Origin of the sequence: Streptomyces sp. HUAS YS2 (assembly GCF_033343995.1) — a bacterium.
In the GTDB taxonomy this organism is placed as follows: Bacteria; Actinomycetota; Actinomycetes; order Streptomycetales; family Streptomycetaceae; genus Streptomyces; species Streptomyces solicathayae.
This window is the reverse complement of record NZ_CP137573.1, coordinates 4,688,517-4,744,566: the sequence shown is the minus strand read 5'-3', so window position 1 is coordinate 4,744,566 and position 56,050 is coordinate 4,688,517. Positions and strand designations below refer to the sequence as shown.

Sequence of the window (56,050 nt, the reverse complement as noted above, 5' to 3'; positions counted from 1 at the left end):
GGCGCCGGCGCGTGGGCGACCCGGGCCGTGCGGCAGGTGCCCGACGTGGTGAGCGCCTCGGCCACCGAACGCGCCGAGTCCTCGTCCTTCGTCAGGAAGGCCGTCGTCGGGCCGGAGCCCGAGACCAGCGCGGCGAGCGCACCCGCCGCCATGCCCGTCTCCAGGGTCGCGGCCAGCGACGGGCGCAGGGAGAGCGCCGCCGGCTGGAGGTCGTTCGACAGGGTGCCCGCGAGCGCGGCGGCGTCGCCGGTGCGCAGGGCCTCCAGGAGGTCCGGGGAGGCGACCGGCTCGGGCACGTCCGTGCCCTCGGCGAGGCGGTCGAACTCGCGGTACACCGCCGGTGTCGACAGCCCGCCGTCGGCGACGGCGAACACCCAGTGGATCGTCCCGCCGACCGGCAGCTCGGAGAGCCGCTCGCCGCGGCCGACGCCCAGCGCCGCCCCGCCCGCCAGGCTGAACGGCACGTCGCTGCCGAGCTCCGCGCAGATCTCCATGAGCTCCGCGCGCGAGGAGTTCAGGCCCCACAGCGCGTCGCACGCGAGCAGCGCGCCCGCGCCGTCCGCGCTGCCGCCGGCCATGCCGCCCGCGACCGGGATGTCCTTGGCGATGTGGATGTGCACGTCCGGCGCGATGCCGTGCCGCGCCGCGAGCCGCTCGGCCGCCCGCGCCGCCAGGTTCGTGCGGTCGAGCGGCACCTGGTCCGCGTCGGGACCCGAGCACGTCACCCGCAGCTCGTCCGCCGGCGTCACCGTCACCTCGTCGAACAGCGACACCGCCAGGAAGACGTTGGCCAGGTCGTGGAAGCCGTCCGGCCGCGCCCCGCCCACCGCCAGCTGCACGTTGACCTTCGCGGGGACCCGAACGGTCACGCTCTTGCGGTCAGCCATCCGTACGCTCTCCCCGGTTCTCCGCGATCCGTGCGAACTCCTCGACGGTGAGCGCCTCGCCGCGCGCCTGCGGCGAGATCCCGGCCTTCACCAGGGCCTCCTCCGCCGCCGCGGGCGAGCCCGCCCAGCCGGCCAGCGCGGCGCGCAGCGTCTTGCGGCGCTGCGCGAAGGCCGCGTCGACGACCGCGAAGACCTCGTCCTTGGAGGCCGTGGTGGCGAGCGGTTCCTTCCGCCGCACCAGCGACACCAGGCCCGAGTCGACGTTCGGCGCCGGCCAGAACACGTTGCGCCCGATCGACCCGGCCCGCTTCACCTCGGCGTACCAGTTCGCCTTCACCGACGGCACGCCGTACACCTTGTTCCCCGGACCGGCGGCGAGCCGGTCGGCGACCTCCGCCTGGACCATCACGAGCGTCCGCTCGATGGACGGGAAGCGGTCCAGCATGTGCAGCAGCACCGGCACGGCCACGTTGTACGGCAGGTTCGCGACCAGCGCCGTCGGCGCCGGGCCGGGCAGCTCCTGGACGTGCATGGCGTCGGAGTGGACCAGCGCGAAGTGGTCCTTCTTCGCCGGGATGCGGGCCGCGATCGTCGAGGGCAGGGCCGCGGCGAGGACGTCGTCGATCTCGACGGCCGTCACCCGGTCGGCGACGTCGAGCAGGGCCAGCGTCAGCGAGCCGAGTCCCGGGCCCACCTCCACGACCACGTCGTCGGGTCGCACCTCGGCCGTCCGGACGATCCGCCGGACCGTGTTGGCGTCGATGACGAAGTTCTGGCCGCGCTGCTTGGTGGGGCGTACGCCCAGCGCGGCGGCCAGTTCACGGATGTCGGCGGGGCCGAGGAGAACGTCGGCGGGATCGGTGGTGCTCACCGGTACAGCCTACGGCTCACCCGTGGAGCCTTCGGCCGCAGTGCGGCCAGGGACTCGCCCCCCGCTGCACGTACAGCTTCTTCGCCCGGTACGTCTGCTCGGACGCGGGCGCGTTCTGCGCCACCCCGCTGCCGCCGAGAGCCCGCCAGGTCCCCGGGTCGAACTGGTAGAGCCCGCCGTACGTCCCCGACGGGTCGACCGCGCCCGGCCGGCCGCCGGACTCGCACTGCGCGAGCGCGCCCCAGTCCAGGCCGTCGGCGCCCGCGACCGAGTGCGGCAGCGGCTTCGTCCCGACCTTCACCCGCTGCGCGACGGGCGCGCGGACGATCTCCTCGGCGATCCGGCGCGGCTTCTGCCGGACCCCGTTGACGGTCCGCAGCGCGTACGTGACCCGGCGCACGCCCTGGACGCCCTGCCGTTCGACGACCTCGGTGCCGGCGAACAGCTCCGGGTCGCGGACCCGCTCGACGGCGTACCGGATCGGCTCCTCGCGGACCTCCCGGGAGCCGGTGATCCGCAGGACGGTGACGGTCTGGCCGTCGCGCGGGAAGGAGCTGGGCGGCACGGAGGTGGTGTCCTGGCCGGAGAGGGTGATGCCGGCCCCCTCGACGACCTCGCGGACGGTCGCCGCGTTGGTGCGGACGGTCCGCTCGCGGCCGTCGGCGAGAAGGGTGACGGTGCGCTCGGTGCGCACGTCGAGGTCGAGGCCGTGGCGGGAGATCGGCGCGGAGCGGGAGACGGAGAGGTACGCACCCTCGGCTCGGACCCCGAGCTGACGCAGCGCCCCCTCGACGGTGCGGGCGGTCGTCCACACCTGGCGGCGCTGCCCGTCGAGGGTCAGCCGGACGGGGCGGCCGTACCGGACGACGACCTCGTCGCCGTCGGAGAGGGCCGCGCCGGGGCCGGGCGCGAGGAGGTCGTGGGCGCCGACGGCGAGGCCCTCGTCCTCCAGGAGTTCCTCGACGTCGTCGGCGAAGGTGTGCAGGGTGCGCGGGACGCCGTCGACGCTGAGCCGGATCGCCTTGTCGTCGGCGACGAAGGCGGTGGTGCCGCCCGCCAGGAACGCGACGACCAGGGCCTGCGGGACGAGCCGGCGCAGCCCGTCCCCGGCGGGGGCCGCCTTCCGGCGGCGGGCGCCCCGCCGGGCGGCGGCGCGCCCGCCGGCTGCCGGGGCCGGGACAGGGGCGGCGGCCCGGGCGGGCTCGGGGGCGCGCACGGGGGGCGGTGCGAGCCGAGCCGCGTAGGGCTGGGTCTCGTACTCGTGGATGGACGGGGCCGACGGCGGCGGGACCGGCGGTGCCTCGACCGTGCGGGTCGCGGCGCGACGGCCGCCGCGTGCGGCTCGATGACTCCCCTGCGAGGTGCTCACGAAGCCGGGACCCTAGCGGAGCCGCGGTCACTCTCCAAAGCAACGCGACTACGTAGGGTGAGAGTTATGTAGCGGTGACCCTCTAGTAATCGAACGCCAGCGCGGTGTTCGCGGCGAGCGCCTCGCACAGCGCGTCGACCTCGATCCCGCGCACCTCGGCCATCGCGCGGACCGTGATCGGGATCAGGTACGGCGCGTTCGGCCGCCCCCGGTAGGGCACCGGGGTCAGGAACGGCGCGTCGGTCTCCACCAGGACCAGCTCCAGCGGGGCGACGGCGAGGGCGTCGCGCAGCGGCTGGGCGTTCTTGAAGGTCATGTTCCCGGCGAAGGACATGTAGTAGCCGGCCTCGGCGCAGGTCCGGGCCATCTCGGCGTCGCCGGAGTAGCAGTGGAAGACCGTCCGCTCGGGCGCGCCCTCCTCGGCGAGGACCCGCAGCACGTCGGCGTGCGCCTCGCGGTCGTGGATGACCAGCGCCTTGCCGTGCCGCTTGGCGATCTCGATGTGGGCGCGGAACGAGCGCTCCTGCGCGGCCATGCCCTCGGGACCGGTGCGGAAGTGGTCGAGGCCGGTCTCCCCGACGCCCTTGACCTCGGGCAGCGCGGCGAGCCGGTCGATCTCGGCGAGCGCCTCGTCGAGCGCGGCGTCCCCTCCCGCCTCCCGGGCGCCTTGGCGGGACCAGCCGTCAGGGTCGCCGAGGACGATGCGCGGGGCCTCGTTGGGGTGCAGCGCGACGGCCGCGTGCACCTCCGGGTGCGCGGCGGCCGTCTCGGCGGCCCACCGGGAGCCCTTCACGTCGCAGCCCACCTGGACGACGGTGGTGACACCGACGGCGGCGGCCCGGGCGAGCGCCTCCTCGACGGTGCCGTTCTGCATGTCCAGGTGGGTGTGCGAGTCCGCCACCGGCACCAGCAGGGGCTCGGGCAGCGGCGGCGGGGCGTCCTTGGAGGTCATGGCCCCGATCGTACGTTCAGGTTCACGGGACCGGCCGGGGCGGCGGGGTCACTTGCGGTCGCGGAAGGGGTGGAGCAGGTCGGAGAGGTGCCGGTGGTGCTCCTGCACGGGCCCGGGGGCCTCGCCGGTACGGGCGGGCGGCGCCTTCTTCGGCGGGACGGGGGCGGCGGCCCGCGGCTGCTCGGTGTCCATCATCCGCATCGCGGTGGACACCTGCCCGGACCGCAGGATCCGGACGGCACCGCGGCGCTCGCAGTTGGGGCAGGCCAGGTCGGAAAGCGGTGAGGGGACCCGCGCGCCCTCGGTCCGGTAGACGATGAACTCCTGGCCGTTGGCGTCCAGGCGGTGCTCGATGTCGTACGCCTGCTCCCAGCCGTATCCGCATCGGGCGCAGGCGAAGGAGTACTCCTCGTGGCCGACGGATGCGCCGGTGATCTCGCTCATGCCAGCTCCTCTCCACTCCACTGACCAGTGGACGCCCATTTCTGCCGGAGCGCATCAGCGGAGGGGAAAGCATGGAACGTCCTTGGGACGCCCTTGCCGGGACGGTCCGCTACGCGGCGGAGGCTTTGCCTTTCAGGTTAGTCCTTTGGCCGGGCCCTGGCCGTCCCGATCCGCGTTCTTTGCCGCCACGACGGCATCGAACACCTCCCGCTTGGGAAGGCCCGCCTCCGCGGCGACGGCGGCGATCGCCTCCTTGCGCCGCTCCCCCGCCTCCTCGCGCACCCGCACCCTGCGCACCAGCTCCGCCGCGTCGAGTTCGGCGGGTCCGGTCTCGGGGGCGCCCTCGACGACGACGGTGATCTCGCCGCGGACTCCTTCCTTCGCCCAGGCCGCCAGCTCGCCGAGCGGGCCGCGCTTGACCTCCTCGTACGTCTTGGTCAGCTCGCGGCACACGGCGGCGCGGCGCTCGGCGCCGAACACCTCGGCCATCGCGTCGAGGGTGTCGTCGAGGCGGTGCGGGGCCTCGAAGTACACGAGGGTGCGTCGCTCGTCGGCGACCTCGCGCAGCCGCCCGAGCCGCTCGCCGGCCTTCCGCGGCAGGAAGCCCTCGAAGCAGAACCGGTCCACCGGCAGCCCGGACAGCGCGAGCGCGGTGAGCACGGCGGACGGGCCGGGCACGGCGGTCACCTTGATGTCCCGCTCCACGGCGGCGGCGACCAGCCGGTAGCCGGGGTCGGAGACGGACGGCATGCCCGCGTCGGTGACCAGCAGCACCCGGGCGCCGCCGGCCAGCGCCTCGACCAGCTCGGGGGTGCGCGCGGACTCGTTGCCCTCGAAGTAGGAGACGACCCGGCCGGTGGTGTGCACGCCGAGCGCGCGGGTCAGGCCGCGCAGCCGCCGGGTGTCCTCGGCGGCCACGATGTCCGCGCTCTCCAGCTCGGTGGCGAGCCGCGGCGGCGCGTCCGCGATGTCGCCGATGGGGGTCCCTGCGAGTACCAGCGTTCCAGTCACATGGGTCATCCTCGCAGCCCGGACGGGCGACTCGCACAGGCGCGTTCCCTACGATGGCGCGGTGACCAGTACCGCACCACACCCCCAGCAGGGTCAGGACGCCGGGCAGGACCCGCCCTCGTGGCAGCAGCGACTGCGCCGGTTCGGCTATGTGGCCCCGGCGCGGACCGGGCTGCGGGAACGGCTGGTGCCGCCGTACGTGCGGCCGTCGTCGGGGGCCACCTCGCTGCTCGGCATGTCGCGGGGTGCGGTGGACCGGATGTCGCGCTGGGCGGCCTGGGGCGGCCCGCTGCTGGTCGCGCTGGTCGCCGGGCTGCTGCGGTTCTGGCACCTGGGGCAGCCCAAGGCGGTGATATTCGACGAGACGTACTACGCGAAGGACGCCTGGGCCCTGATCAAGCAGGGCTACGAGGGCTCCTGGCCGAAGGACATCGACAAGTCGATCCTGGCGAACCCGGACGCGGTCACGGTGCCGGTGGAGCCGGGGTACGTGGTGCACCCGCCGGTCGGCAAGTGGGTCATCGGCCTGGGCGAGCAGATCTTCGGCTTCACGCCCTTCGGCTGGCGGTTCATGGTCGCCGTGCTCGGCACGCTGTCGGTCCTGATGCTGTGCCGCATCGGCCGGCGGCTCTTCCGCTCGACGTTCCTCGGCTGTCTCGCGGGGACGCTGCTCATGGTGGACGGCCTGCACTTCGTGATGAGCCGGACGGCGCTGCTCGACCAGGTGCTGATGTTCTTCGTGGTCGGCGCGTTCGGCTGTCTGCTGATCGACCGCGACTGGGCGAGACGGCGGCTCGCGGCGGCGCTCCCGGAGGACGACGAGGGCGTGCTGCGGCCGGACGCGGCGGTGGCGGAGGGCCTGCGGCTCGGCTGGCGTCCGTGGCGCCTGGCGGCGGGGCTGATGCTGGGCCTGGCGTTCGCCACGAAGTGGAACGGCCTGTACATCCTGGCGGCGTTCGGCCTGCTCACGGTCCTGTGGGACGTGGGCGCCCGGAAGACGGCCGGCGCGGTCCACCCGTACACGGCGGTCCTGAAGAAGGACCTGCTCCCGGCCTTCGTCTCCCTGGTCCCGGTCGCCATCGCCACCTACATCGCCTCCTGGACGGGCTGGATCGCCTCGGACAAGGGCTACTTCCGCGACTGGGCGGCCGAGCAGGACCGGACGACCGGCGCCGGCTTCTGGTCCTGGCTGCCGGACTGGCTGCGCAGCCTGTGGCACTACGAGGTGGAGGTCTACAACTTCCACGTGAGCCTGACCTCGGGCCACACGTACCAGTCGAACCCGTGGAGCTGGATCGTCCTGGGCCGCCCGGTCTCGTACTTCTACGAGGACCCGGCCGCCGGCAAGGACGGCTGCCCGGCCGACGTCACGGAGAAGTGCGCCCGCGAGGTCCTCGCCCTCGGCACCCCGCTGCTGTGGTGGGCGGCCTGCTTCGCGCTGCTGTACGTCCTGTGGCGCTGGTTCTTCCGCCGCGACTGGCGGGCCGGCGCGATCGCCTGCGGCGTGGCGGCGGGCTGGCTGCCCTGGTTCTTCTACCAGGAACGCACGATCTTCCTCTTCTACGCGGTCGTCTTCGTCCCCTTCCTCTGTCTCGCGGTCACGATGATGATCGGCGCGATCCTGGGCCCGCCGGGCTCCACCGAACGCCGCCGCACCATCGGCGCGGTCGCCGCGGGCGTCCTGGTCCTCCTCATCATCTGGAACTTCATCTACTTCTGGCCGCTGTACACGGGCGAGGCGATCCCGATGGAGTCCTGGCGGAACAGGATGTGGCTGGACACCTGGGTGTAGCGCGGCGCTTCACTGGGGGTCGCGATCTTGGTATTGCCAAACGCCAGGATTCGCCACCCCCGAAAGCTCGCTACCTGCACCTCCGTTTTTCGCCACCGGCCAACGCCACCCATAACCATGGTCATTCGCCATTGGCAAAACGGGTAAAACGCCCTGCCCCGGCTGCGGTTGCTTGATGAAAGACGGCTGCTGCGGTTACCTCGTCTGGCGACGGCCCTTAACGAGGGGAACGCACCCCTCCGCCTCCCCGCGCGCGCCGAGCCCGGCTTCGGGATGCACCCCGAAGCCAGGCCCGCACGCGGGGCATAGCGGGCCCGGCCGAGCACTCATCGGCCGGGCCCACTCGTCACCCGACCAGCCGTCCGGATCGCCACCGTTGCGTCACACGAAGTGTTCGACGCACCCCGCGATGGCAGTGATCGCCGTGAGGATCAGCGCCGCCAACTGCACCCAGTCCTGCCGCTGGGGCCGCTTGCGGGACCCCTTCCGTTTCGTCGATCGCTCCATCCGGCCCGAACTCCCGTCTCTCGACTTCCCAACCCGGTTGGGACCTACCCCTGTTCAGGCAGGCACTCCTGAGAGAGACCATCGGGCGTCTCGCAACCTATCGGCGCGCTGGCACCGCCCAGCACGAGATCCACTAATCGCCACTGTTCGCCACACCGCGCTCCCGGCTCCGCCACTCTCGCGGTCGTCATCAACTCGGATACTTCGAGCCGCCCTGCCACAACCCATCGCTGCCCCGAAGCTTGCGTCCCGCCCCACCCAAGAGCGGCCAGCAGGTTGCGGCTAGACATCCGAGCGCGGCTGCCGCCAGGCGCGGTTTTCAGCCTCACCCACCGAAGGGTGATACACGTCACAAATAGTCACTTAGACTAAAACGCTCGTCGCTCTCTTCGGACCGGGGGGTTCCATGAGCTCAAGCGCCACGCGTCTCACCTGCTTCGCCTTGCTCTCAGCCATGGAGGGGGATCTCCGAAGCTCCATCCTGGAGGCGTGCGGCCCCGAGGACGACGGGCCCACGCTGCTCAGCGCGGAACGGTACGAACGCGCCGTCGGCCGGCTGGAGAGGGAGTCGGGGGCGCAGAGCGCGCCCAACCTGCACGCGCTCATCCCGTACCTGGATTTTGCGGACGCCTACGAGGTCCTGGCGGGAATCAAGCAACGCCTTCCCGAGGACATGCAAGAGTCCCTGCGTGGCTTCGCCCCCATGGTCGGCAAGCTCACACAGGTCAGGAACCGCGTCGCGCACACGCGCCCCATGGAGATCGACGACCTCGCCGCCGTTCACGACGTCGCGCGCGCCTGTTACGCGGAGTCCCCGGCGCACTGGAGCACCCTGGGCAAGACTCTCGGAAAGCTGGAAGACAACCCGGCGTACGTACTCGGCCTGACCATCAGCCTGGTCGCCGATCCCGACAACGCCCCACAGCACAATCTGCCCGCTCCGGAGTTCGACGAGACGGGCTTCTTCGGTCGGCGCACTGAGCTGGACCGGATCAAGAAGGCGATCAAGGGCGCCTACCCAGTGGTCTCGATCCTGGGCGACGGCGGGATCGGTAAGACGTCGATCGCGCTCAAGGCGGCGTACGAGCTGCTCGACGACCCCAAGAACCCGTTCGAAGCCCTCGTCTGGGTTACGGCCAAGGCGACGATTCTCACCGTCAACGAGATCCAGCGGATCAGCGGGGCGATCGAGACGTCACTCGGCCTGTTCGCCTCGGCGGCCGAGCAGCTCGGCGGCTCGACCGCCAGGGCATCTGCGGATCCCGTCGCCGAGGTCCTGTCGTATCTGGAGCATTTCAAGGTGCTGCTGATCCTCGACAACATGGAGACCGTCCTCGATCAGCGGCTCCGCGAGTTCCTTCTCGACCTGCCCATGGGCAGCAAAGTCATCATCACCAGTCGCATCGGACTGGGCATCGAGAACCCGGTGGCGCTCGCCCCACTGTCCAACGAGGACTCTACAAAGCTGCTCCGAAAGTTGGCGCGCGTGCGTAACGTCGAGGCCCTGCAAGGGCTTCAACCGCCGGCGATCGCGCACATGGTCGCCGCGATGAAGGGGCACCCTGCGTACATCAGATGGTTCGTCGCCGGGATTCAAGCCGGAAGGCGCCCGGAGGAACTGCTCCAGGAGAACGATCTCCTCCTGGACTTCTGCATGTCCAACGTCTACGGGCACCTGGCCGAACAGGCCCGGGCGGTCCTCCGGTCGATGCAGGCACTACCCGGCCGCAAGAGTCAGGCGGAGCTCGCGTTCCTGAACGACTACTCGGCGAACGACATCCAGTCGAGCCTGCTTGAGCTCATAACGACGAACTTCGTCCAGATGCAAGGCGCTTCGATGGACCAGAGCTCGGAGACGACCTATCAACTCACCGACTTCGGAAAGCAGTACCTGGACAAGCGCCACGCACTCGATGCGCTGGACCGGGAGCTGTTCGAGGGGCGAAGCCGCAGGCTCGCTGACCTCGGGGTAAAGCTGCAGGCGGAGAGTACGGCCTCGCCCTATGATCCCAAGACGCTCGACATCAAGGGACCCGGGGACTTCAGCACGGCCAGGCTGTTGCGGGAGGCACTGCGCAGTCACGAGCGCGGTGAGTCCGATGCGGCTCTCGTGACCTGTCGAGAGGCTCAGAAGCTCTCGCCCGGCTACCACGAGTCCTGGCGGGTCGAGGCATACGTACAAGCCGCGCGACGTGATCACGTGGCCGCACTCGCCGCCTACGAGCGGGCACACGAACTGGCGCCAGACTCGACCACGCTGAAGTACCTCTATGGATCGTTCCTGGTCGACGAGGCCGTGGACGTGGCCCTGGGACTGAAGCTGCTCCAGCAATGCGCGGTGGCTGCCGAGGTCCCGCCGCTGGTGGTCAACCAGATCGCCTGGGCACATCTCACGCTAGGGGACTTCGACTCCGCCCTTTCCAGCGCCTCCCACGCCGTCTCCCTGCGGCCCGACCGGTACGAGGGGACGATTGCCATGGCGATGGGACTGCGGGCGGCGGTCTACGCGATGCAGAAACGCACGGCGATCCTGGAGTACGGCACGTCGGTCGAGATCGTCGAACAGGCGGCAGACCTGGTCGACTCGGGGCGGATCGAGATGCTGACGGGTGAGGCGGCCGACCGAGTCGTACAGCTGGTGGACATGTGCGAGGACCTGATCCGAACACTCGACGAGGACTTCCTGCTATCGAACCTGGAGAGTTTCGCGGCCAGGCTGCGAGACAGGCTGAGGTCGTTGGACCCCGAGTTGCTGAACCGTAGAGTCGGGCGAGTCACCAACATTCCGGGGGACAAACTCTTCGGGTTCGCACGTTCGTGGGGTCGGGATTACTTCTTCCATCTCAACGACCTGCTGACGGACGCGGAATGGCCCTACCTCGCCAGTGGGGTGTGGGTGGCGTTCTACCCCGACGAGGAGAACCCTCGCGGCGCGCGGGCGGCCAGCCTCCGCTGGCTAGGGTAGCCGGCCCGAGTGGGAACACACTCGTATAACAACCGTCACTCCTGTCCCACCGTTGACGTAGGGTGCCCCTGTCCATGCGCTTGAACATGTTCAAGCGAAGCGCCTGGGGAGGGGACCACAGGGATGCGCGGTGGAGTCAAAGTCGCGATCGTCGGCGGCGTGTTCGTCGTCGTGGCGGGTGGGGTCGGGTACGGGGGTTACAACCTCTGGCAGGGGATCAGCGGAGGTGCCGGGGTCGGACCCATGTCCGATTCCGCGCGGAACCCGACCGGGCCGGTCAGGCCGGAGGAGGTCGAGGAGACCTCGAAGAAGTTCCTGGCGGCCTGGGCCGCCGGCTCGTCCGACGAGGCGGCCCAGTTGACCAACAACCCCGTGGACGCGGGACCGGTCATCGCCGGATACGCGGCCGGCGCCGGGGTGTCGAAGGCCGTCATCACCGCCGGCACGCCCGACGGGACGAAGGTGCCGTTCACGGTGAACGCGACGGTGACGTACGAGGGGACCTCCAAGCCCTGGACGTACACCTCCGAACTCACCGTGGTGCGCGGGGCGAGCACCGGGCGGCCGCTGGTCGACTGGAAGCCGTCCGTCGTCCACCCGCGGCTGACGAAGACGACGACCCTGCGGACCGGCGCCGCGAAGACCGCCGCCATCAAGGCCGTCGACCACAAGGGCCGGGAGCTGACGAAGGAGAAGTACCCCTCGCTCGGCCCGGTCCTGGACGAGCTGCGGAAGAAGTACGGGGCCAGGACGGGCGGCAAGGCCGGCATCGAGACCGTGCTGGAGTCGAGCGACGCCAACGTCCCGGACAGCACCCTGTTCACGCTGGTCAAGGGCGAGCCCGGCACGCTGGAGACCACGATCGACGCGGATGTGCAGGCGGCTGCCGAGCGGGCGGTGAAGCAGTACGGACAGGCCTCGGTGGTCGCCGTCAAGCCGTCGACCGGCGAGGTCCGCGCGGTCGCGAACAGCCCGGCGGCCGGCTTCAACTCGGCGTTCCTCGGCAAGCAGGCCCCCGGCTCCACGCTGAAGATCGCCACCGCGGCGCTGCTCCTGGAGAAGGGGCTGGTCGGGGCCGACCGGGTCGCCGAGTGCCCGAGGAACGTGATGTACCAGGGGCGGAGTTTCCACAACCTGAAGAACTTCGAGCTGAACGGGAAGTCCTTCGGCGAGAGCTTCGCGCGGTCCTGCAACACGGCCTTCATCAAGCTGATCGACGACACCAAGGACGACGCGGCGCTCGGCAAGGTGGCGCGGGACGTCTTCGGGATCGGGCTGGACTGGCAGACCGGCATCCCGTCCTTCGACGGCTCGATCCCCGAGGCGACGGGCGGCGAGGCCGCCGCGCAGTACATCGGGCAGGGCACGGTGCAGATGAACGTGCTCAACATCGCGTCCATCACCGCGACCGCGAAGCACGGCACGTTCAAGCAGCCGATCCTCGTCGCGAAGGACCTGGACGACCGGCCGATCGCCAAGGCGGCCCGCTCCCTGCCGGACTCCGTCGCCCAGCAGCTGCGCGCGATGATGCGGCGCACGGCGGTAAGCGGCACGGCCGCGAACGCGATGCTGTCGGTGCGCGGCGACAAGGGCGCGAAGACCGGCTCGGCGGAGGTCGACGACCAGGCCACGTCCAACAGCTGGTTCACCGGCTACGCGGGCGACCTCGCCGCCGCGGCGGTCGTGCAGTCCGGCGGCCACGGCGGCGACGCGGCGGGCCCGGTGGTCGCGAAGGTGCTCAACGCGCGGTAGTGGTCCGCCCGGTGGCTCCCGCCGGGCGAAAGCGGTTCGCATGGCCCGTACAGCTACCGCTAGCGTGCGGGCCATGACCGAATCACTCGCTCATCCCCGGTTCGCCGCCGCGCTCCTGGAACTCGGCCTCGACGTCGAGGTTCGCCGCTTCCCGGACGCCACCCGCACCGCCGCCGAGGCCGCGGCGGCCATCGGCTGCGACGTCTCCGAGATCGTGAAGTCGCTGATCTTCGCGGCATGGGGGTCCCCCCTGCTCGAGCGGAGCCGAGAGTTTGGGGGAGGGGTGCCGGTGCTGGTGCTGATGGACGGCTCGTCGCGGGTCGATCTGGAGCGGGTACGGGCGGAGCTGGGCGCGGACAAGGTGACCCGCGCCGACGCGGCGGTGGTCCGGGAGACCACCGGGTACGCGATCGGCGGCGTCCCGCCCTTCGGGCACCGCACCACGACCCGCGTCCTGGCCGACCGCGGCCTGCTCGACCACGACGTGGTGTGGGCGGCGGCGGGCACCCCGCACACGGTGTTCCCGATGGAGCCCAAGACGCTGGTCGCGCACGCGGGCGGCACTCTCGTGGACGTCCGCGAGCAGTCCGCGTGACCCCGCTCGTCGTCGCGGCGGTCCTGACAGCGGCGGTGACGCATGCCGGCTGGAACGCGATCGCCCACCACATCAAGGACCAGCTGCTCTCCTTCACCCTGATCTCCGGCGGCGGTGCCCTGCTCGGCGCCGCCACCGCCTTCTTCGTGCCGCTGCCGGCCGCCGGGGCCTGGCCGTACCTGGTGGCCTCGGCGGTCCTGCACGTCGGCTACTACCTGCTGCTCATGCGGTCGTTCGCGCTCGGCGACTTCGGGCAGATGTACCCGATCGCCCGCGGCACGGCGCCGCTCGTGGTGACCCTGCTCGCGGCGGTCTTCCTGCACGAGATCCCCGACGCCCCGCAGCTCGCGGGCGTCGCGGTGGCCTGCGCCGGCCTGACCGGGCTCGCCCTGTGGGGCATCCGCGGCTCCGGCCGCCGCCCCGACTGGCCGGCGCTGCTGGCCGCGCTCGGCACGGGCCTGGCGATCGCGGGCTACACGGTCGTCGACGGTGTCGGCGTCCGCGCCTCGGGCACCCCGCTCGGCTACATCGCCTGGCTGATGATCCTGGAGGGCCTGGCGATCCCGGCGTACGCGCTGTACCGCCGACGCGGCGAGCTGGTCGAGCAGCTGCGCCCGTACGCGACCCGCGGCCTCCTCGGCGGCTTCCTCTCGGTCGCCGCCTACGCCCTCGTCCTCTGGGCCCAGACGAAGGCCCCGCTGGCCCCGATCGCCGCCCTCCGCGAGTCCTCGATCATCGTCGGCGCGGCGATAGGCACCCTCTTCTTCAAGGAACGCTTCGGCGGCCCGCGCATCGCGGCGGCGGGGCTGATGGTGGTGGGCATCGGCCTGATGCTGACGACGAGCTGAGCGGCGCCGGGCACGCCCGCGCCCCTCACGCAGGCCGGGCGGGCGGCACGGGGCCGCGGTGCGGGGCTCGCGTCAGCGGTCGCCGAGCACCAGGGGGAAGCTGGTGTTCACGGCGAGCAGTCCCCCGTCGACACGGAGCGTGGTCCCGGTGATCCATGAGGCGTCGGCGGACGCCAGGAAGGCGACCGCCGCGGCGATGTCCTCGGGACGGCCGACCCGGCCCAGCGGATACACCCGCGCCAGTGCGTCGAGGTGCTCCTCCCGGCCCTCCCACGCGCGGGTCGCGACGGTGCCCGGGTTGATCTGGTTGACCCGGACGCCGCGCGGCGCGGCCTCCCCGGCGAGGGTGCGGGTGAAGGAACCGAGCCCGGCCTTGGCGGCGCTGTAGGCGTGGTTGCCGAAGTCCTGTTCGGCGTTGACCGAGCCGATGTTGACGATCGCGCCGCGGCCGGACGCCGCCAGCAGCGGCAGCGCCGCCCGCGCGCAGCGCACCGCGCCCATCAGCGTGACGCCGAGGCTCTGCTCCCAGCCGTCGTCCGGCTCGTCCTCGAAGGGGCCGCTCTTCGGCAGCACCCGCGCCAGGGCGTTGTTGACCAGCACGTCCAGACCGCCGAAGCGCTCGGCGGCGTACGCGAAGGCCGCCGTGACCGAGGCGCGGTCGCCGACGTCGCAGCGCACCGCGACGGCGCGCGGGATGCCGGCCGCGGTCTCCTCGGCGGCCTCACCGTCGACGTCCGCGACGAGGACGGCCGCGCCCTCGGCCGCGAGCCGTCGCGCGGTCGCCGCGCCGATCCCGCGTGCCCCGCCGGTGATCAGCGCCGTGTACCCCGCGAACCGGTGGGCCGCGGGGCCGTGCGCCGACGCCGGGCCGGCCGCCGCCGAACCGTCCGCCCCGGAGCCGTCCGCTTCCGAACCGTCCGCGCCCCGCGTCCCCATGCCGTCCGTCACAGCACCGAACGTACCGCTCGGATCAGTGCCTGCGCCCGCGGATCGGCCGTGACGGTCTTGCGCATGCCGTTGGTGACGTAGCCGAAGCCGATGCCGTTCTCCGGGTCCGCGAAGCCCAGCGAGCCGCCGCGCCCCGGGTGGCCGAACGAGCCGGGGCCGAGCAGCGGGGAGGCCGGGCCGTGCAGCATGTGGCCGAGGCCGAAGCGGGTGCCGACCAGCAGCACCTTGTCGGGCCCGGCGGACTCCTCGGTGCGGGCCAGCGTCACGGTCGCCGGGGCGAACAGCCGGTGGCCGTCGACCGGGCCGACGGTGGCGGCGTAGAAGCGGGCGAGGGCGCGGGCGGTGGCGATGCCCGCGGAGCCGGGGAGTTCGGCGGCCCGGTAGACCGGGTTGTTCTCGTCCGGCTTGGGGTGGATGACGTCGAAGGCGCGCCGGGTCAGCGAGGCGGGATCCTTGTACGCGGTGGTGACGGACCGCTTGGGGCGGAGCTTGAGCGCGCCGCCGCCGGGCGGCTCGATCTCCTCGACGGGGCCCAGCCGGCCGACCCTGGGGGCCTCCTCGTCGGGGAGGCCGATCCACAGGTCGAGGCCGAGGGGCGTGGCGATCTCCTCGGCGACCCAGCGGCCGATGGTGCGTCCGGTGACCCGGTGGACGAGGCCGCCGACGAGCCAGCTGAAGGTGTGCGGGTGATAGCCGTGCGCGGTGCCGGGCTCCCAGACGGGCGCCTGTCCGGCGACGGCCGCGAACGCGGTCTCCCGGTCGACGGCCTCGGCGAGGGTGAGCGGCCGGTCGAGCACGGGCAGCCCGGCCCGGTGCGCGAGCAGCTGGCGGACGGTGACCCGGTCCTTGCCGGCGGCCTTGAACTCGGTCCAGTACGTGCCGACGGGCGCGTCCAGGTCGAGCTGTCCGCGCTGGTGCAGCAGCAGCGGTACGGCAGCGGCGACGCCCTTGGTGGCGGAGCGCACGACCTGGGCGGTGTCGAGTGCCCAGGGAGCGGTGCTGCCGCCGGCGTCCCGGGTCCCCGCCCAGAGGTCGACGACCTTGACGCCGTCCCGGTAGACGGCGAGCGCGGCGCCGCGTTCCCCCCGCTGCTCGAAGTTCCGCAGGAACGCGTCCCTGACCGGCTCGAATCCCGCCGTCACCGTGCCCTGGACGTCCACCTGACCCACACTCTCCTTCGTACGACCGGTTCCCATGGTGCAACGCGAGGAGGGACGGCCGGATTCCGGGGTCAGGTGGATGTCCGGGGCGGTCAGACGAGGTTGATCGTGAAGCGCCTCACGCCCGGTTCGATCGGCTCGGAGTGGACCGAGCCACGAGCCTTCTCGTACTTCCCGGTGCCACCGGTGATCGCGTTGTCGAAGGGACCCTGGTCGAGGTAGTTGAAGTACATCCCCTGCACGGTGAGCTGGCCGTCCGGGAGGGTGTAGGTCGCGATGCACTGCTCCGCTTCGTCGTCGCCGCCCTGGGTGGTGGTGCAGGTGACGGCAGTCTCGCCGATCTTGGTGCGCGCCTCGTCCGAGAGGTACGAGAGGTCCGAGCGGGCGACGACCCGATCGCCCTGCGAGACGCTGCCGTCGTGGACGGGGAAGCGGTTCAGCTCCTTCACCACGGCCCGGAGTGTGATGATCCGGGCCTTGCCCCCGGCGTGGGCGGAATCGGTGTCCGTCGCGGCGCCGGCCGCGACAGAAGTGCAGGTGAGAATAACCAGCGTGGCCGCGCCGAGACAGGCGGCTCTGATGGGGCGCATCATGCGTCTCCTGGGGTGAGGGAATGACCGGATGACGAACTCTCATCCGATTCCGTTCGATTCCCTTGATAACCCCGGTCCCGTCGCCGCACGGGGCGTCCCGCCACGACGCACCGGCATGTCCAGCCGGTCGGACCAAAGTCAGGCGACAGAACTCGGTACGAAGCCGTACGGCAGCTCCAGGCGGTGCCGGGCCATCAGCTCCTCGTCCGAGAGGATCGCGGCGGTCGGGCCGTCCTCCGCGATCACGCCCTCGCTGAGGATCACCGAGCGCGGGCAGAGCTCCAGGGCGTACGGGAGGTCGTGCGTGACCATCAGGACGGTGACGTCCAGGGAGCGCAGGATGTCGGCGAGTTCGCGGCGCGACGCGGGGTCGAGGTTGGAGGACGGCTCGTCCAGGACGAGGATCTCCGGCTCCATCGCGAGCACGGTGGCGACGGCGACCCGGCGGCGCTGGCCGAACGACAGGTGGTGCGGGGGCCGGTCGGCGAACTCCGCCATGCCGACCCGCTCCAGCGCCCGCCGGACCACGGCCTCCAGCTCCGCGCCGCGGATCCCGGCGGCGGCCGGGCCGAAGGCCACGTCCTCCCGGACGGTCGGCATGAACAGCTGGTCGTCCGGGTCCTGGAAGACGATGCCGACGCGGCGGCGGATCTCGGCGAGGTTCTTCTTCGCGACCGGCAGTCCGGCCACGGCGACCGAGCCGGCGCCGCCGGTCAGGATGCCGTTGAGGTGCAGCACGAGCGTGGTCTTGCCGGCGCCGTTGGGGCCGAGCAGCGCGACCCGCTCGCCGCGTCCGACGGTCAGGTCGACGCCGAACAGGGCCTGGTGGCCGTCGGGGTACGCGTACGCGAGCCCGCGCACGTCCAGGGAGGGGGTGGAGGCGGTGGAGGGGGTCATACGGTCCATCCCAACAGGCAGACGAGAAGGGCGGCGGCGGGCAGGACGGCGGCGCGGGTCCACTGGGCGCGGGTCGCGGTCACCTCGTCGATGACCGGCATCGTTCCCGTGTACCCCCGGCTGACCATCGCGAGATGGACGCGTTCGCCACGCTCGTACGAGCGGATGAAGAGCGCGCCCGCCGATTTGGCGAGGACGCCCCAGTGGCGGACGCCCTTCGCCTCGAAGCCGCGCGAGCGGCGGGCGATCGACATCCGGCGCATCTCGTCGGTGATCACGTCGCCGTAGCGGATCATGAACGAGGCGATCTGGACGAGCAGCGGCGGCAGTTTCAGCCGCTGCAGCCCGAGCAGCAGCTCGCGCAGCTCGGTGGTGGAGGCCAGCAGCACGGAGGCGGCGACGCCGAGGGTGCCCTTGGCGAGCACGTTCCAGGCGCCCCACAGGCCGGGGACGGAGAGCGAGACGCCGAGGACATCCGTCTGCTCGCCGGGCACGACGAACGGCATGAGGAACGCGAAGGCGACGAACGGCACCTCGATCACCAGCCGGCGCAGCAGGAACCCGGCCGGGACGCGGGCCGCCGCCGCGACGGCGGCGAGCAGCGCCGCGTACGCGGCGAAGGCCCACATGGCCTCGCGCGGTGTGGAGACCACGACCACGACGAACCCGAGGACGGCGACCAGCTTGGTGTGCGGCGGCAGCGCGTGGACCGGCGAGTGCCCGTGCCGGTAGAGCTTGTGGGCGTGGCCCGCACCCATGTCAGACCCGGGCCCCGGACGGGGCGGCCGCGGCGGACGCGGCCTTGCGCCGGCGGACGGCCCAGAACGCGCCGCTGCCGACGGCGAGCGTCGCGCCCACGCCGATCACGCCGGCGAGGCCGCCGGAGAGGCGGGCGGTGTCGATGCCCTTGACGCCGTAGTCGGCGAGCGGGGAGTCGGCGGTGGCGTGCTCCTCCACGTTCCGGTCGATGCCCTGGTCGGCGGCGACCTTCTCCAGGCCGTCGGGGCTGGCGGAGGCGTAGAAGGAGACGAATCCGGCGAGGAGCAGGGCGGTGACGAGGCCGCCGGCCCACAGCTTCTTCGGGGAGCCGGTCGAAGGCGCCTGGGGCTCCGCCGGGGCCGCGTCGACCAGCTCGCCGCCGACCCGCAGCTTCAGCGGTGTGCTGAGCCCGCGGGCGCCGAAGACCAGGTCGGGGCGGACGGCGACGACCGCGCCGACGGTCAGCATGGTGATGACGGCCTCGCCGAGGCCGATCAGGGTGTGCACGCCGACCATCGCGGTCAGCACCTTGCCGACGGGGACGTCGGTGGTGCCGCCGACCGCGTACACGAGGGTGAAGGCGGCGGCCGCGGCCGGCACGGAGACCAGGGCGGCGACGAAGGAGGCGACGGTCACCGAGCGGCGGGAGCGCGGCAGCAGCTTCACCAGGCCGCGGAAGAGCGCGTACGCGACGAGGACGGTGACGACGCCCATGACGGTGATGTTCACGCCGAGCGCGGTCAGGCCGCCGTCGGCGAACAGGATGCCCTGCATCAGCAGGACGACGGCGATGACGAGGACGCCGGTGTACGGCCCGACGAGGATCGCGGCGAGCGCGCCGCCGAGCAGGTGTCCGCTGGTCCCGGCCGCGACCGGGAAGTTCAGCATCTGCACGGCGAAGATGAAGGCGGCGACCAGGCCGGCCAGCGGCGCGGTGCGCTCGTCGAGCTCGCGGCGGGCGCCGCGCAGGCCCACGGCGACGGCTCCGGCGGCGACGACACCGGCGGCGGCCGAAACGGGGGCGTTGATGAATCCGTCAGGTACATGCACGGAGACGATGATGCGCCTTGTTGCGAACGATGCGCAAGAACGCATGCGCCACAGCACCGGCTCCACTCCCTCGTCCCCGGCCGAGGCATTCCCCGCGAAATATGGGACATTGGATGATAAATAAGACAAATGTGAGGAGACGGGCGATGACCTCAGCCACCGAAGGTCCCGCGGTCGAAGACCATGCCAAGGGCCGGATCGTCACCGACGCCCCGCTGTCCCGGGCCGTCCCCGTCGCCCTCTCCTACGATCCGCGCTCCGATCCCGCGGCCGTCCGCTTCGCCTTCCCCGGCGGCGTCGCGTGGACCTTCCCGCGCGCCCTCCTCGAATCCGGCCTGCGCGCCCCCGCCCGCGGCGGCGACGTCGGCGTCTGGCCCTGCGGCCGGGTGCAGACGGTGGTCGAGTTCCACAGCGACGACGGAGTCGCGGTCGTCCAGTTCGACTCCGCCGTCCTGCTCCGCTTCCTCAGACACACGTACGCCGCCGGCGCGCCGGTGTCGACACGCTGACGGCGTACGCGCCCACGAGCGTCAGGCCTTCACGAGCTCCCGCTCCGGCTCGCCGGAATCGGCCGGGCCCGCCGGCTTCGCCAGGCCCTCGCCCTCGACGTCCACATTGGGCAGCACCCGGTCCAGCCACTTCGGCAGCCACCAGGCCTTGTGACCCAGCAGCGCCAGAACCGCCGGCACGACCGCCATCCGCACGACGAACGCGTCGAACAGCACCGCCACCGCCAGACCGAACCCGATCATCTTGACCATCTGCTCACCGGACCCGATGAAGCCGGAGAAGACGGCCATCATGATGACCGCGGCGGCGGTGACCACGCGCGCGCCGTGCCGGAAGCCGGTCACGATCGCCTCGCCGGGGCGCGCCCCGTGGACGTACGCCTCGCGCATCCGGGTGACGAGGAAGACCTCGTAGTCCATCGCCAGGCCGAAGACCACGCCGACCATGAAGATCGGCATCATCGACATGATCGGGCCGGTCTGCTCGACGCCGAACAGGCTGCCCAGCCAGCCCCACTGGAAGACCGCCACGACCGCGCCGAGCGCCGCGACGACCGAGAGCAGGAAGCCGAGGGCCGCCTTCAGCGGGACCAGGACCGAGCGGAAGACCACCGTCAGGAGCAGGAAGGCGAGGCCGACGACGAGCGCCAGGTACGGCAGCAGTGCGTCGTTCATCTTCTGCGAGAAGTCGATGTTCATCGCGGTCGCGCCGCTGACCAGGACCTCGTCGCCGGTCGCGTCCCGGATGTCGTGGACCAGGTTCTCGGTCTCGACCGAGGCGGGCCGGTCCTTCGGGATCACGGTGATCATGGCGGTGTCGCCGGCCTTGTTCGGCGTCGGCGGGGTGACCGCGACGACCCCGTCCAGGCCCTTGATCTTCTTCGCCGCCGCGTCGGCCGCGGCCTTGTCGCCGTCGACGACGACCATCAGCGGACCGTTGAAGCCGGGGCCGAAGCCGTCCGACAGCAGGTCGTAGGCGCGGCGCTCGGTCGCGGAGACCGGCTTGACGCCGTCGTCCGGCAGGCCCATCTCCAGCGAGGCGGCGGGCAGCGCGATCACGCCGAGGCCGAGCACGCCGGCCAGCAGCACCATCACCGGGCGGCGGATCACGAACCGGGCCCAGCGGGTGCCCATGTTGGGCTTGCCGCCGTCCTTCTCCAGCGCCACCGCCGCGCCCTTGCGCTGCTTGCGGCCCACGACCCTGTCCCCGGCGAAGCCGAGCAGCGCCGGGATCAGGGTGAGCGCGATCAGGACGGCGATCACGACCGTGCCGGCCGCCGCGAAGCCCATCTTCGTCAGCATCGGGATGTTGACGACGGCGAGCCCGACCAGGGCGATCACGACGGTCAGACCGGCGAAGACGACGGCGGAGCCGGCCGTGCCGGCCGCCCGCCCGGCGGCCTCCTCGCGCTCCCGGCCCTCGGCCAGCTCGGCCCGGTAGCGGGAGACGATGAACAGCGCGTAGTCGATGCCGACCGCGAGGCCGATCATCATCGCGAGCGTGGACGTGGTGGAGCCCAGGTCGAGGACGTTCGCGAGCGCGGTGATCGTGGAGACGCCGATGCCGACGCCGATGATCGCGGTGAGCAGCGGCAGCCCGGCGGCGACCAGCGAGCCGAAGGTGATGACGAGGACGATGCCCGCGATCACCACGCCGACGATCTCGCCGGCGCCGGTCTCCGGCATGGTCTGCAGCGCGTCGCCGCCGATCTCGACGGTCAGCCCCTTGCCCTGGGCGTCGTGCCCGGCCTTCTTCAGGGCCTCGCGGGTGTCGTCGGTCAGCTCCATCGCGTTGACCTTGTAGGCGACGGAGACGTATGCGGTGCCGCCGTCGCGGGAGACGGCCTGCGCGGTGTACGGGTCGGTGACCGAGGCGATCTGGTCCGAGCCGGACTTCAGGTCGCCGACGACGTCCTGGACCCGGGCCTTGTTCGCCGGGTCGGTCATCTTCTGGCCGTCGGGGGCCTTGAAGACGACGCGGGCGGTCGCTCCGTCGGCGCCGGCTCCCGGGAAGCGCTCTTCGAGCAGGTCGAAGGCGCGCTGGGCCTCGGTGCCGGGGATGGAGAAGGAACTGGAGGTCGCGGCGGGCGCGGTGGCGGCGCCGACGCCCGCGAGGGCGAGCAGCGCCACCCAGAGCAGGGCGACGAGCCGGCGCCGCCGGAAGGCGGTGCGACCCAGCTTGTAGAGGAACGTGGCCACGGGGGCAACTCCCGGTGTGGAGTGGGACAGGGCATGGGGAGCCGGCCCGACGGCGTGAGCGGTGCGACGTCAGGTGGTGCGGGCGGTGCAGGTGGGACCTGGGACGGGTGGGACGGAGCGTCAGACGCCGAGTGAGGGGAGCACCACGGCGTCGACGTAGACGGCCAGGAACGCGCGGTCGACCGGCCGATCCTCGATCAGCGGGCGGGCGACGAACGCGCCGAACAGCATGTGCGGAAGGAGCTTCAGGGCCGGGTTGTCGGCACTGACCTCGCCCCGGTCCACCGCCCTGCGCAGCACCTCGTCGAACTCCGACATCTCGGGCTCGATGAGCAGCTCGCGCAACGCCCGGTGGAGTTCGGGGTTCTCGTGGACGGCATGGGCCAGACCCCGCATCAGCGCGGAGTCCTTCTCCATCTGGCAGTCGTCGGTGCGCTCCAGCATCGCGTGGAAGTCGCCGCGCAGGGAGCCGGTGTCGATCTCGGCGAGACCGGCGGGCTTGTTGTGGCGCAGCGCCTTGGCGACGAGTTCGGGCTTGCTCCCCCACTGGCGGTAGAGGGTCGCCTTGCTGGAGTGCGTGCGGCCGGCGACGGCGTCCATGGTGAGTCCGTCGTAGCCGACCTCGCGGAGCAGGTCGAGCACGGCCTCGTACAGCTCGGACTCCCGCTCGGGAGTGAGCCTGCTGCGCGCCATGTCCGGTGCCTCCTCACCTGTGCCGTTCCGAACGAAACGGTTTCGTACACCAGGACGGTACCCCTCCCCCGAGCGAAACGAAACCGTTTCGTACGTGTCCTGGCCCACATCCGTAGGTCCGTACGAGTTGCCGCACCCCCTCCGCGCGGAAAGCATTGACGAGTGAGTGACGACGCCGCGTATCTCCGCTTCCCGCACCTCCACGACGACCTGCTGTGCTTCGCGGCCGAGGACGACCTCTGGGTCGCGCCCCTCGCGCCCGGCGGACAGCGGCCCGGCCGAGCCTGGCGGGTGACCGTCGACCGGACCCGGATCGGGCACCCGCGGTTCTCCCCCGACGGCTCGCACATCGCGTACACGAGCTGGCGCAGCCTGGATCCGGAGATCCATCTCGCCCCGGTCGACGGCGGCCCGGCCCGCCGGCTCACCTACTGGGGGTCGACCGACACACGGGTCTGCGGCTGGGGCCCGGACGGCGACATCCTCGCCGTCGCCTCGCACGGCCAGCCGTTCTCGCACTTCTCCTGGGCGTACACCGTGCCCACCGACGGCTCCCCCGGCAGGCGCCTGCCCTGGGGCCCCGCCTCCCACATCGCGGTCGCCGACCTCGACGGCGAGCGCCGCACCCTGCTGCTCACCGGTCGGCCACCGCACGAGCCGGCCGCCTGGAAGCGGTACCGGGGCGGGGCGACCGGCCGGCTCTGGCTGCACGGCGAGCGGCTGCTGCCGCAGCTGAACGGCCAGTTGGACGCGCCGATGTTCGTGTCCGGGCGGATCGCCTTCCTCTCCGACCACGAGGGCGTCGGCAACCTGTACTCCTGCCTGCCCGACGGCTCCGACCTGCGGCGACACACCGACCACGACGCCTTCTACGCCCGCCACGCGAGCAGCGACGGGCGGCGGGTGGTCTACCAGTGCGCGGGCGAACTGTGGATCGTCGACGAGCTGGCCGCGGACTCCGAGCCGCGCCGGCTGGACGTGCGGCTCGGCGGCCCGCGGGCCGGCCGGCGCCCGTACCAGGTCCCGGCCGCCCACCACGTCGACGCGATCTCCGTCGACGAGACCGGACGGGCGAGCGCGGTCGGGGTGCGCGGCAGCCTGTACTGGCTGACCCACCGGGACGGCCCAGCCCGCACGATCACCGACACCCCCGGCGTCCGGGTCCGGCTGCCGGAGATGCTGGGCAGCGGCGGCCAGGTCGCGTACGTGACGGACGCCGAGGGCGACGACGCGATCGAGATCGCGTACCTGCCGCGGGCCACCGGCGACCGGGAGCCCCGGCGGCTGGCCGCCGGCGAACTCGGCCGGGTGGAGGAGCTGGTGTCCGACCCGGACGGCGAACGGCTCGCGATCGCCTCCAACGACGGGCGGCTGCTGCTGCTCGACGCCACGGAGGACTCGAACGGCGAGGTCAGCGAGCTGATCCGGTCGGTCAACGGGCCGGTGCGCGACCTCGCGTTCTCCCCCGACGGCACCTGGCTGACCTGGTCGCACCCGGGGATCGGGCGCACGCTCCGGTCGATCAAGATGGCGCGGATCGCCGGACCGGGCGAACGGGTCGTCGTGGACGTCACCAACGGCCGCTTCGAGGACGAGAATCCGGTCTTCACCCGGGACGGGCGCTATCTCGCCTTCCTGTCGTGGCGCGGCTTCGACCCGGTGTACGACGTGCACACCGGGGACCTGTCGTTCCCGCTCGGCTGCCGCCCGTACCTGGTCCCGCTGTCCTCGGCGACGCCCTCGCCGTTCGCGCTCTCGCCGGAGGGCCGGCCGGCAGCGGGCGGGCTCGACCCGGTGGAGGGCGAGGAGGGCGGCGGCGACGGCGCGGTCATGGTGGAGGTGGAGGGCCTGGAGAGCCGGGTCACGCCGTTCCCGGTCGCCGCGTCCAAGTACTCGGCGCTGCACCCGGTCGCCGGCGGCGGTCTGGTCTGGCTGCGCTGGCCCATCTCGGGCGCGCTCGGCGAGACCTTCGTCAACCCGGCGGACACCTCCGGGCGGCCCACGCTGGAGCACTTCAACCTCACCAAGGCGCGCAAGTCCGAACTCGTCGGCCATCTCGACTGGTTCTCGGTGAGCGGCGACGGCACCCGCCTCGTCGTCGTCGACGAGGGCGAACTGCGCGCCGTCCCGTCGACCGAGCCCGGCGACAGCGACTCCACGGTCTATCTGGACCTGCGCCGGATCCTGCACGAGGTCGACCCCGAGGCGGAGTGGAAGGGCGCCTTCGACGAGGCGGGCCGGATCATCCGCGCCTACTTCTGGGACCCGGACATGTGCGGCATCGACTGGAGCGCGGTGCTCGACCAGTACCGACCGCTCGTCGAACGGGTCGCCTCCCCCGACGACTTCGCCGACCTGCTGCGCGAGGTCCTCGGCGAGCTCGGCACCTCGCACGCGTACGTCTCGCCCGCCCGCCGCAACGAGGGCCCGCCGCACTACCAGCGCCCGCAGGGGCTGCTCGGCGCCAACTTCGTGTGCCGGGAGGAGGGGTGGCTGGTCAAGCGGATCCTGGCGGGGGACTCCTCCGACTCCAAGGCGCGCTCCCCGCTGGCCGGCACCGGCATCCGCGAGGGCGCGGTCCTCACCCATGTCGACGGCCGTCCGGTGGACCCGGTGGCCGGGCCGTACCCGCTGCTCGCCGGGACCGGCGGCACGACGGTCGAGCTGACCTTCCAGCCGGCCGAGGGCCTCGGGCGGGCCCGCCGGGTCGCGATCGTGCCGCTGGTCGACGAACGGCCGCTGCGCTACCAGGACTGGGTCGCCAAACGCCGGGCCGTCGTACGGGAGGTCAGCGGCGGCAAGTGCGGCTACCTGCACATCCCCGACATGGGCGGCTCCGGCTGGGCCCAGTTCAACCGGGACCTGCGGATGGAGGTCTCCCGGCCCGCGCTGATCGTGGACGTGCGCGGCAACGCGGGCGGGCACATCAGCGAGCTGGTCGTGGAGAAGCTGACCCGCAAGATCCTCGGCTGGGACCTCACCCGCAACGCCCAGCCGGTCAGTTACGCCTCGAACGCGCCGCGCGGCCCGGTGGTCGCGCTCGCCGACGAGGCCACCTCCTCCGACGGCGACATGATCACCGCGGCGTTCAAGCTGCTCGGCCTCGGCCCGGTCGTCGGCCTGCGCACCTGGGGCGGCGTGGTCGGCATGACGGGACGCCACCGGCTGGGCGACGGTACGCAGATCACCGTCCCGATGAACGCGGCCTGGTTCCCCGAGTACGGCTGGTCGGTGGAGAACCACGGTGTGGAGCCGGACGTCGCGGTGGAGCGCACCCCGCTCGACTGGGCCGAGGGCCGGCACCGCCAGCTCGCGGACGCGGTCGAACTGGCGGTGGCGCTGCTCGGCGAGTCCCCGGCGGCCTCCCCGCCGGGACACACCGACATCCCGGACCGCTCCCGGCCGAAGCTCCCGCCCAGGAGCTGAGACGGCGCACGCAGAGACCCCTTCACGGATGAAGGGGTCTCTGCATGGTCGTGGTGAAAGCGCACCCGGACTCGGCACGAAAGGCGCCCGGCCTCGGCATGCGAAAGGCGCACCCGGCGTCCCGGGTGCGCCTTCCTCGTCGGACCGGCGTCAGGCGTCGTAGTCCTGGTCGAAGCGGTCCTGCTCCTCCTGGCGGCGGCGGCTCGACTGCTCGTCGGCCTGGTCACGCGACCGGGAGGCACGCGAGGACGCTTCCTCCTTGGCGTTGCCCGTCTTCTGCCTCGCCTGGTCGGCGAGTTCCCGCGCCTTGTCCTTGAACTGGTCCTGCATGCCCATGAGGTTCACTCCTAGAAGGGTGAGAGGGATACGGGGCGTGTCGCCCCTGGGCCTCGACCAGCCTGACACGCCCGGACAATGCGCGCATTTCGATCAGCGACGCTCCGTCACCGACTTCAGTGGCTCTCCGTACGGGCCTGCTCGTCGGCGGCCCCGCCCGCGCCCACGAGCCCCCGGGACACGCTGCCGAGCCGCGGTTCGAAGCGGCGCATCTCGCGCTGCCCGACCGTCGCGATGATGCCCGGCAGGTAGCCCCTGCCGGCCTGCATGCCGCGCAGCCACCACTGGGCGTACACGTGCGCGGAGCGCCGCTCGATGCCCGCGACGATCCGGTCGACGGCGGGGCCGAGCGGGTAGGTGCGGTTGGACGGCCAGGGCAGCCGCTGCCGCAGCTCCTTCATCACGTCGTCCTGGTCCGCGCCGCGCACCATGTCGGTGTCCGTCCAGGACAGGTAGCCGACGCCGACCTTCACGCCCTTGTAGCCGACCTCGGCCCGCAGGCTGTGCGCGAAGGCCTCGACGCCCGACTTCGACGCGCAGTACGCGGTCATCATCGGGGCCGGCGTCATCGCGGCCAGCGAGGCGATCTGCAGGAAGTACCCGCGCGACTCCATCAGTACGGGCAGGAACGCGCGGCCGGTCACCGCCGAGCCGATCAGGTTGACCTCGATGACCCGCCGCCAGGCGACCGGGTCGGAGTCCAGGAACGGACCGCCCGCCGCCACACCGGCGTTGGCGACGACGATGTCGACCTTGCCGAAGCGCTCCTTGACCTCCTGCGCGACCCTCGCCATCGCCTCGTGGTCGGTGACGTCCGCGTGCCACCAGTCGGCCTCGGTGTGCAGCCGGCCGGCGACCTCCTTCAGCATCTCCGGCTCCAGGCCGACCAGCGCGATCTTCGCGCCGCGGGCGGACAGCTTGCGGGCGAGGAGTTCGCCGACGCCGCGGGCCGCTCCGGTGACGACCGCGACCTGTCCTTCCAGGCTCACCCTGCTCATGCGTCCTCCTTCACACCCAGGCCCGTGCCCAGGTACGTGCCGGTCAGTTCTCGGATCCGCGCGGTGACGGCCTCCGGGGCCTCCACCGGAGTCATGTGTCCCATGCCCGCCAGCTCGGTCAGGCCCACGCACTGCGGCAGCGCGGCCGCCAGGCCCCTGGCGTGGACGGGCGGGGTCAGCCGGTCCGCGGTGCCCACGAGCACCGCCACCGGCAGGGTCAGCGCCCGCACACCCGCGTCGAGGTCCAGCTCGGCGAGGACGTGCGACCAGCCCACGCGGGCCTTGCGGGGGCAGGCGTGCACGATGCGGGCACAGGCGTCGACCCGCTCGGGCGCCGAACCGGGCCCCATCGTGGCGTACTTGAGGATCTTCCTCGAGACCGGTGTGACCGGTCCCAGCGGCGCCTTCGCGCCGAGGATCGCGACGGTCAGCCGGGTCCGCAGCGCGCCCGGCCCCAGCGGGACCACGAGGGACTCGGCGGCCAGCCGCGACGGGCCGGTGGAGCAGAGCAGCACCGCCGCGGCGTGCGTGCGGAACCCCGGCCGGGACGCCGCGGCCATCACGGTCATGCCGCCCATGGAGTGCCCGGCGACGACCGCCTTCTCGCCGGGCGCGAGCGCGGCGGCCAGCACGGCCTCCAGGTCGTCGGCGAGCGCGTGGGTCGAGTATCCGGACGCGCCGGCCGGCACCGGGCTGCGGCCGTGGCCGCGCTGGTCGTAGGCGACGACCCGGTGGTCGGCGGACAGCTCCCGTATCTGCTCGGCCCAGAAGGCGGTCGAGCAGGTCCAGCCGTGCGCCAGCACCACGGCCGGGGCGCCCTCGGGGCCGTACAGCTCGACGTGGATGCGCGAGCCGTCGGCGGAGACGGCGGTGATCTCGCGGGCCGGCTGCGGACGCAGCACCGGGCCTCCTCCGGCGAGCCGGCTCATCGGGCGACCTCCGTGGTCTGCGCGGCCTGCGCGGCCTGCGTCTTGCGGGTGCCGCGCTTCGTCGCGCTCTTGCCGGCCGCGACGGGCTCCGGGGCCTTCGCCGGGGCGCGCAGCACCTCGTACTCCGCGAGGTCGACCTGGCGGGTCTCGCGCCGGAACTCGCCGGTCGTCCCCGGCCAGAGGGTCGTGTTGCGGCCGTTGGCGTCGAGGTACCAGCTGTCGCAGCCGCCGGCCTTCCACACGGTCCGCTCCATGCGGGACTGGAGCTTGCGGTTCCAGGCGCCGACGGCGGAGGGGCGGGCGGCCAGCGCCGCGCGGCCGCCGAGGACGTCGAGCTGGCGCAGGTAGTCGGCCATGTAGTTCAGCTGGGACTCGATCATGAGGATCATGGAGGAGTTCCCGAGGCCCGTGTTGGGGCCGATGATCGTCATGAAGTTCGGGAAGCCGGCCGCGGTCGCGCCGCGCAGCGACTCGACGCCGCCCTTCCAGGTCTCGGCCAGGGTGACGCCGTCGGCGCCGACGACCCGGTGCGCGATCGGGATGTCGGTGACGTGGAAGCCGGTGCCGAAGATGATCGCGTCGACCTCGGTCTCGGTGCCGTCGGCGGCGACCACCGTCGAGCCGCGGACCTCGCGCAGCCCGGAGGCGACGACGTCCACGTTCGGCTGCGCGAGCGCCGGATAGTAGGTGTTGGAGAGCAGGATCCGCTTGCAGCCGATCCGGTACGAGGGGGTCAGCTTGGCCCGCAGCACCGGGTCCTTGATCGCCCGGGCGATGTTGGCCTTGGCCAGGTTCTCGACCAGGCCGAGCTCGTTCGGCCGCTTGGTGAAGGCGCTGACCTGGAGTTCCCGGATGCCCCAGAGCAGGCCGCGGCGCAGGGTGCCGGTGACCGGCACGGCGCGGTGCAGCCAGCGCTCGGCGCCGGTGATCGCCCGGTCCATGCGCGGCATGACCCAGGCGGGCGTGCGCTGGAAGAGGGTGAGCCTCCCGACCTCGGGCTGGATCGCGGGCACGATCTGGATGGCGGAGGCGCCCGTGCCGACCATGGCGACGCGCTTGCCGCGCAGGTCGTAGTCGTGGTCCCACTGCGCGGAGTGGAACACCTTGCCCTCGAAGCCGGCGAGGCCGGGGATGTCGGGGATCTTCGGGTCGGACAGCGGGCCGGCCGCGGCGACGACCACATCGGCGGTGAAGGCGCCGCCGCTGGTCTCGATGTCCCAGCGCAGCGCGTCCGCGTCCCAGGCCATCCGCAGCACCTCGTGGTTCAGCCGCAGGTGCGGCCGGAGCCCGAAGGTGTCGGTGACGTGCTCCAGGTACGCGCGGATGTGCCGCTGGCCGGAGAAGGTGCGCGGCCAGTCCGGGTTGGGCGCGAAGGAGAACGAGTACAGGTGCGAGGGGACGTCGCAGGCGCAGCCGGGGTAGCTGTTGTCGCGCCAGGTGCCGCCCACGGAGCCGGCCCGCTCCAGGACGACGAAGTCGGTGATCCCCTCGCGGCGCAGCCGGACCGCGGCCCCCAGGCCGCCGAATCCGGATCCGATCACCGCCACTCGAACGTGCTCGTGCTTCGCCATGCCGCCGCCTCCCGCGCACCGACCTCAACCCTGCCAGCAATCACTGGCACAATCGGGAGAGTAGAGCACCTGCATACCGAGCGGTAGGGGTCCGGTCGAGGAAAGTTACCGGCAGTACGACATAGGCTGGCGGAGTGACGGACGGAAACGGGGATCGAACGGGCGTGCGTACGGGCGAGCGGGAGACCGGGCGCGAGTACCGCATGGAGGAGCTGGCCGCGGCGGCCGGCATCACCGTGCGCACCCTGCGCTTCTACCGGGAACGGGGCCTCATCCCGCCGCCCCGCCGGGAGGGCCGGATCGCCTGGTACGACGACCACCACCTGGCCCGGCTCCGCACCATCGCCGCCCTCCTGGAACGCGGCCACACCCTCAACGGCATCGCCGACCTCAACACCGCCTTCGAGAGCGGCCGCGACGTGAGCGAGGTCCTCGGCCTGGTCGAACCGACCGAGGAGGAGCCCGTCCGGCTCACCCCGCAGGAGCTCGCAGACTACTTCGCCGACGACGTCACGCCCGAGAACCTGACCGCCGCCCTCGACCTCGGCTACATCGCCACCGACGGCGAGGAGATCGTCCACATCAGCCGCCGGCTCCTCGACGTCTCGGCCGCCCTCGTGAAGGAGGGCGTCCCGCTCGCGGCGGTCCTGGAGGCAGGACGTCAGGTACGCGCCCACGCCGACCAACTCGCCGGACTCTTCGCCGAGTTGCTGCGCGCCCACGCCGACGAGAAGGACGCCGACAGGCTCCGCCCGCTCGCCAAGAGCGTGGTCGACGCGGAACTCTCGATGGCCCTGGACCGGCGACTGCGGGAGCAGTAGCCGGACCGGGCCCGCTCGCGGCGATCCGCCCACTCGCGGGGATCGCATGATCGTCTGACAGGTTCTTCAAAAGTTCTTCATCGTCCGCGGCCTACGGTCGTCCCGCCCGCCGCACCCGCGACCGGGCCCGACAGGACGAGCGGGAGAACCGATGAGGACGAACCGGGTACTGCTGGCCGCCACGGCGACGGTCCTGGCCTTCGCACTGACCGGCTGCGGCAGCGACGACGAGGGCGGCGGGAAGGTGCCGACGGCCAACGGCGGCGGCGCCTCGAAGTCAGCGGGGGCGCCGGGCGGCTCGGGCGGCAAGGACGACGTCGCCGCGTACGTGGAGGGCCAGCGGGCGTACGTGAAGTGCATGCGGGACAGCGGCGTGGACATGCCCGACCCCGACGAGAACGGCGTCATCGACTTCGGCAGCGACGGCACCGCCCTGCGCGCCCTGAAGAAGGACCCGAAGTTCCGGACCGCCGGCGAGAAGTGCCAGAAGCTCCAGGTGGCCCTGCCGGAGAGCATCGAGGCCGCCAACCGGCCCAAGCTCACCCCCGAGCAGATCAAGATCAAGAGGGACTACGCGGCCTGCATGCAGAAGAACGGCGCCGCGGACTTCCCCGACCCGGGCCCCGACGGCTACGGCGGCGACAACAACTCCGGTGCCCCGGAGTGGGACCAGACCTCGGCCGGTGCGAAGCGCGCGACCCGCACCTGCGCCCCCATCATCGGCGCCCCGGTGAACCCGCCGGCGGGCAAGGGCTGACATGACCGACACGGTGACGCACATCGATGACGAGCCCGCGACGCGTCCCGCCCCGCCGCCCCGCGGCCGGCGGGGCCGGCGCACGGCGCTGATCGCCGCCGCGGTGGTCGTCGTGGCGGCGGTCGCCGTGGTCGGTGCGCTCGGTCTCGGCGGCGGCCCGGAGGAGGGCCCGAGCGCCCCGCCACGGTCCGGCTCCGTCGTCCCGGTGACCCGCACGACGCTGACCGAACGCACCATGGTGGACGGACAGTTGGGCTACGGCACGGAGATCCCGCTGCCGGTCAAGGCGCAGGGCACCGTGACCTGGCTGCCCGAGACCGGCGCCACCGTCGACCGCGGCCACGAGCTGCTCCGGGTCGACGACCGGCCGGTGATCCTCATGTACGGCTCCCTGCCGATGTACCGCGCTCTCGGGCTCACCCCTCAGGAACCGGAGCAGGGACCGGAGCAGGAGCCGGACGCGGGCGGCGAGCAGCCGGACACGGGCAACGGCAAGTCCCCGAACCCCTCAGGGGCACCGGCGCCGGGGGGCGCCGGAACCGGAGGGAACGGCGGCCGGGCGCAGACGCCGCGCGAGATGCGGGGCATGGACGTCATGCAGTTCGAGTCCAACCTGGCCGCCCTGGGCTACACCGGCTTCACGGTGGACGAGAAGTTCACCGGCGGAACCGCCGACGCCGTCAAGCGCTGGCAGAAGTCGCTCGGGCTGGCCCAGACCGGCACGGTCGGCGTGGGCGACGTCATCTACTCCGCGGGCCGGGTACGGATCGGGCAGCCCGGCGCCCGGCTCGGCTCGGCGGTCGGGGAGAACACCCTCACCTACACCGGCACCGCCCGGAAGGTGACCGTCAACGCCTCCGCCGCGGATGCCTCCTGGGCCGTGCGCGGCGCGAAGGTCACGGTCAAGCTGCCCAACGGCAACCCCGTACCGGGCGTGGTGGCGTCGATCGGCAAGCAGGCGACCACCGCCGAGGGCGGCGGCCAGGGCAGCTCGGAACAGCCCGCCACCGTCCCCGTGACCATCACGCTCAAGGACCAGAACGCCGTGGGGCAGTTGGAGAGCGGCCCGGTGACGGTCGAGTACGTGGGCCGTGAGGTCACGGACGTCCTCGCGGTCCCCGTCTCCGCGCTGGTCGCGCTCGCCGAGGGCGGACACGGACTGGAGACCGAGAAGGGCGAGTTCGTCGCCGTGAAGACGGGCCTGTTCGCCGACGGCAACGTGGAGGTGAGCGGCCCCGCGGTCCGCGCGGGCATGAAGGTGAGGATCCCCGAGTGAGCGGCGGCACGGCGGCGGTCGTGGAGTTCGACGCGGTCTCCAAGACGTACCCCGGAGGCGTGGCGGCGGTCCGGGACGTGAGCCTGCGCATCGAGCGGGGCGAACTGGTGGCGATCGTGGGACCGTCGGGATCGGGCAAGTCGAGCATGCTCAACCTCATGGGCAGCCTCGACCGCCCCTCCGCCGGCCGGGTCCTGGTCGACGGACACGACGTGGCGACCCTGTCGGACCGTGAGGTGTCCGCCCTGCGGGCCACCCGGATCGGCTTCGTCTTCCAGCAGTTCCACCTCGCGGTCGGCGTCCCCGTCCTCGACTCGGTGGCGGACGGCCTCCTCTACGCGGGCGTGCCGATGCGCCGCCGCCGCGCGAAGGCGGCGGCGGCGCTGGAGCGGGTCGGGCTCAGCCACCGCGTCCACCACCTGCCGCACCAGCTCTCCGGCGGCGAGCGCCAGCGCGTCGCGGTGGCCCGCGCGGTGGTCGGCGAGCCGTCCGTCCTGCTGGCCGACGAGCCGACCGGCAACCTCGACTCGGCGTCGGGCGCGGCCGTGCTGACCCTGCTGCGGGAACTGAACGCCGCCGGCACGACCGTCGTCGTCATCACCCACGACCGTGAGATCGCCGCCGAACTGCCGCGCCGCATCGAGATGCGCGACGGCCGCCTGGTCGCCGACACCGCGCAGAGCACGACGATCGGGGCGCCCCGGTGACGGACGGCACGACGAACTCCCCCCGCCGCGAACGGGGTCCGGACCCCGAGACGGTACAGATCCGTGCGGTGACGAACGGGCCCGCCCGGCCGGAGAACGCCCCGCCCCCGAGGTCGCAACTCCGTGCCGCGCGCCTCGGCCCCGCCGACGTCGTACGGCTCGGCGGCACGGGCCTGCGGACCCGGCCCCTGCGGGTCTTCCTCTCCGCGCTCGGCATCGCCATCGGCGTGGCCGCGATGATCGCAGTGGTCGGCATCTCCGGCTCGGGCCAGGCGGAGGTGGACCGCCGGCTCGACGCCCTCGGCACCAACCTGCTGCGCGTCGCGCCCGGCGAGTCGCTCGGCGGCGAGAAGGCCAAGCTCCCGGCCGAGTCCGTCGCGATGATCGACCGCGTGCCGCCGGTGCGGCAGGTCGCCGCCACCGGGGCCACCGGAGCCAACATCTACCGCAACGACCGCATCGCGGTGGGACGGACCGGTTCCCTCGACGTCCTCGCGGCGGGTTCCGACCTGCTGCCGGCCGTCGGCGGGCAGATCCGCAAGGGCCGCTGGCTGGACGCCGCGACGGAGACCTATCCGGCCGTCGTGCTCGGGGCGACCGCCGCCCAGCGGCTCGACCTGTACACCCCCGGCACCCGCGTCTGGATCAAGGGGCGCTGGTTCTCCCTGATCGGAGTCCTCGATCCCGTACCGCTGGCGCCGGAGCTGGACAGCGCCGCACTCGTCGGCTGGCCGGCCGCGAAGACCTACCTCCGCTTCGACGGCCATCCGTCGACGGTCTACGTCCGCGCCGAGGACAGTGAGGTCGGCTCGGTCCGCTCGGTGCTCGCGGCGACCGCGTACCCGCAGAAGCCGGGCGAGGTACAGGTCTCGCGCCCCTCGGACGCGCTGGCGGCCCGCGAGGCCACCGAGTCGACGCTCACCGGCCTGCTGCTCGGCCTCGGCGGCGTGGCGCTCCTGGTCGGCGGGGTCGGCGTCGGCAACACCATGGTCATCTCGGTCCTCGAGCGCCGGCCCGAGATCGGGCTGCGCCGGGCCCTGGGCGCCACCCGCGGCCAGATCCGCGGGCAGTTCGTCACCGAGTCGCTGCTGCTGTCGCTGATCGGCGGCCTCGGCGGGACCGTGCTCGGGACGCTGATCACGGCGGGCTACGCGGTCAGTCGCGACTGGCCGACGGTCGTCCCGGTCTGGGCCAGCGCGGCCGGCATCGGCTCGACCCTGGTCATCGGCATGATCGCGGGCCTCTACCCGGCGGTCCGGGCGAGCCGGCTGGCACCGACAGAGGCGCTGTCCGGCACATGAGCCGGACAGCGCCTCCGCGAGGTGGATCAGAAGTTGCAGTTGAACGAGGAGCCGTAGTCGCTCAGCAGGTCGTCGCGGACCCAGCCGTACTTGCCGGTCGCGTCGTTCCGCAGGTACGTCCACGACTGGCCGCTGGCGTCACGGGTGAAGCAGTGGTAGTCCAGCGCCTGGGTGTTGTAGGCCACGCCCAGGATGGTGCAGCTGGTGCTCGAACCGCTGCGCATGTTGGCCCCGTTGGCCGTCTTGTTCCACGCCCGGCCGTCGAGGTCCGGGGCGGTCTTGCCGCACGGCGCCGCGGCGAAGGCGGGGGTGGCGGACGTCATCGGGACGGCGAGGGCGGCCATGGCGACGGCGGGAAGGACCGCGGCGAGTCGGCGCTTCATGAAGAACTCCTGTCGGTGTGGTTCATGGGGCTGGTGCTTCACACACGTCGGGGGCGGTCCCGAGACCACCCCCGACGCTCCTCACTCGGTCGTGCTCACGCCTGCTGCGGCAGGATCAGAAGCCGCAGTGGACGTAGCTGCCGCCGTTGCTCAGCAGGTCGTCGCGGATCCAACCGGTCACGCCGGTCGAGTCGTTGCGCACGAAGGTCCAGGAGTGGCCGTCGTTGCCCCACGTGTAGCAGTGGTAGTCGAGCGACTGGGTGTTGTAGGCGACACCCTTGATGGTGCAGCCGGTGCTGGAGCCGCTGCGCTCGTTGGCGCCGTTGGCCCACTTGCCCCAGGAGCCACCGTCCTTGTCGGCCACGGACGTGCCACAGGCGGCGTGGGCCGCGGCCGGGGTGGCGGTGACCATCGGAACGGCCAGGGCGGCCATGGCGACGGCGGGAAGGATCGCTGCGAGTCGACGCTTCATGTGAAACCCCCAATAGTGTCGTGTCGTCAGCGCTGCATTCCGGGAACGTGAGACAGAACCCGAAGGGAAACAGCGGCCTTCGCACCCCACCGGGGCACGAGCGGCGTAAGTACGATCACCCGCCGACGGTGCTGAAGAAATCATTCCGCAATGTAGTGACCGCTTTCCGCGCCTGTGGGGCCGAAAGTTTCTCAAGTGAAAATCCGCCACTCCTGTGACGAACTGGCCGACGCAGCCCTCTTGTGGATCAGGGACCCGCACCCCACCCGCGCTCCCGTAATTTGGAAGACCCCAGCGAAGGAGTCCCGTTGAACGCACATGCCCCGAAGCGGCGGCCGGGCGGCCGACGATGAGCTTCCGGCTGCGGGTGCTCGGCCTGCTCATGCTGGTGGCCCTGACCGCGACGGCCGCCACCGCCTGGCTGACCCTGCGCCAGGCGAACCGACAGGTCCGGGAGACCGTCGCGGCCGGGCAGGCGGAGCTCTCCCGGATCACCGCCGAGCTGCGGACGTACGGACTCGAGCACGCCACCTGGGACGGCCTCGGGCCCGCCGTCGGAAACCTCTCGGAGACCACCGGGCAACGCATCCGCGTCGCCACCGAGACCGGCATCCTGCTCGCCGACTCCGACACCCTCGCCGGCCGCACGGCGCGCCCGCTCGGCGGCCAGCTCCCGGTCCTGGTCGACCCCCGCCCCGCCCTGCGGATCCCCGAGGGCCAACTCCCGCGCCTGTCCGTGAAGCGGGTGAGCCTGGGGGTGTCCACCTACCGCGCCTCAGCCGCCTACGCGGCCTGCCTGACCCGGGCGGGAGTCGCCATGACGACCCGGCCGGACGACCTCGGCATCCCCGTCGTCACCGCGGAACGGGCGCCCGCGCACTGCACCCGACAGAAGGAACGCGCGACCCCGCCGGAGCAGCCGGACATCGACGCGCTCCGTGTCTGCGAGACCGCCGCGACCCCCGCCCCCTGCCTCCAGCGGGTCTTCAACGAGCGCGTCGCCGCCGTCTCCCCGCCCCGCCTCGAAGTCCGGCTCGGCTACCGGGACGAGTCCCCGCCCACCCTCGCCGCCGCGCCCACGGTCGCCGTCGCGATCGGCGTCGCGCTCGCCGCCGTCCTCGGCGCGCTGCTCCTCAGCCGCGCCGTGCTGCGCCCCGTACGGGCCATGACGCTCGCCGCCGAAGGGCTCGGCGAGGGCGACCTGGAACGGCGCGTACCGGTCTCCGGGCGCGACGAGATCGCCCAGCTCGGCGCCGCCTTCAACCGCATGGCCGACTCGATCCGGGCCGGCGAGGAGCGCCAGCGCCGCCTCACCGGCGACATCGCCCACGAACTGCGCACCCCGCTCGCCAACCTTCGCGGCTATCTGGAGGCCCTGCGGGACGGCGTCGTCGAGCCGACGCCCGAACTGCTCGACTCGCTCCACGAGGAGGCGCTGCTCCAGCAGCGGATCGTCGACGACCTCCAGGACCTCGCCCTCGCCGAGGCCGGCGCGCTCACCTACCACCGCTCCGAGGTCGACCTGCGCGAACTCCTCGAGGCCGCCCGCACCGCGCACCGCGCCCAGGCCGAGAACGCCCGGGTCGCGCTGGAGGTGGAGGCCCCGCAGCCGGTGTACGTGACCGCCGACGCGGACCGGCTGCGCCAGGTCGTCGGCAACCTGGTCGGCAACGCGCTGCGCGCCACCGCGCCCGGCGGCCGGGTGACGCTCGCCCTGGACGCCCGCGCCGAACTCGCCGTCGTCGAGGTGCGGGACACCGGCAAGGGCATACCGGCCGAGGACCTGCCACACCTCTTCGACCGCTTCTGGCGCGCGGACCCGTCCCGCGGCCGGGCGACCGGCGGCAGCGGCCTGGGCCTGTCCATCGCCCGCCAGATCGTGACGGACCACCAGGGCACGATCGACGTGCGCAGCACGGTCGGGAAGGGCACGACGTTCACGGTCGTGCTGGGCACCAGGCCCGCACCCACGCCCTGAGGGCGACCGGGCTCAGGCCCCGTCGGCGAGCCGGTAGCCCCGCCCGTACACCGTCTCCAGGAGCCGCGGGCTGCCCGGGTGCGCCTCCAGCTTCCGCCGCAGGTTCATCACGTGCGCGTCGACGGTCCGCTCCAGCACGTCCCGGTCGAAACCGAAGACCCGCTCGATGATCTGCGCCCGGCTGAAGACCCGCCCGGGCTCACGGGCCAGCGCCTCCAGGATGGAGAACTCCTTCGCGGTCAGCGCCACCGCCCGCCCCGCGACCCGGACCTCGAACCGCGCCGTGTCCAGCTCCACCTCGCCGACGCTGAGCAGGGTCGCCTCCGCCGGCGCGGACTTCCTGGCCCGCCGCAGCAGCGCCCGTACCCGCGCGGTCAGTTCGCGGGGGCTGTACGGCTTCGTCAGGTAGTCGTCCGCGCCGAGATCGAGCCCGAGGAGCATGTCCTCCTCGGTGGTGCGCGCGGTGAGCAGCAGGATCGGGACGTCCTCGGTCCCCGGCTCGGTCCGCAGGATGCGGCACACGTCGAGCCCGTCCACGTACGGCAGCATCACGTCGAGGACGACGAGATCCGGCCGCGTCGCCCGCGCCTTCTCCAGTGCGGCCCGGCCGTCCCCCACGACCTGGACCGCGTTTCCTTCCCGTTCCAGATAAATCCGGATCAGCCGAGACTGTTTTTCGTCATCCTCGGCAACCAGAATCCGAGCGCTCAACGCTTCTCCCCCAGCGAGGTCCTGCGAATTCCAGCACCGTAATACAGAACCGGCCGGGAATTCCCGGAGGTATTCGGCCGCCCGGCCGAAAACCATCTCTTTCCCGGACGACCCGCCGAGCGCTCAGAGTTCGTAGACCGCGGTGACGGGTGCGTGGTCGCTCCACCGCTCGCCGTGCGTCGCGGCCCGCTCGACCCAGGCCTTGACCACCCGCGCGGCGAGCCCCGGCGTCGCCACTTGATAGTCGATTCTCCATCCGCTGTCGTTGTCGAAGGCCCGTCCCCGGTACGACCACCAGGAGTACGGTCCCTCCTGGTCCGGGTGGAGGGCGCGGACGACGTCGACGTACGCGGCCTCGTCGAAGACCCGGGTGAGCCAGGCGCGCTCCTCGGGGAGGAAGCCGGAGCTCTTGCGGTTGGCCTTCCAGTTCTTGAGGTCGGCCTCCTGGTGGGCGATGTTCCAGTCGCCGCAGACGACGACCTCGCGGCCGTCGGCCGCCGAGCGCTCCTTGAGCCCCTTCAGGTACGGCAGGAACTCGTCCATGAAGCGGATCTTCTCGTCCTGCCGCTCGGTGCCGACCTCGCCGGAGGGCAGGTACAGGCTGGCGACGGTGACGCCGGGCAGGTCGGCCTCGATGTAGCGGCCGCTGCCGTCGAACTCGGTGGACCCGAAGCCGACCTGCAGCCGCTCCGGCTCGCGGCGCGTGTAGAGCGAGACGCCGGCGCGGCCCTTGGCGGCGGCGGGGGCGTGCGCGGTGAACCAGCCCTCGGGCGCCCGGACCTCCTCGGGCAGCTGCGCCGCCTCGGCGCGTACCTCCTGCAGGCAGACGACGTCGGCGGCGGTCCCGGCCAGCCACTCGACGAAGCCCTTCTTGGCGGCGGCTCGGAGTCCGTTGACATTTGCGGTCGTGACAGTGAGCATCCCGGGAGAATACCGACACCCCCCGGTGCGGCGAACCCGACAGAACGCATAGATGTACGATGCCCAGCATGTATATACAGCCGACGCGCTACGACCACCCGGACGCGGTCAAGCTCGACGACGCCGTCCAGGCCGAGTACGCCGAGCGCTACGGCGACGACGGCGACGCGACGCACATGGACGCCGAGATGTTCGTGCCGCCGCGGGGCATCTACCTGCTCGCGTACGACGACGCGAACCGTCCGGTCGCGACCGGCGGGTGGCGCCGGCAGGACGAGAACCCCGAGGGCTTCTCGGACGGCGACGCCGAGATCAAGCGCATGTACGTGGTCCCCGAGGCGCGGGGCCACGGCCTGGCGCGGCGCATCCTGGCCGCCCTGGAGGACGACGCGCGGGCGGCGGGGCGGACCCGGATGGTCCTGGAGACCGGGACGATGCAGCCCGAGGCGATCGCGCTGTACGAGTCGAGCGGCTACGAGCCCTGCCGGAAGTTCGGTCACTACCGCTTCAGCAACCTCAGCCGCTGCTACGCGAAGCCGCTGATCTGACGGCGCCCGGGGCGGCGCCCCGGGCGGCGTCAGATGCGGCGTCCGAGACGGCGTCCGCGCCGCCGTCTCCCGTCCGTCGCAGGATGGCTATGACAGGCCCCTGACAAACCACCGCCGCTCTGGCACGCTCTCTCACGCACGCCGATCCGCACCGCTCTCATCCCCCACCTGCCACGGCAGAAGGAGACATGCGTGAGAAGCCATCGCATCGCCGCAGCCACCCTGCTCACCGTCGGAGCCCTGCTCGCCGGCGGCCCGGCGACCGCCTCGCCCCAGCCCGCCGCGGCGGCCGCGGACGCCGCCGGCGCCGCGCCCGCCCGGACCGTCACCGCCGCCGCGCAGCAGCGGGCCGCGGCCTTCTGGACCGCGGACCGGATGCGCTCCGCGACCGCGCTGGACCTGAGCCTCACCCCGGCCGCGGCGAAGACCCTCAAGCAGGTCGCCCGCTCCCCCAGGGCCACGACCGTCACCCCCACCGCCGTGACCCCCGCCGCGTTCCCGCAGCCGGGCGGCGCGTGGACCGGCGGCGGCGCGGTCGTGAAGACGTCGGGCCGGGTGTTCTTCACCTTCCAGGGCCGCACGGCCTCCTGCTCCGGCAACGCGGTGACCAGCCAGAACGCCAGCACGGTCATCACCGCCGGGCACTGCGTGAAGTACCAGGGCGCCTGGCACACCAACTGGGTCTTCGTCCCCGCGTACGACAACGGCAACGCGCCCTACGGCCAGTGGGCCGCGGCGAAGACGCTCACCACACCGCAGTGGGAGGCGAGCGAGGACATCAACTACGACGTCGGCGCCGCCGTCGTCGCCCCGTTGGGCGGCCAGAAGCTCACCGCCGTCACCGGCGCGCAGGGCATCCAGTTCAACGGCGGCTACAACAAGCCGATGTACGCCTTCGGCTTCCCGGCCGCGTCCCCGTACGACGGCACGAAGCTGATCCACTGCTCCGGGAACTCCTCGAAGGACTTCCTGTTCTCGCAGGACCACAGCCTCGGCTGCAACATGACGGGCGGCTCCAGCGGCGGCCCCTGGTTCACCGGCTTCAGCGAGTCCGCCGGCACCGGCCTCCAGGTCTCGGTGAACAGCTTCGGGTACACCTTCCTCCCGAACCGCATGTTCGGCCCGTACTTCGGCAACGACGCGAAGGCGCTGTACGACAAGGCTCAGGTGTCCTGAAGCTGGGTCATACTCTCCCCTCAGTCTTCGACCGGGGAGGGGCCCCAGATGGCGAGATGGGGAATCGAAAGTCTGCATCGGGCGGGTACCCGCTACTTCCACGAGATAGAGAGCCGGCTCACCGGGGTCTCCGGCCCCGGCGTGCCGGCCGACAACGAGGCCGGTGTGATCGGCTGGGGGACGTCCTGGCGGATGCAGGGCTACCTGATGATGGCCGAGCGCACCGGCCGGCCCACGTACACCGAGCGGCTCGCCGAACTGATCGACCAGGTCCTGGACGCCCGCGACGACGTGCGCGGGGTCCGGGACCACCGGGGGCGCAGCCGTGGGGTGTGGAGCACGGCGGGCAAGTTCACGGCGGCGACCGCGGTGATCCCCGACACCGAAGGACGCCCGGCCCTTGAGGTCACCGTCTGCCCGCCGAGCGCGCACCTCGCGCGGCTGACGGTGGCGGCGTACGGGGACGACTGCTTCGGTTTCACGATGCCCGGGGCGCCGCGCCGCAAGCCGTACGCGAGCGGACCGCTGAGTCTCGACCCGGCGCACGAACTGCGCGCGGACCGGGCGCTGTACACGGCGTACACGCAGCGGGACGGCGTGACGGCGCGTCTGCTCACCGGGGACGGCGCGCGCCGGGTCCGGCCCGGCGTGTACGCGGCCCGCCCTGCGCTGGTGCCGCTGGCGGCGCAGACCGGCATGATCGTCTACCCGATGGCGGGGCTCGCCCGGCTGGCCGCCGAACGGCCCGAGGCCGTCCCGAGGTCGGTGCGCGACCGGATCGACGGCTACCTGGACGCCGCGGTCCGCGCGGTGGCCGCGCACGACGAGCAGTGGGGCACGACGGCCGACGGCCGCGGCTTCTACCGCTGGCTCCCCGACGAGCCGGTGTCCTTCGCCGGGGCGGAGTTGCCGACGAACGAGTTCCTGGCGATGGGCCGGGCACTGGTGCAGCTCGCCGTGGTCACCGGGGAGGAGGCGTACGCGGAGCGGGCCGCGGCGATGGCCCGGGCGCTGCGGGACGATCTGACGATCACGGACGGCGTGGCGAGCTGGCCGTACTGGCCGGGCTTCGGCCACGTCCACCGGGGCTGGGCGGCGACCGGTTCCCCGGAGACCGACGTCTCCCTGTTCCGCCCCTCCTACGCCGCCGTCACGGTCCCCGAGGACGTCACGCACGCCCTGATAGACCTGGACTTCCTGTGCCTCTACCAGGCGGCCCCCGGGCTGCCGCCGGTCTTCACGACGGCCGAGATGCGGGCGGTCGCCGCGACGTTCACCCGCAACGCCCTGCACCGGCGCGGCCTGCGCCCGCGGCTCCGTCACGACGTCGGCGGCGCGGGCCGTCCCGGTACCGACCGCGAGCAGGCCCATGTGGCCGCGTGGCTCCCGCTGCGCCAGTGGTCCCCGGCGATAGCCCGCCGGGTCCGCGTGGTCCAGCCCACCCTCCCGCCGCCTCCGCTGATGGGCGTCGACACGTACTGCGGCGCCCTGCTGGCGCGCTGGGGGTGAGAAACGAGAAGATCCCGCCCGATCTTTCGATCGGACGGGATCTTCTGCGTCTGTGGACCTGAGGGGATTCGAACCCCTGACCCCCTCGATGCGAACGAGGTGCGCTACCAGACTGCGCCACAGGCCCTTGCGACGTGTGGAACATTAGCATCCCGATCGGGGTGGTTGGAAATCCGATCCCCGCCGGTCACCGCCGCCGTGTCATTCGTTGGCCGCGCGGGGGCGGTCGTTGTCCGCGTACTGGTCGAACAGCGGGGTCCGCCCGTGGTCGCGGGTGCGGCGCTGCGGGGTGCTGCGCTGGCGCGGCGCCGGGGCCGGCGCCGGGTCGGCGGCCGTGGAGGAGCGGGCCGCGCTCCAGGTCTCCGGGTCCGTGATGTCGACGCCGCCGGTGGCGCGCGGGGCGACCGGGGCGGTGACGTACGTCGGCAGCGGCACGGGGACGGGGTCCCAGCTGTCGCCGCGGGCCGGGCCGCGCTCACGCTGCTGGTCCACCCACTCGGCGTGGTCGGTCTGCTCGACCAGGGCCCGGCGGCCGGCCTCCTGCGGGGAGAGCGCGGGGGCGGGCTCGGGTTCGGGTCGGGCGGGCTCCTCGTCGGCCGCCTCGGGCGCGGGCTGCCGGCGGGGCCGGCTCTCCCGCAGCCGCTGCGCGGCGGCCTCCGCGCGCCGGCGGTCCATCACGTACACGAACCGCCGCCGCTCCTGCGACCTCAGGTGCACGATGTACGCGCTGAGCAGCACCGCGGGGAGCGCGGGCGCCCAGAGGAACGCCAGGCCGCCGACGGCGGCGACGACCGCGCCGAGGGTGAAGGCGAGGAAGAGGACCACCGTGGTGCGCCGACGCCGGGCCAGCACCTTGGTGCGCCGGGCCCGCTCGGCCGAGGGGCCGCCGTTCTCGGGCGGCCGCTGCCGGCGCGGGGCCGGGGCCGCGGGGGCCGCTTCGGGAAGCTCCAGGCGCGCCTCGGTCCTGGCCGCGGGCGCGGAGAACGCCCGGACGTCGACCGAGCTCAAATGCTCCGTCTCGGCGTCCGGGTCGGCCTCGGGTCCGTCGACCACGTCGCGCTCCCGCAGCTCCTTGGCATACCGGCGCTCCATTCCCGCCCGTCCGGACAGGAGCCGGATGGCGGTGCTGAAGCGTTCCGTCGGACGGGCCTCGTTGAGCTCGTCCTGCCTGCGGAGCCACATCGGCACCAAGTAGGCGGCCCAGGCCCCGACAATGACTGCGTAGATGAGGCCGCTGCTGCTCACGCCTCACACCGTAGAGGGGTTCCGTTACGGGCATCGGCCAATTGGCCCGGTGTGTCGCACGATCTGGCTGATATCACTGAACTTTTTTGTGATTGTTCAGATCGATTGGCGGTCAACTGCTGATTGAATTCGAACACCCTTTTTATTTCGTGGGGCGCGGCGGGGCGGGTCGTGCCTGGTGCCAGCGGCGCAGCAGCCCCTCCGGCACCTCCTCCGCGGTGAGCGCGAACACCAGATGGTCGCGCCACGCGCCGTCGATGTGGAGGTAGCGCGGGCGCAGACCCTCCTCCCGGAATCCCAATTTCTCGACGACCCGGCGGGACGGCCCGTTCTCCGGCCGAATGCAGACTTCCATGCGGTGCAGACCGACCATGCGGAAGCAGTGGTCGACCGCGAGCGCGACGGCGGTCGGCATGACGCCGCGGCCCGCCACGTCCTGGTCGACCCAGTAGCCGACATGGCCCGAGCACATCGAGCCCCAGGTGATCCCGGCGACGGTGAGCTGGCCGACGAGCCGGCCCCGGTACTCGATCACGAACGGCAGCATCCGGCCGGCGTTCGCCTCGGCCCGCAGGTGCCGGACCATCTGACGGTACGTCGGGCGGTGCGCGACCGGGCCGCCGGGCGCGGGCGGCGGGATCGTCGCCTCCCACGGGCGCAGCCAGTCCCGGTTGCGCCGGTTCACCTCGCGCCAGGCCCGCTGGTCGCGCAGCTTTATCGGGCGCAGGACGACGTCGCCGTCCCGCAGGACCACGGGCCAGGACGAGATCATGACGCCGGGCCCGCTTCCGCGGCCGGTCTGGGGTGGTCGCCGCCGCGCAGCTGGTCGACGGCGTGCCGCAGCAGCGGCGCGAGCACCGCGAGCCCGTCGCGCACCCCGCCGGGCGAGCCGGGCAGGTTCACGATCAGGGTGCGGCCCGCGACGCCCGCGAGGCCCCGGGACAGCGCCGCGGTGGGCACCTTCTCGCGGCCGTACGCGCGGATCGCCTCGGGGATGCCGGGGATCTCGTACGCGAGGACGGCGCGGGTGACCTCGGGCGTCGCGTCGGTCGGCGAGACGCCGGTGCCGCCGGTCGTGAGGACGACGTCGTACCCGGCCGCGACGGCGTCCCGCAGCGCCGCGCCGACCGGCTCGCCGTCCGGCACGACCCGCGGTCCGTCCACCGCGAAGCCCATGCCCTTCAGGCCCTCGACGATCAGCGGCCCGCCCTTGTCCTCGTACACGCCGGCCGCCGCCCGGTTCGAGGCGGTGACGACCAGCGCCGAGTACGGGGCGGCGAGCACCCCGACGAGCGTCGGCTCGCCGGCCGTCACGAGGCCGGCTCCTCGCGCGTCCAGTGGCCCGACTTGCCGCCGGTCTTCTCCTCCACCCGGACGTCGGAGATGACGGCGCCCTTGTCGACCGCCTTCACCATGTCGACGACGGTCAGCGCCGCGACCGAGACCGCGGTCAGCGCCTCCATCTCGACGCCGGTGCGGTCGGTGGTCTTCACCGTCGCCAGGATCTCCACCGCGTCGTCCGCGACGGTCAGGTCCAGCGTCACGCCCGAGACGGACAGCGGGTGGCAGAGCGGGATCAGGTCCGGGGTCCGCTTGGCGCCCATGATGCCCGCGATGCGGGCGGTGGCGAGCGCGTCGCCCTTCGGGACGCCCTCGCCGCGCAGCAGCTCGATCACGCGCGGCGAGACGAGCACACGCCCGCTCGCGCGGGCGGTGCGTGCGGTGACGTCCTTCCCGGAGACGTCGACCATGCGGGCAGCGCCCGCCTCGTCGATGTGGGTGAGACCTTGCTGCGTGCTCATGGCGGTGACACTCCCGGTCGCTGTGTGGGACGACACGGTACCGCCACCGGGCCCCCCTCAGCCGAGGAGGACCACGTCCAGCTCCTCCCCCGGCTCCAGCGACGTCGTGTCCTCCGGCAGCACGAGCAGGGCGTCCGCGTGGGCGAGCGCGGCAATCAGGTGAGAGCTGGCACCGCCCACCGGGGTGACACTGCCCGACTCCGCGTCGTAGCGGCCGCGCAGGAACTGCCGCCGGCCGGCCGGGGAGGACAGCGCCCCGTCCGCCTTCAGGACCGCCCGGACCCGCGGCCGGTGCAGGTCCTCGACACCCATCAGGGCCCGGATCGCGGGCCGTACGAACAGCTCGAAGGACACGTACGAGGAGACCGGGTTGCCCGGCAGGGCGAGCAGCGGCGTGTGGTCCGGACCGATCGTGCCGAACCCCTGCGGCTTGCCCGGCTGCATGGCGAGCTTGCGGAAGTCGACCTCGCCGTCCGCCGTCAACGCCTCCTTGACCACGTCGTACGCGCCGACGCTGACCCCGCCCGTGGTCACCAGCAGGTCCGCGCGGATCAGCTGGTCCTCGATCGCGGCGCGCAGCGCCTCGGCGTCGTCGGTGACCGCGCCGACCCGGTAGGCCAGCGCGCCCGCGTCGCGCGCGGCGGCGGCCAGCTGGAAGCTGTTCGAGTCGTAGATCTTGCCCTCGCCCAGCTCCTCGCCGGGCTGGACCAGTTCCGTGCCGGTCGAGATCACGACCACGCGGGGACGCGGACGCACCCGCACCGTGCCCCGGCCGATCGCGGCGAGCAGCCCGATCTGCGGCGGCCCGAGGACCGTGCCGGCCTCCAGCGCCAGCTCGCCCGCCTGCACGTCGCTGCCACGATCCCGCACGTGCGCCCGGGCCTCGACCGGCCGGTGCACCCGGACCTCGCCGGCCGCGCCCTCCGGCGCCGCGCTCGCCGCCCGCATGCCGGTGGCCGCCCCGCCGCCCGTACCGCCGTCGGTCCACTCCACGGGGACGACCGCCTCGGCGCCCGGCGGCAGCGGCGCGCCGGTCATGATCCGCGCGGCCTCACCCGGGCCGACCGTCGGCAGCCCGCCGGCCCCGGCCGCCACGTCACCGATCACGGTGAGCACGGCCGGGAACTCCTCGGAGGCGCCTGCGACGTCGGCCACCCGGACCGCGTAGCCGTCCATGGAGCTGTTGTCGAACGGGGGCAGCGCGACCGGCACCGTGACGTCCTCGACGAGGACGCAGCCCTGCGCGTCCGGCAGCTGCAGCTCGATCGGGTCGAGCGGCTCGACCGTCGCGAGAATGTCGTCCAGGTGCTCGTCGACCGACCAGAGTCGGGCCGCCGACGGTGCCGTACTGCTGCTCAAGGTGCTACATCTCCTCGCTGACGTACCTGCGGAGCCAGGACCGGAAGTCCGGTCCCAGATCTTCACGTTCGCACGCGAGTCTGACAATGGCACGCAGATAGTCGCCGCGGTCGCCGGTGTCATAACGGCGGCCCTTGAAGACGACGCCGTGGACCGGTCCGCCGACCTTCTCGTCCATGGCGAGCTTCTGCAGCGCGTCGGTCAGCTGGATCTCGCCGCCGCGGCCCGGCTCGGTCTCCCGCAGTATGGCGAAGATCGCCGGATCCAGGACGTACCGGCCGATGATCGCGTAGTTGCTCGGCGCCTCCTCCGGCGTCGGCTTCTCCACGAGGGCCGTCACCTTGACGACGTCGGAGTCGACGGTCGCCTCGACGGCCGCGCAGCCGTACAGATGGATCTGCTCCGGGTCGACCTCCATCAGCGCGATGACGCTGCCGCCCTCGCGCTCCTGCACCTCGACCATCCGGGAGAGCAGCGGGTCGCGCGGGTCGATCAGGTCGTCGCCGAGCATGACCGCGAAGGGCTGGTTCCCCACGTGCGGGGCCGCGCACAGCACGGCGTGGCCGAGGCCGCGCGGGTCGCCCTGACGCACGTAGTGCATGGTGGCGAGATCGCTGGACTCCCGGACCCTGGCGAGGCGATCGGTGTCGCCCTTGCGGGTCAGCGCCTCCTCCAGCTCGTAGTTCCGGTCGAAGTGGTCCTCGAGCGGTCGCTTGTTGCGGCCCGTGATCATGAGGACGTCGGTGAGCCCGGCCCCCACGGCCTCCTCGACGACGTACTGGATGGCTGGCTTGTCGACGACCGGCAGCATCTCCTTGGGGGTGGCCTTGGTCGCCGGGAGGAACCGGGTGCCGAGGCCAGCGGCCGGGATGACAGCCTTACTGATCCTGGGGATCGACTGAGTCATGCGGAGCACCCTAGCCGGTCGGTATGTGAGGAAGATGAGAGCCCGATCAAGTTCTGGCTCATAACGAGTTATACGAGAGGTTTGTGATTCCACCGTGTCGGACAGCATCACCGGGAAGACGGCACTGCGCCGCCAACTCCTCGCCGAACGGGCCCTGCTGACCCCCGAGCAGACCGACGCGGCGGGCACGGCGCTGGCGGGGCGGGCGCTGGAGCTCGCCGAGCTGGCCGACGCGCGGACCGTCGCCGCGTACGTGTCGGTGGGCAGCGAGCCGGGCACCCGCGCCCTGCTCGACGTGCTGCGGGAGCGCGGCGTCCGCGTCCTGCTGCCGGTCCTGCTGCCCGACAACGACCTGGACTGGGGCGTGTACGAGGGCGCCGACAGCCTGGCGCGCGCCCGGCTCGGGCTGCTCGAACCGGCGGGTCCGCGGCTCGGCCCGGACGCGGTGTGCGCGGCGGACACGGTCCTGCTGCCCGGGCTCGCGGTCGACGCGCGCGGCATGCGGCTAGGGCGCGGCGGCGGCTCGTACGACCGGGTCCTCGCCCGGCTCGCCCGGGCGGGCGCGCACCCGGCGCTCGTGGTGCTCCTGTACGCGAACGAGGTGGTCGCCCGGGTCCCGGAGGAACCGCACGACCACCCCGTTCAGGCGGTCGTGACCCCGGAGGGGGTCCGCCGCTTCGGCGGCTGAGCGCCGGGCTCGGCCCGAGCCTGCGGCGCGCGCCCTCGGCTCTCGGCGCGCGCCTTCGGCTCAGCCGGCCTTCGGCTCAGCCGGCCTTCGGCTTCAGGACGAGGGTGTCCTGCGTCGCTGCGGCCACGGCCTGCTCGCCGTACGCCCAGTCGAGCAGCTCGCCCTCGGCCCACTTGTCGGTCTGGTCGGTGTAGTGCGCGTTGTACGCGTGGCCCGACGCACCGCTCAGGTTGATCCAGCGGGACTTGTCCCAGTCGCCGACGTTGACGACCATCCGCATCGACGGGACCCAGATGACCTCGTAGCCGCCGGCCGCGTTCCAGCCGGTCGCGTTCACCGCGGCCTCGCCGCCGCCCAGGTTCCACGGGCCGCGGTTGAGCATCGACTGCAGGAAACCGGGGCCCGCCGTGCCGAGCGTCTGGTTCTGCAGGGTCAGCTGGTGCAGCCGGCCCCAGGACCAGGTCGACACGTCCTTGCCGAGCTTGGCCGTCAGCTCCCAGCGCGCGTCCTTCATGGCCTGCGCGAGCAGCTGGTCACGGGTCTCGGTGGGGGCGTTCGTCCGGTTGCCGGGCGTCTTCCACCAGTCGTTGTTCTCCTGCTTCAGCAGCGGGCGGACCACCTCGTACCAGCGGTCACCGCCGTCCGGCTGCGCCGACTCGGGGTCGCGCTGACCGCACTCGCGGACCAGCTTGTTCTGCTCGTCGACGGGACCGGTGGAGTCGGCCCGGCGGACGTTGATGCAGTCGCCCTCGACCCGCAGCTCCTTCGGCAGCTTGTCCCCGAAGGCGAGCTTGAGGACGTTGCGCCAGACCGCGTTGAAGTACGCGGCGGCGGCCGAGTCGGGCTCCTGGGTGTAGTCCCAGCCCTCCAGCAGCTTCTGCGCCTCGCGGACGTACGGGTCCGAGATGTCGATCTTCAGCAGCAGCGGGTTCAGCAGCGTGGCGATCTCGCTGCGGTTGTCCGTCTGCATGGTGCGCATGTCGTCCGGCGAGATCTTCCCGCCGTCCTTGATCTTCGACTCGATCAGGTCGTTGATGCGCTGGCTGCGCGCCCCGTAGCCCCAGTCCTTGGTGAGCAGCTGGGGGTAGTCGGCGTTCACCACGGCCTGGTTGGCGGTGACGATGTAGCCCCGCGCGGGGTCGTACTCGTACGGCAGCTCGTCGTACTTGATGTAGCTCTTCCACTTGTACGAGGAGTCCCAGCCGGGGGCCGGCAGCGTGCCGTCGCCCTTGGCGCGGACCGGGATCTTGCCGGGCGCCTGGTAGCCGATGTGGCCCTGGGTGTCGGCGTAGATCAGGTTCTGGGACGGCACCTCGAAGTGCGCGGCGGCCGCCTGGAACTGCTTGAAGTCCTTCGCGCGGTTCAGCTCGAAGACGGCGTCCATGGACTTGCCGGGCTTGAGCGCGGTCCACTGCAGCGAGACGGCGTAGCCGTCGCCGCGGTCGGGGGCGGCGTTGGGGACCGGCGCCTCCTCGCCGACGCGCTCCAGTTCGGAGGAGCGGTCGGAGACGACGGGGCCGTGGCCGGTCTCACGGATCGTGATGGGCCGGCTGGTGCCGCCCGCGATCTTGATGGTCTCCTCGCGGGTGGTGAACTCCCGGCGACGGCCGTCGACCAGGTAGCCGTCGTCGCTGATCTTCTCCAGGTACAGGTCGGTGACGTCCGCGCCGAGGTTGGTGAAGCCCCAGGCGATGTCCTGGTTGTGGCCGATGATCGCGCCCGGCATGCCGGAGAAGGTGTAGCCGGCGACGTCGTAGCGGCAGGTCGCCGAGACGGTGCGGCAGTGCAGGCCCATCTGGTACCAGAGGGACGGCAGCATCGGAGCGAGGTGCGGGTCGTTGGCGAGCAGCGGCTTGCCGGAGGTGGTGTACCGGCCGGAGACCACCCACGAGTTCGAGCCGATGCCGTTGCCGTTCGGGCCGAGCAGCGCCGGGACCTCGTCGAGGGCGTCGGAGAGGGCGCCGAGCTGGGACTGCATGCCGGCCATGGCCTCGGCGGGCGAGCCGGCGTGCGGGTTCTGCTGGTTCCGCGTGCCCTGCGCGCCGCCCTGGCCGCGGGAGCCCGTGGACGCCTCGGCCTTCGGGTCGAACTTCCCGGTCGCGTCGTCGACGGCGCCCTGCGTGACGATCGGCTGGTGCAGCGCGTACGGGTACGCCGGGTACAGGTCCTTGATCTGCTGCGCGCCGAGCCGGCTCGTCATGAGCGAACGGTCGATCTCGTCCTGCATGTTGCCGCGCAGGTCCCAGGCCATCGCCTTGAGCCAGGCCACCGAGTCCACCGGCGTCCACGGATCGATCGTGTAGTCGTGCGAGAAGGCCAGCGCCGCGTACTCGACGGAGACCTCCTCGTTGCTCCGGTCCTTCAAGTAGGCGTTGACGCCGTCCGCGTACGACTGGAGGTTCTTCTTCGTCTCGGCCGACAGGACCGTGTCGTACTCGGCCTGCGCGGTCTTGCGCCAGCCGAGGGTGCGCAGGAAGGCGTCGGTGTCGACCTGGCTCTTGCCGAACATCTCGGAGAGGCGGCCCGCGGTCATGTGCCGGCGGACGTCCATCTCGTAGAAGCGGTCCTGCGCGTGGACGTAGCCCTGGGCGCGGAACAGGTCGGCGTCGCTGTCGGCGTAGATCTGCGGGACGCCGTACTCGTCCCGCTTGACGTCGACGGAGCCGGACAGGCCCTCGATCTCGATCGTCCCGGTGGTCTGCGGGAAGGAGGCGCGGACGGTGCTCACGCCCCAGTACCCGCCGAAGCCGACACCGGCCAGCACCGCCAGGACCAGGACGAGGACGATCAGGCGGGCGCGTCGCCCCTTCTTCTTGGCGGGAGGGGCGGTCGTGTTGGAGGGCATCGCTGTCCTTCGAGCGGCAGGGTGGTCCTGGAGTGCTGGGAGCAACCATAGGCGCAGCGCTCCACGGGCCCGGACGCGGTGTCAGTAAGGAGACCCCTCTCGTACCTTCACACGGCTTTCGAGCGAAAGATCGAACGGCGTCAAGAAAACGTTAAAGATTAGGTAAGGTAACGAAGTACCGGCGGCTGGAGGAACGATCCGGCTGCCAGCGAGGGGAAGGATCGGCCACTGACTGTCCACCAGCTCAACGAACTCCTGCTCATCTGCTCGCTCGTGCTGCTCATCGCCGTCGCGGCGGTGCGGATCTCCTCCCGGAGCGGGCTCCCCAGCCTGCTGCTCTACCTCGGGATCGGGGTCGCCATCGGGCAGGACGGCATCGGCAACGTCGCCTTCGACAATGCCGAATTGACCCAGGTGATCGGCTATGCCGCACTTGTGGTGATCCTGGCCGAAGGTGGCCTGGGCACCAAGTGGAAGGAGATCAAACCCGCGTTGCCCGCGGCGGTCGTGCTGTCGACCGTCGGCGTCGCGGTGAGCGTGGGCATCACGGCCGCGGCGGCGCACTACCTCGTCGGCCTGGAATGGCAGCAGGCGCTGATCATCGGCGCGGTCGTCTCCTCGACGGACGCGGCAGCGGTCTTCTCCGTGCTGCGCAAGGTACCGCTGCCGTCCCGTGTGACCGGTGTCCTGGAGGCCGAGTCGGGCTTCAACGACGCCCCGGTCGTCATCCTCGTCGTCGCCTTCTCCGCGGCCGGACCGATCGAGTCCTGGTACTTCCTCATCGGCGACATCGCCATGGAGCTCGCCATCGGCGCGGGCGTCGGCCTCGCCGTCGGCATCCTCGGCGCGTACGGGCTGCGGCGCATCGCCCTGCCGGCCTCCGGCCTCTACCCGATCGCCGTGATGGCCATCGCGGTCACCGCCTACGCGGCCGGCGCCCTGGCGCACGGCTCCGGCTTCCTCGCCGTCTACCTGGCCTCGATGGTGCTCGGCAACGCCAAGCTGCCGCACGCCCCGGCCAACCGCGGCTTCGCCGAGGGGCTCGGCTGGATCGCCCAGATCGGCATGTTCGTCCTGCTCGGCCTGCTGGTCACCCCGCACAACCTGATCGACGACTTCTGGCCGGCAGTGATCATCGGCCTGGTGCTCACGATGGTCGCGCGGCCCATGGAGGTCTTTGTCAGCCTGCTGCCGTTCCGCATCCCCTGGCAGGAGCAGGCCCTGATGTCCTGGGCGGGCCTGCGCGGAGCCGTGCCCATCATCCTGGCGACCATCCCGATGGTCTCCGGGGTCGCGGACAGCGAGCGGATCTTCAACATCGTCTTCGTGCTGGTAGTCGTCTACACCCTGGTGCAGGGGCCGACGCTGCCCTGGCTGGCCAGGGCACTGCGGCTGGGCGACTCGGCCGGGGCGGCCGACCTCGGGATCGAATCGGCACCGCTGGAGCGGCTGCGCGGGCATCTGCTGTCGGTGGCGGTCCCGGACGAGTCGAAGATGCACGGCGTGGAGGTCGCCGAGCTGCGACTGCCCGCCGGAGCGGCGGTCACCCTCGTCGTCCGGGACGACAAGAGCTTCGTGCCGGGCCCGGCGACCGTGCTGCGACGCGGGGACGAACTCCTCGTGGTCGCCACCGACCCGGTACGGGACGCCACCGAGCGGCGGCTGCGGGCCGTCGGCCAGGGCGGCAAGCTGGCCGGCTGGCTGGGCACGGCCGGCGCGACCGGCGTCGTCCGCGGCGGCTCGGTCGCACCGCGCGGGCACCGCACGGAGCTCCCCGGAGGCCGAACCGAGCGCCCGGGAAAGCGAACAGATCGGCCAGGAAAACGAAAGTCCGGCTAATCGCAGGCATACATCCGGGGCGGTCGGGGTTTTCCCAGGCGGAACCCGACCGTTCCCTGTAGCATGAAGGAACACACTGATCGACCAACTCTGCCTGACGCAGAGCTGGCGCGACCGTATGGCGGCCGTGACATCCCCTCCCGCAGTGGGGTGGCCTGGTATCTACCGCAGTTCAGCGCAAGAGGACAGCTCTCGGCGGCTCCCGACACCCAGGGGAGCGCTACCAGGCGGCAGAAAGGCCAGGACCGTGGCGTCCACGGTCACCACGTCCCCTGCGAAGCGCCCCGGGTACGGACAACTCCTGCGCACCCCCGGCGCCCTCTCGTTCCTCCTGCCCGGCTTCCTGGCCCGGCAGCCCTTCGCGATGCTGACCATCGGCATCGTCCTGCTCGTCCAGCACACCACCGGTTCGTACGGCAGCGCCGGCGCCGTCGCCGCCGTCACCGGTGTCTCGATGGCCCTGTTCGCCCCGCAGAGCGGCAAGCTCGCCGACCGCTTCGGTCAGCGCGCCGTCCTGATCCCCGGCGTCCTCATCCACACCGCGGCCGTCTCCTCTCTGGTCGTCCTGGCCCTGGCCGGCGCCCCGATGTGGGCGCTGCTGCTGGCCGCCGTGCCCTCCGGCGCCTCCGTGCCCCAGGTCGGCCCGATGGTCCGGGCCCGCTGGGCCGCCAAGCTCGACGGCAACCCGCTGATGCCCACCGCCGCCGCGTGGGAGTCGGTGACGGACGAGTTCACGTTCGTCGTCGGCCCCGTCCTCGCGACCGCGCTGTGCACCGGCGTCCACCCTGCCGCCGGCCTGGTCGCCGAGGCCGCGCTGACCCTGGTCGGCGGCCTGTTCTTCGCCGCCCAGCGGGCCACCGAGCCCGCGCACGGCCTGGTCGCGGCCGCGGCCGCCGGTCCGCGCACCTCGGCCCTGTCGGTGCCCGGCGTCCGTGTCCTGGCCATCGCCTTCCTGGGCATCGGCTCGGTCTTCGGCGGCATGCAGGTGTCGCTGACCGCCTTCTCCGAGGAGATCGGGAACCCGGGCGCCAACGGCGTCCTGTACGGCGTCTTCGCCGTCGGCAACATGCTGGCCGGCATCGCCTGCGGCGCCGTCGCCTGGAAGATCGGCCCGCGCCGCCGGCTGATCCTCGGCTACATCGGTCTGACCGCCGCGGCCTCCCTTCTGTGGTCCGTCCACTCCACGCTGCTGCTCGGCGCCCTCGGTCTGGTCGTCGGCCTGTTCATCGCCCCGGCCCTGATCACCGGCTACACGATCGTCGAGACGCTCGTCCCGGCGAACGCCCGGACCGAGGCCTTCACCTGGCTGACCGGCGCCGTGGCACTGGGCCAGGCCGGAGCCGTCACCGTGGCCGGCCGACTGGCCGACAGCCAGGGCGCCGGCGCCGGATTCCTGGTGCCCCTGGTCGGCACCGTGCTGGCCCTGGCCACGCTGGTGACCCTGCGTGCCCGACTGGCGCCCCAGCCTTCCAGCCGGATCGCCGCACGTGGTATCGGTCACCGAGTGCCGGTGACGGTGGACTGATTCCACGGAATACGTCACTATGGATCGTCGTTAGCACTCATCGAGTGAGAGTGCCAGGAGGAAGCAAGTGCCGACCTACCAGTACCAGTGCACCGAGTGCGGCGAGGGCCTCGAGGCGGTGCAGAAGTTCACCGATGACGCGCTGACCGAGTGCCCGAGCTGCAAGGGACGCCTGAAGAAGGTGTTCTCGGCGGTCGGCATCGTCTTCAAGGGCTCCGGCTTCTACCGGAACGACAGCCGTGGCGCGTCGTCCAGCAGCTCGCCCGCCTCGTCGAAGTCGTCGTCCACGACCTCTTCGTCGACCTCCTCGTCGTCGTCCTCGGACTCGAAGCCCGCGTCGACCACGTCGAGCTCCTCGTCGACGTCCGGTTCGACCGGCTCCAGCTCGGCCGCCTGACCGGCCCTGCCGTCCTTCCCGTGGACCCCGCCGCACCGCGGCGGGGTCTTCGGCGTTCCCGGCGCGGGCCGAGGCCGGAGGGGCGGGCCGGGTGCGCGGGCCGAGGGCGCGGGCCGGGTGCGCGGGCCTCGTTCCGCGGGCGGGGTGTCGCGGCTAGGGTGATCGCCATGTCGACCAGGGGGGCAGACGTGACGAAGCCGTACGCGGACATCGGTGTGATCGGCGGATCGGGTTTCTACTCCTTTCTCGAAGAGGTCACGGAGGTGTCGGTCGACACCCCCTACGGCGCCCCCAGCGACTCCCTGTTCCTGGGCGAGCTGGCCGGCCGGCGGGTCGCCTTCCTGCCCCGGCACGGGCGCGGCCACAAGGTGCCGCCGCACCGCATCAACTACCGGGCCAACCTGTGGGCGCTGCGGTCGGTCGGCGTCCGCCAGGTCCTCGGCCCCTGCGCCGTGGGTGGGCTCCGGCCCGAGCACGGGCCGGGAACCCTGCTCGTACCGGACCAGCTCGTCGACCGCACGAAGGCCCGGGCCCAGACCTTCTTCGACGGCGAACCGCTGCCGGACGGCACCACCCCGAACGTCGTGCACGTCTCCTTCGCCGACCCGTACTGCGCCGACGGCCGCCGGGCGGTCCTGAAGGCGGCACGCGGGCGCGGCTGGGAGCCCGTGGACGGCGGCACGATGGTCGTCGTGGAGGGACCGCGCTTCTCGACCCGCGCCGAGTCGCGCATGCACTCCGCAGCCGGCTGGTCGGTCGTGGGCATGACCGGTCACCCGGAGGCGGTGCTCGCCCGCGAGCTGGAGCTCTGCTACACCTCGA

51 protein-coding genes and 1 tRNA gene (2 of these 52 only partly in view) are annotated in these 56,050 nt (G+C 72.3%); 21 read left to right on the top strand and 31 right to left on the bottom strand.

What is annotated here, in order from left to right:
- The 6 genes from R2D22_RS22035 to rsmI all read right to left on the bottom strand — a co-directional run.
- Positions 1 to 887 carry the 5' portion of a 4-(cytidine 5'-diphospho)-2-C-methyl-D-erythritol kinase gene (locus R2D22_RS22035; RefSeq protein ID WP_318106314.1) on the bottom strand. The gene continues 19 nt to the left of window position 1, outside the view, so 887 of the gene's 906 nt are visible here — the first part of the coding sequence; its start codon is at positions 885 to 887; its stop codon lies off the left edge, out of view.
- Positions 880 to 1,758, bottom strand: coding sequence for a 16S rRNA (adenine(1518)-N(6)/adenine(1519)-N(6))-dimethyltransferase RsmA (gene rsmA, locus R2D22_RS22030; RefSeq protein ID WP_318106313.1), 879 nt, complete (start codon positions 1,756 to 1,758; stop codon positions 880 to 882). Before rsmA ends, R2D22_RS22035 begins: the two co-directional genes overlap by 8 nt.
- A 16-nt stretch (positions 1,759 to 1,774) precedes the next feature.
- Entirely contained in the window at positions 1,775 to 3,127 is a 1,353-nt protein-coding gene (locus R2D22_RS22025; protein ID WP_318106312.1) for a ubiquitin-like domain-containing protein, read from the bottom strand.
- Between the two features lie 82 nt (positions 3,128 to 3,209).
- Positions 3,210 to 4,079 carry a TatD family hydrolase gene (locus tag R2D22_RS22020; RefSeq protein ID WP_318106311.1) on the bottom strand — a complete coding sequence of 290 codons (870 nt, stop codon included), beginning with the start codon at positions 4,077 to 4,079 and terminating at the stop codon, positions 3,210 to 3,212.
- A 48-nt stretch (positions 4,080 to 4,127) separates the two neighbouring features.
- On the bottom strand, positions 4,128 to 4,523 hold the full coding sequence (locus R2D22_RS22015) for a hypothetical protein (RefSeq protein ID WP_318106310.1): 396 nt from the start codon (positions 4,521 to 4,523) through the stop codon (positions 4,128 to 4,130).
- A 132-nt stretch (positions 4,524 to 4,655) separates the two neighbouring features.
- Positions 4,656 to 5,543: a 16S rRNA (cytidine(1402)-2'-O)-methyltransferase gene (rsmI, locus tag R2D22_RS22010; protein WP_318106309.1), complete on the bottom strand. Its 888-nt coding sequence runs from the start codon at positions 5,541 to 5,543 to the stop codon at positions 4,656 to 4,658.
- A gap of 52 nt (positions 5,544 to 5,595) precedes the next feature.
- On the opposite strand from rsmI, the gene R2D22_RS22005 reads away from it, so the two are divergent.
- The gene (locus tag R2D22_RS22005) at positions 5,596 to 7,326 is read left to right on the top strand and encodes a dolichyl-phosphate-mannose--protein mannosyltransferase (protein ID WP_318106306.1); all 1,731 of its coding nucleotides are present in this window, start codon (positions 5,596 to 5,598) and stop codon (positions 7,324 to 7,326) included.
- 381 nt (positions 7,327 to 7,707) lie between these two features.
- Here the strand turns inward: R2D22_RS22005 and R2D22_RS22000 are convergent, their stop codons facing one another.
- Positions 7,708 to 7,833: a hypothetical protein gene (locus R2D22_RS22000; protein ID WP_318106304.1), complete on the bottom strand. Its 126-nt coding sequence runs from the start codon at positions 7,831 to 7,833 to the stop codon at positions 7,708 to 7,710.
- 454 nt (positions 7,834 to 8,287) lie between these two features.
- On the opposite strand from R2D22_RS22000, the gene R2D22_RS21995 reads away from it, so the two are divergent.
- The 4 genes from R2D22_RS21995 to R2D22_RS21980 all read left to right on the top strand — a co-directional run bounded on the left by R2D22_RS21995 (position 8,288) and on the right by R2D22_RS21980 (position 13,993).
- A complete protein-coding gene (locus R2D22_RS21995; protein ID WP_318106302.1) occupies positions 8,288 to 10,798 on the top strand; it encodes an NB-ARC domain-containing protein in 2,511 nt (836 codons plus the stop codon).
- Between the two features lie 123 nt (positions 10,799 to 10,921).
- On the top strand, positions 10,922 to 12,550 hold the full coding sequence (locus R2D22_RS21990; RefSeq protein ID WP_318106301.1) for a penicillin-binding transpeptidase domain-containing protein: 1,629 nt from the start codon (positions 10,922 to 10,924) through the stop codon (positions 12,548 to 12,550).
- A gap of 40 nt (positions 12,551 to 12,590) precedes the next feature.
- Complete coding sequence (locus R2D22_RS21985; RefSeq protein ID WP_318106298.1) at positions 12,591 to 13,145, top strand: YbaK/EbsC family protein; 555 nt, start codon at positions 12,591 to 12,593, stop codon at positions 13,143 to 13,145.
- Positions 13,142 to 13,993, top strand: coding sequence for an EamA family transporter (locus R2D22_RS21980; RefSeq protein ID WP_318106297.1), 852 nt, complete (start codon positions 13,142 to 13,144; stop codon positions 13,991 to 13,993). Before R2D22_RS21985 ends, R2D22_RS21980 begins: the two co-directional genes overlap by 4 nt.
- A 72-nt stretch (positions 13,994 to 14,065) precedes the next feature.
- On the opposite strand, the gene R2D22_RS21975 is transcribed toward R2D22_RS21980, so the two are convergent.
- The 6 genes from R2D22_RS21975 to R2D22_RS21950 form a co-directional block, all read right to left on the bottom strand.
- On the bottom strand, positions 14,066 to 14,941 hold the full coding sequence (locus R2D22_RS21975; protein ID WP_318106295.1) for an SDR family NAD(P)-dependent oxidoreductase: 876 nt from the start codon (positions 14,939 to 14,941) through the stop codon (positions 14,066 to 14,068).
- Positions 14,938 to 16,101 (bottom strand): serine hydrolase domain-containing protein, encoded by a 1,164-nt coding sequence (locus tag R2D22_RS21970; protein ID WP_318109915.1) that lies wholly within the window; start codon positions 16,099 to 16,101, stop codon positions 14,938 to 14,940. The genes R2D22_RS21975 and R2D22_RS21970 overlap by 4 nt, the downstream gene beginning before the upstream one ends.
- 92 nt (positions 16,102 to 16,193) lie before the next feature.
- A complete protein-coding gene (locus R2D22_RS21965) occupies positions 16,194 to 16,691 on the bottom strand; it encodes an allene oxide cyclase barrel-like domain-containing protein (protein ID WP_318106293.1) in 498 nt (165 codons plus the stop codon).
- Between the two features lie 141 nt (positions 16,692 to 16,832).
- Positions 16,833 to 17,591, bottom strand: coding sequence for an energy-coupling factor ABC transporter ATP-binding protein (locus R2D22_RS21960; protein WP_318106291.1), 759 nt, complete (start codon positions 17,589 to 17,591; stop codon positions 16,833 to 16,835).
- Positions 17,588 to 18,349: a cobalt ECF transporter T component CbiQ gene (gene cbiQ / locus R2D22_RS21955; RefSeq protein WP_318106289.1), complete on the bottom strand. Its 762-nt coding sequence runs from the start codon at positions 18,347 to 18,349 to the stop codon at positions 17,588 to 17,590. Before cbiQ ends, R2D22_RS21960 begins: the two co-directional genes overlap by 4 nt.
- A gap of 1 nt (position 18,350) precedes the next feature.
- Positions 18,351 to 19,400 (bottom strand): energy-coupling factor ABC transporter permease, encoded by a 1,050-nt coding sequence (locus tag R2D22_RS21950; protein ID WP_318106288.1) that lies wholly within the window; start codon positions 19,398 to 19,400, stop codon positions 18,351 to 18,353.
- Positions 19,401 to 19,546: 146 nt separating this feature from the next.
- On the opposite strand from R2D22_RS21950, the gene R2D22_RS21945 reads away from it, so the two are divergent.
- Positions 19,547 to 19,909 (top strand): SsgA family sporulation/cell division regulator, encoded by a 363-nt coding sequence (locus tag R2D22_RS21945; RefSeq protein WP_318106286.1) that lies wholly within the window; start codon positions 19,547 to 19,549, stop codon positions 19,907 to 19,909.
- Positions 19,910 to 19,930: 21 nt separating this feature from the next.
- Here R2D22_RS21945 and R2D22_RS21940 read toward each other — a convergent pair whose 3' ends face one another.
- Positions 19,931 to 22,108, bottom strand: coding sequence for an MMPL family transporter (locus tag R2D22_RS21940; protein WP_318106284.1), 2,178 nt, complete (start codon positions 22,106 to 22,108; stop codon positions 19,931 to 19,933).
- A 120-nt stretch (positions 22,109 to 22,228) separates the two neighbouring features.
- Positions 22,229 to 22,801 carry a TetR/AcrR family transcriptional regulator gene (locus tag R2D22_RS21935; RefSeq protein ID WP_318106281.1) on the bottom strand — a complete coding sequence of 191 codons (573 nt, stop codon included), beginning with the start codon at positions 22,799 to 22,801 and terminating at the stop codon, positions 22,229 to 22,231.
- 162 nt (positions 22,802 to 22,963) lie between these two features.
- Here R2D22_RS21935 and R2D22_RS21930 point away from each other — a divergent pair, with 162 nt between their 5' ends.
- Entirely contained in the window at positions 22,964 to 26,227 is a 3,264-nt protein-coding gene (locus tag R2D22_RS21930; protein WP_318106280.1) for a S41 family peptidase, read from the top strand.
- A gap of 150 nt (positions 26,228 to 26,377) precedes the next feature.
- Here the strand turns inward: R2D22_RS21930 and R2D22_RS21925 are convergent, their stop codons facing one another.
- From R2D22_RS21925 to R2D22_RS21910, 4 genes are all read right to left on the bottom strand, one after another.
- Positions 26,378 to 26,563 carry a hypothetical protein gene (locus R2D22_RS21925; RefSeq protein ID WP_318106279.1) on the bottom strand — a complete coding sequence of 62 codons (186 nt, stop codon included), beginning with the start codon at positions 26,561 to 26,563 and terminating at the stop codon, positions 26,378 to 26,380.
- A 116-nt stretch (positions 26,564 to 26,679) separates the two neighbouring features.
- Positions 26,680 to 27,561 (bottom strand): SDR family oxidoreductase, encoded by an 882-nt coding sequence (locus tag R2D22_RS21920; RefSeq protein WP_318106278.1) that lies wholly within the window; start codon positions 27,559 to 27,561, stop codon positions 26,680 to 26,682.
- A complete protein-coding gene (locus R2D22_RS21915) occupies positions 27,558 to 28,490 on the bottom strand; it encodes an alpha/beta fold hydrolase (protein WP_318106276.1) in 933 nt (310 codons plus the stop codon). Before R2D22_RS21915 ends, R2D22_RS21920 begins: the two co-directional genes overlap by 4 nt.
- The gene (locus R2D22_RS21910) at positions 28,487 to 30,061 is read right to left on the bottom strand and encodes a flavin-containing monooxygenase (RefSeq protein ID WP_318106274.1); all 1,575 of its coding nucleotides are present in this window, start codon (positions 30,059 to 30,061) and stop codon (positions 28,487 to 28,489) included. The genes R2D22_RS21915 and R2D22_RS21910 overlap by 4 nt, the downstream gene beginning before the upstream one ends.
- 203 nt (positions 30,062 to 30,264) lie before the next feature.
- Between R2D22_RS21910 and R2D22_RS21905 the strand changes: the two genes are divergently transcribed.
- The 5 genes from R2D22_RS21905 (at position 30,265) to R2D22_RS21885 (ending at position 34,923) form a co-directional block, all read left to right on the top strand.
- Entirely contained in the window at positions 30,265 to 30,882 is a 618-nt protein-coding gene (locus tag R2D22_RS21905; protein WP_318109913.1) for a MerR family transcriptional regulator, read from the top strand.
- A gap of 151 nt (positions 30,883 to 31,033) precedes the next feature.
- Entirely contained in the window at positions 31,034 to 31,639 is a 606-nt protein-coding gene (locus tag R2D22_RS21900) for a hypothetical protein (RefSeq protein WP_318106272.1), read from the top strand.
- A 1-nt stretch (position 31,640) separates the two neighbouring features.
- On the top strand, positions 31,641 to 32,915 hold the full coding sequence (locus R2D22_RS21895) for a peptidoglycan-binding protein (protein WP_318106270.1): 1,275 nt from the start codon (positions 31,641 to 31,643) through the stop codon (positions 32,913 to 32,915).
- Positions 32,912 to 33,622, top strand: a complete 711-nt coding sequence (locus tag R2D22_RS21890) for an ABC transporter ATP-binding protein (RefSeq protein WP_318106268.1) — start codon at positions 32,912 to 32,914, stop codon at positions 33,620 to 33,622. The genes R2D22_RS21895 and R2D22_RS21890 overlap by 4 nt, the downstream gene beginning before the upstream one ends.
- Positions 33,623 to 33,690: 68 nt before the next feature.
- Positions 33,691 to 34,923: an ABC transporter permease gene (locus R2D22_RS21885; protein ID WP_318106266.1), complete on the top strand. Its 1,233-nt coding sequence runs from the start codon at positions 33,691 to 33,693 to the stop codon at positions 34,921 to 34,923.
- Between the two features lie 26 nt (positions 34,924 to 34,949).
- On the opposite strand, the gene R2D22_RS21880 is transcribed toward R2D22_RS21885, so the two are convergent.
- On the bottom strand, positions 34,950 to 35,306 hold the full coding sequence (locus R2D22_RS21880; protein ID WP_318106264.1) for an SH3 domain-containing protein: 357 nt from the start codon (positions 35,304 to 35,306) through the stop codon (positions 34,950 to 34,952).
- A gap of 115 nt (positions 35,307 to 35,421) precedes the next feature.
- Positions 35,422 to 35,778: an SH3 domain-containing protein gene (locus R2D22_RS21875; protein ID WP_318106263.1), complete on the bottom strand. Its 357-nt coding sequence runs from the start codon at positions 35,776 to 35,778 to the stop codon at positions 35,422 to 35,424.
- A gap of 349 nt (positions 35,779 to 36,127) precedes the next feature.
- On the opposite strand from R2D22_RS21875, the gene R2D22_RS21870 reads away from it, so the two are divergent.
- A complete protein-coding gene (locus R2D22_RS21870; protein WP_318106261.1) occupies positions 36,128 to 37,756 on the top strand; it encodes a sensor histidine kinase in 1,629 nt (542 codons plus the stop codon).
- Between the two features lie 12 nt (positions 37,757 to 37,768).
- On the opposite strand, the gene R2D22_RS21865 is transcribed toward R2D22_RS21870, so the two are convergent.
- Together R2D22_RS21865 and R2D22_RS21860 are read right to left on the bottom strand one after the other, a co-directional pair.
- Positions 37,769 to 38,467, bottom strand: coding sequence for a response regulator transcription factor (locus tag R2D22_RS21865; protein ID WP_318106259.1), 699 nt, complete (start codon positions 38,465 to 38,467; stop codon positions 37,769 to 37,771).
- Between the two features lie 123 nt (positions 38,468 to 38,590).
- On the bottom strand, positions 38,591 to 39,388 hold the full coding sequence (locus R2D22_RS21860; protein WP_318106256.1) for an exodeoxyribonuclease III: 798 nt from the start codon (positions 39,386 to 39,388) through the stop codon (positions 38,591 to 38,593).
- Between the two features lie 68 nt (positions 39,389 to 39,456).
- Here R2D22_RS21860 and R2D22_RS21855 point away from each other — a divergent pair, with 68 nt between their 5' ends.
- From R2D22_RS21855 to R2D22_RS21845, 3 genes are all read left to right on the top strand, one after another.
- Positions 39,457 to 39,936 carry a GNAT family N-acetyltransferase gene (locus tag R2D22_RS21855; RefSeq protein WP_318106254.1) on the top strand — a complete coding sequence of 160 codons (480 nt, stop codon included), beginning with the start codon at positions 39,457 to 39,459 and terminating at the stop codon, positions 39,934 to 39,936.
- Between the two features lie 192 nt (positions 39,937 to 40,128).
- The gene (locus R2D22_RS21850; protein WP_318106252.1) at positions 40,129 to 41,112 is read left to right on the top strand and encodes a trypsin-like serine peptidase; all 984 of its coding nucleotides are present in this window, start codon (positions 40,129 to 40,131) and stop codon (positions 41,110 to 41,112) included.
- A gap of 48 nt (positions 41,113 to 41,160) precedes the next feature.
- Positions 41,161 to 42,621 (top strand): hypothetical protein, encoded by a 1,461-nt coding sequence (locus R2D22_RS21845; protein ID WP_318106250.1) that lies wholly within the window; start codon positions 41,161 to 41,163, stop codon positions 42,619 to 42,621.
- Between the two features lie 53 nt (positions 42,622 to 42,674).
- Here the strand turns inward: R2D22_RS21845 and R2D22_RS21840 are convergent.
- From R2D22_RS21840 to galU, 7 genes are all read right to left on the bottom strand, one after another.
- A tRNA-Ala gene (locus tag R2D22_RS21840) sits at positions 42,675 to 42,748 on the bottom strand.
- Between the two features lie 74 nt (positions 42,749 to 42,822).
- A complete protein-coding gene (gene sepX, locus R2D22_RS21835) occupies positions 42,823 to 43,866 on the bottom strand; it encodes a divisome protein SepX/GlpR (protein WP_318106248.1) in 1,044 nt (347 codons plus the stop codon).
- Between the two features lie 142 nt (positions 43,867 to 44,008).
- Positions 44,009 to 44,638, bottom strand: a complete 630-nt coding sequence (locus R2D22_RS21830; RefSeq protein ID WP_318106246.1) for a GNAT family N-acetyltransferase — start codon at positions 44,636 to 44,638, stop codon at positions 44,009 to 44,011.
- Positions 44,635 to 45,180 carry a MogA/MoaB family molybdenum cofactor biosynthesis protein gene (locus R2D22_RS21825; RefSeq protein WP_318106244.1) on the bottom strand — a complete coding sequence of 182 codons (546 nt, stop codon included), beginning with the start codon at positions 45,178 to 45,180 and terminating at the stop codon, positions 44,635 to 44,637. Before R2D22_RS21825 ends, R2D22_RS21830 begins: the two co-directional genes overlap by 4 nt.
- Positions 45,177 to 45,668 (bottom strand): cyclic pyranopterin monophosphate synthase MoaC, encoded by a 492-nt coding sequence (gene moaC / locus R2D22_RS21820; RefSeq protein ID WP_318106242.1) that lies wholly within the window; start codon positions 45,666 to 45,668, stop codon positions 45,177 to 45,179. Before moaC ends, R2D22_RS21825 begins: the two co-directional genes overlap by 4 nt.
- Positions 45,669 to 45,725: 57 nt before the next feature.
- Positions 45,726 to 47,027, bottom strand: coding sequence for a molybdotransferase-like divisome protein Glp (gene glp / locus R2D22_RS21815; RefSeq protein WP_318106239.1), 1,302 nt, complete (start codon positions 47,025 to 47,027; stop codon positions 45,726 to 45,728).
- Between the two features lie 4 nt (positions 47,028 to 47,031).
- A complete protein-coding gene (gene galU, locus R2D22_RS21810; protein ID WP_318106237.1) occupies positions 47,032 to 47,934 on the bottom strand; it encodes a UTP--glucose-1-phosphate uridylyltransferase GalU in 903 nt (300 codons plus the stop codon).
- Positions 47,935 to 48,028: 94 nt separating this feature from the next.
- Here galU and R2D22_RS21805 point away from each other — a divergent pair, with 94 nt between their 5' ends.
- Positions 48,029 to 48,622, top strand: coding sequence for a 5-formyltetrahydrofolate cyclo-ligase (locus tag R2D22_RS21805; RefSeq protein WP_318106236.1), 594 nt, complete (start codon positions 48,029 to 48,031; stop codon positions 48,620 to 48,622).
- Positions 48,623 to 48,698: 76 nt separating this feature from the next.
- Here the strand turns inward: R2D22_RS21805 and R2D22_RS21800 are convergent, their stop codons facing one another.
- On the bottom strand, positions 48,699 to 51,467 hold the full coding sequence (locus R2D22_RS21800; RefSeq protein WP_318106234.1) for a penicillin acylase family protein: 2,769 nt from the start codon (positions 51,465 to 51,467) through the stop codon (positions 48,699 to 48,701).
- 273 nt (positions 51,468 to 51,740) lie between these two features.
- Here R2D22_RS21800 and R2D22_RS21795 point away from each other — a divergent pair, with 273 nt between their 5' ends.
- The 4 genes from R2D22_RS21795 to R2D22_RS21780 all read left to right on the top strand — a co-directional run.
- The gene (locus R2D22_RS21795) at positions 51,741 to 53,306 is read left to right on the top strand and encodes a potassium/proton antiporter (RefSeq protein WP_318106233.1); all 1,566 of its coding nucleotides are present in this window, start codon (positions 51,741 to 51,743) and stop codon (positions 53,304 to 53,306) included.
- A gap of 247 nt (positions 53,307 to 53,553) precedes the next feature.
- A complete protein-coding gene (locus R2D22_RS21790) occupies positions 53,554 to 54,831 on the top strand; it encodes an MFS transporter (protein WP_318106231.1) in 1,278 nt (425 codons plus the stop codon).
- A 67-nt stretch (positions 54,832 to 54,898) separates the two neighbouring features.
- Entirely contained in the window at positions 54,899 to 55,228 is a 330-nt protein-coding gene (locus R2D22_RS21785) for an FmdB family zinc ribbon protein (protein ID WP_318106229.1), read from the top strand.
- Between the two features lie 167 nt (positions 55,229 to 55,395).
- A protein-coding gene (locus tag R2D22_RS21780) for an S-methyl-5'-thioadenosine phosphorylase (protein WP_318106227.1) crosses the window boundary here: on the top strand, positions 55,396 to 56,050 show its 5' portion. 206 nt of this gene lie beyond the right edge of the window; 655 of the gene's 861 nt are visible here — the first part of the coding sequence; its start codon is at positions 55,396 to 55,398; its stop codon lies beyond the right edge, outside the window.

Excerpts from the sequence above, each read along its gene's own strand:
- R2D22_RS22020 (WP_318106311.1), bottom strand. The coding sequence starts at position 4,079 with ATGACCTCCAAGGACGCCCCGCCGCCGCTGCCCGAGCCCCTGCTGGTG.
- R2D22_RS22015 (WP_318106310.1), bottom strand. The coding sequence starts at position 4,523 with ATGAGCGAGATCACCGGCGCATCCGTCGGCCACGAGGAGTACTCCTTC.
- rsmI (WP_318106309.1), bottom strand. The coding sequence starts at position 5,543 with ATGACCCATGTGACTGGAACGCTGGTACTCGCAGGGACCCCCATCGGC.
- R2D22_RS22000 (WP_318106304.1), bottom strand. The coding sequence starts at position 7,833 with ATGGAGCGATCGACGAAACGGAAGGGGTCCCGCAAGCGGCCCCAGCGG.
- R2D22_RS21995 (WP_318106302.1), top strand. The coding sequence starts at position 8,288 with ATGGAGGGGGATCTCCGAAGCTCCATCCTGGAGGCGTGCGGCCCCGAG.
- R2D22_RS21990 (WP_318106301.1), top strand. The coding sequence starts at position 10,922 with ATGCGCGGTGGAGTCAAAGTCGCGATCGTCGGCGGCGTGTTCGTCGTC.
- R2D22_RS21985 (WP_318106298.1), top strand. The coding sequence starts at position 12,591 with ATGGCCCGTACAGCTACCGCTAGCGTGCGGGCCATGACCGAATCACTC.
- R2D22_RS21965 (WP_318106293.1), bottom strand. The coding sequence starts at position 16,691 with ATGCGCCCCATCAGAGCCGCCTGTCTCGGCGCGGCCACGCTGGTTATT.
- R2D22_RS21960 (WP_318106291.1), bottom strand. The coding sequence starts at position 17,591 with ATGACCCCCTCCACCGCCTCCACCCCCTCCCTGGACGTGCGCGGGCTC.
- cbiQ (WP_318106289.1), bottom strand. The coding sequence starts at position 18,349 with ATGGGTGCGGGCCACGCCCACAAGCTCTACCGGCACGGGCACTCGCCG.
- R2D22_RS21945 (WP_318106286.1), top strand. The coding sequence starts at position 19,547 with ATGACCTCAGCCACCGAAGGTCCCGCGGTCGAAGACCATGCCAAGGGC.
- R2D22_RS21935 (WP_318106281.1), bottom strand. The coding sequence starts at position 22,801 with ATGGCGCGCAGCAGGCTCACTCCCGAGCGGGAGTCCGAGCTGTACGAG.
- R2D22_RS21925 (WP_318106279.1), bottom strand. The coding sequence starts at position 26,563 with ATGGGCATGCAGGACCAGTTCAAGGACAAGGCGCGGGAACTCGCCGAC.
- R2D22_RS21920 (WP_318106278.1), bottom strand. The coding sequence starts at position 27,561 with ATGAGCAGGGTGAGCCTGGAAGGACAGGTCGCGGTCGTCACCGGAGCG.
- R2D22_RS21915 (WP_318106276.1), bottom strand. The coding sequence starts at position 28,490 with ATGAGCCGGCTCGCCGGAGGAGGCCCGGTGCTGCGTCCGCAGCCGGCC.
- R2D22_RS21910 (WP_318106274.1), bottom strand. The coding sequence starts at position 30,061 with ATGGCGAAGCACGAGCACGTTCGAGTGGCGGTGATCGGATCCGGATTC.
- R2D22_RS21905 (WP_318109913.1), top strand. The coding sequence starts at position 30,265 with ATGGAGGAGCTGGCCGCGGCGGCCGGCATCACCGTGCGCACCCTGCGC.
- R2D22_RS21900 (WP_318106272.1), top strand. The coding sequence starts at position 31,034 with ATGAGGACGAACCGGGTACTGCTGGCCGCCACGGCGACGGTCCTGGCC.
- R2D22_RS21895 (WP_318106270.1), top strand. The coding sequence starts at position 31,641 with ATGACCGACACGGTGACGCACATCGATGACGAGCCCGCGACGCGTCCC.
- R2D22_RS21880 (WP_318106264.1), bottom strand. The coding sequence starts at position 35,306 with ATGAAGCGCCGACTCGCCGCGGTCCTTCCCGCCGTCGCCATGGCCGCC.
- R2D22_RS21875 (WP_318106263.1), bottom strand. The coding sequence starts at position 35,778 with ATGAAGCGTCGACTCGCAGCGATCCTTCCCGCCGTCGCCATGGCCGCC.
- R2D22_RS21870 (WP_318106261.1), top strand. The coding sequence starts at position 36,128 with ATGAGCTTCCGGCTGCGGGTGCTCGGCCTGCTCATGCTGGTGGCCCTG.
- R2D22_RS21860 (WP_318106256.1), bottom strand. The coding sequence starts at position 39,388 with ATGCTCACTGTCACGACCGCAAATGTCAACGGACTCCGAGCCGCCGCC.
- R2D22_RS21855 (WP_318106254.1), top strand. The coding sequence starts at position 39,457 with ATGTATATACAGCCGACGCGCTACGACCACCCGGACGCGGTCAAGCTC.
- R2D22_RS21845 (WP_318106250.1), top strand. The coding sequence starts at position 41,161 with ATGGCGAGATGGGGAATCGAAAGTCTGCATCGGGCGGGTACCCGCTAC.
- R2D22_RS21830 (WP_318106246.1), bottom strand. The coding sequence starts at position 44,638 with ATGATCTCGTCCTGGCCCGTGGTCCTGCGGGACGGCGACGTCGTCCTG.
- moaC (WP_318106242.1), bottom strand. The coding sequence starts at position 45,668 with ATGAGCACGCAGCAAGGTCTCACCCACATCGACGAGGCGGGCGCTGCC.
- galU (WP_318106237.1), bottom strand. The coding sequence starts at position 47,934 with ATGACTCAGTCGATCCCCAGGATCAGTAAGGCTGTCATCCCGGCCGCT.
- R2D22_RS21800 (WP_318106234.1), bottom strand. The coding sequence starts at position 51,467 with ATGCCCTCCAACACGACCGCCCCTCCCGCCAAGAAGAAGGGGCGACGC.